The sequence below is a fragment of the Streptomyces sp. BE303 genome (genome assembly GCF_036290945.1).
Lineage (GTDB): Bacteria > Actinomycetota > Actinomycetes > Streptomycetales > Streptomycetaceae > Kitasatospora.
The window spans coordinates 56,722-114,054 of the sequence record NZ_JAQYWZ010000920.1; the positions used below are offsets into that span (position 1 = coordinate 56,722).

The 57,333-nt window shown below is 72.4% G+C and carries 51 protein-coding genes and 2 riboswitches (2 of these 53 cut by a window edge); of the genes, 26 read left to right on the top strand and 25 right to left on the bottom strand.

What is annotated here, in order from left to right:
• A protein-coding gene (locus PUR56_RS37560) for a DUF4097 family beta strand repeat-containing protein (RefSeq protein ID WP_329952255.1) crosses the window boundary here: on the top strand, nt 1-168 show its final stretch. 750 nt of this gene lie to the left of the window's left edge; the window shows 168 of its 918 coding nt (coding positions 751-918); its start codon lies beyond the left edge, outside the window; it ends in the stop codon at nt 166-168.
• Between the two features lies 1 nt (nt 169).
• Nucleotides 170-1,300 (top strand): PadR family transcriptional regulator, encoded by a 1,131-nt coding sequence (locus PUR56_RS37565; RefSeq protein WP_329952256.1) that lies wholly within the window; start codon nt 170-172, stop codon nt 1,298-1,300.
• A gap of 52 nt (nt 1,301-1,352) precedes the next feature.
• Here PUR56_RS37565 and PUR56_RS37570 read toward each other — a convergent pair whose 3' ends face one another.
• Entirely contained in the window at nt 1,353-2,315 is a 963-nt protein-coding gene (locus PUR56_RS37570; RefSeq protein ID WP_329952257.1) for a zinc-binding dehydrogenase, read from the bottom strand.
• A gap of 108 nt (nt 2,316-2,423) precedes the next feature.
• The gene (locus PUR56_RS37575; RefSeq protein ID WP_329883087.1) at nt 2,424-3,620 is read right to left on the bottom strand and encodes an NAD(P)-dependent malic enzyme; all 1,197 of its coding nucleotides are present in this window, start codon (nt 3,618-3,620) and stop codon (nt 2,424-2,426) included.
• Nucleotides 3,621-4,243: 623 nt separating this feature from the next.
• Here PUR56_RS37575 and PUR56_RS37580 point away from each other — a divergent pair.
• The 5 genes from PUR56_RS37580 to PUR56_RS37600 all read left to right on the top strand — a co-directional run bounded on the left by PUR56_RS37580 (nt 4,244) and on the right by PUR56_RS37600 (nt 9,041).
• Entirely contained in the window at nt 4,244-5,173 is a 930-nt protein-coding gene (locus tag PUR56_RS37580; RefSeq protein WP_329952258.1) for an ABC transporter substrate-binding protein, read from the top strand.
• A gap of 429 nt (nt 5,174-5,602) precedes the next feature.
• Complete coding sequence (locus PUR56_RS37585; protein ID WP_329952259.1) at nt 5,603-6,529, top strand: ABC transporter substrate-binding protein; 927 nt, start codon at nt 5,603-5,605, stop codon at nt 6,527-6,529.
• 37 nt (nt 6,530-6,566) lie between these two features.
• On the top strand, nt 6,567-7,541 hold the full coding sequence (locus PUR56_RS37590; protein WP_329883090.1) for an amino acid ABC transporter permease: 975 nt from the start codon (nt 6,567-6,569) through the stop codon (nt 7,539-7,541).
• Between the two features lie 44 nt (nt 7,542-7,585).
• Nucleotides 7,586-8,338, top strand: coding sequence for an amino acid ABC transporter ATP-binding protein (locus tag PUR56_RS37595; protein WP_329883209.1), 753 nt, complete (start codon nt 7,586-7,588; stop codon nt 8,336-8,338).
• Nucleotides 8,339-8,450: 112 nt separating this feature from the next.
• The gene (locus tag PUR56_RS37600; protein ID WP_329952260.1) at nt 8,451-9,041 is read left to right on the top strand and encodes a CGNR zinc finger domain-containing protein; all 591 of its coding nucleotides are present in this window, start codon (nt 8,451-8,453) and stop codon (nt 9,039-9,041) included.
• A 10-nt stretch (nt 9,042-9,051) separates the two neighbouring features.
• Here PUR56_RS37600 and sodX read toward each other — a convergent pair whose 3' ends face one another.
• Complete coding sequence (gene sodX, locus PUR56_RS37605; RefSeq protein WP_380364793.1) at nt 9,052-9,435, bottom strand: nickel-type superoxide dismutase maturation protease; 384 nt, start codon at nt 9,433-9,435, stop codon at nt 9,052-9,054.
• Between the two features lie 269 nt (nt 9,436-9,704).
• Here sodX and sodN point away from each other — a divergent pair, with 269 nt between their 5' ends.
• The 8 genes from sodN to PUR56_RS37645 all read left to right on the top strand — a co-directional run bounded on the left by sodN (nt 9,705) and on the right by PUR56_RS37645 (nt 16,249).
• Nucleotides 9,705-10,100 (top strand): superoxide dismutase, Ni, encoded by a 396-nt coding sequence (gene sodN, locus PUR56_RS37610; RefSeq protein WP_030392857.1) that lies wholly within the window; start codon nt 9,705-9,707, stop codon nt 10,098-10,100.
• 190 nt (nt 10,101-10,290) lie between these two features.
• A riboswitch (cobalamin riboswitch) is annotated at nt 10,291-10,357 on the top strand.
• Nucleotides 10,358-10,479: 122 nt separating this feature from the next.
• Complete coding sequence (locus PUR56_RS37615) at nt 10,480-11,577, top strand: FecCD family ABC transporter permease (RefSeq protein WP_329952261.1); 1,098 nt, start codon at nt 10,480-10,482, stop codon at nt 11,575-11,577.
• Nucleotides 11,574-12,395 carry an ABC transporter ATP-binding protein gene (locus PUR56_RS37620; RefSeq protein WP_380363224.1) on the top strand — a complete coding sequence of 274 codons (822 nt, stop codon included), beginning with the start codon at nt 11,574-11,576 and terminating at the stop codon, nt 12,393-12,395. Before PUR56_RS37615 ends, PUR56_RS37620 begins: the two co-directional genes overlap by 4 nt.
• Before the next feature lie 28 nt (nt 12,396-12,423).
• Nucleotides 12,424-13,419 (top strand): ABC transporter substrate-binding protein, encoded by a 996-nt coding sequence (locus PUR56_RS37625; RefSeq protein ID WP_329952262.1) that lies wholly within the window; start codon nt 12,424-12,426, stop codon nt 13,417-13,419.
• Nucleotides 13,420-13,498: 79 nt separating this feature from the next.
• On the top strand, nt 13,499-13,882 hold the full coding sequence (locus PUR56_RS37630; protein ID WP_329952263.1) for a nuclear transport factor 2 family protein: 384 nt from the start codon (nt 13,499-13,501) through the stop codon (nt 13,880-13,882).
• 9 nt (nt 13,883-13,891) lie between these two features.
• Entirely contained in the window at nt 13,892-14,368 is a 477-nt protein-coding gene (locus tag PUR56_RS37635; protein WP_329883096.1) for a GNAT family N-acetyltransferase, read from the top strand.
• A 277-nt stretch (nt 14,369-14,645) separates the two neighbouring features.
• Nucleotides 14,646-15,056, top strand: coding sequence for an anti-sigma regulatory factor (locus PUR56_RS37640; protein ID WP_329883097.1), 411 nt, complete (start codon nt 14,646-14,648; stop codon nt 15,054-15,056).
• A 164-nt stretch (nt 15,057-15,220) separates the two neighbouring features.
• Nucleotides 15,221-16,249 (top strand): RNA polymerase sigma factor SigF, encoded by a 1,029-nt coding sequence (locus PUR56_RS37645; protein WP_329883098.1) that lies wholly within the window; start codon nt 15,221-15,223, stop codon nt 16,247-16,249.
• A gap of 67 nt (nt 16,250-16,316) precedes the next feature.
• Here PUR56_RS37645 and PUR56_RS37650 read toward each other — a convergent pair whose 3' ends face one another.
• A complete protein-coding gene (locus PUR56_RS37650; RefSeq protein WP_329952264.1) occupies nt 16,317-16,745 on the bottom strand; it encodes a hypothetical protein in 429 nt (142 codons plus the stop codon).
• 50 nt (nt 16,746-16,795) lie between these two features.
• Here PUR56_RS37650 and PUR56_RS37655 point away from each other — a divergent pair, with 50 nt between their 5' ends.
• Both PUR56_RS37655 and PUR56_RS37660 read left to right on the top strand, forming a co-directional pair.
• Nucleotides 16,796-17,767 (top strand): diacylglycerol/lipid kinase family protein, encoded by a 972-nt coding sequence (locus PUR56_RS37655; protein ID WP_329883100.1) that lies wholly within the window; start codon nt 16,796-16,798, stop codon nt 17,765-17,767.
• A gap of 371 nt (nt 17,768-18,138) precedes the next feature.
• On the top strand, nt 18,139-18,390 hold the full coding sequence (locus tag PUR56_RS37660) for a WhiB family transcriptional regulator (protein ID WP_014138019.1): 252 nt from the start codon (nt 18,139-18,141) through the stop codon (nt 18,388-18,390).
• Nucleotides 18,391-18,828: 438 nt separating this feature from the next.
• Here the strand turns inward: PUR56_RS37660 and PUR56_RS37665 are convergent, their stop codons facing one another.
• The 7 genes from PUR56_RS37665 to PUR56_RS37695 all read right to left on the bottom strand — a co-directional run bounded on the left by PUR56_RS37665 (nt 18,829) and on the right by PUR56_RS37695 (nt 28,738).
• Nucleotides 18,829-20,349 (bottom strand): sensor histidine kinase, encoded by a 1,521-nt coding sequence (locus PUR56_RS37665; RefSeq protein ID WP_329952265.1) that lies wholly within the window; start codon nt 20,347-20,349, stop codon nt 18,829-18,831.
• A gap of 496 nt (nt 20,350-20,845) precedes the next feature.
• Nucleotides 20,846-21,898: an SIS domain-containing protein gene (locus tag PUR56_RS37670; protein WP_329952266.1), complete on the bottom strand. Its 1,053-nt coding sequence runs from the start codon at nt 21,896-21,898 to the stop codon at nt 20,846-20,848.
• Between the two features lie 293 nt (nt 21,899-22,191).
• A complete protein-coding gene (locus PUR56_RS37675; RefSeq protein WP_329883103.1) occupies nt 22,192-23,487 on the bottom strand; it encodes an extracellular solute-binding protein in 1,296 nt (431 codons plus the stop codon).
• A gap of 458 nt (nt 23,488-23,945) precedes the next feature.
• On the bottom strand, nt 23,946-25,499 hold the full coding sequence (locus tag PUR56_RS37680) for a glycoside hydrolase family 3 protein (RefSeq protein WP_329952267.1): 1,554 nt from the start codon (nt 25,497-25,499) through the stop codon (nt 23,946-23,948).
• Nucleotides 25,500-25,506: 7 nt separating this feature from the next.
• Nucleotides 25,507-26,334, bottom strand: a complete 828-nt coding sequence (locus PUR56_RS37685) for a carbohydrate ABC transporter permease (RefSeq protein WP_329952268.1) — start codon at nt 26,332-26,334, stop codon at nt 25,507-25,509.
• Nucleotides 26,331-27,359 carry a carbohydrate ABC transporter permease gene (locus PUR56_RS37690; RefSeq protein WP_443034617.1) on the bottom strand — a complete coding sequence of 343 codons (1,029 nt, stop codon included), beginning with the start codon at nt 27,357-27,359 and terminating at the stop codon, nt 26,331-26,333. Before PUR56_RS37690 ends, PUR56_RS37685 begins: the two co-directional genes overlap by 4 nt.
• 89 nt (nt 27,360-27,448) lie before the next feature.
• Nucleotides 27,449-28,738: an extracellular solute-binding protein gene (locus PUR56_RS37695; RefSeq protein ID WP_329952269.1), complete on the bottom strand. Its 1,290-nt coding sequence runs from the start codon at nt 28,736-28,738 to the stop codon at nt 27,449-27,451.
• A gap of 335 nt (nt 28,739-29,073) precedes the next feature.
• Between PUR56_RS37695 and PUR56_RS37700 the strand changes: the two genes are divergently transcribed.
• The 4 genes from PUR56_RS37700 (at nt 29,074) to PUR56_RS37715 (ending at nt 33,104) form a co-directional block, all read left to right on the top strand.
• The gene (locus PUR56_RS37700) at nt 29,074-29,874 is read left to right on the top strand and encodes a GntR family transcriptional regulator (RefSeq protein WP_329883108.1); all 801 of its coding nucleotides are present in this window, start codon (nt 29,074-29,076) and stop codon (nt 29,872-29,874) included.
• Between the two features lie 392 nt (nt 29,875-30,266).
• Nucleotides 30,267-30,536, top strand: a complete 270-nt coding sequence (locus tag PUR56_RS37705; RefSeq protein WP_329952270.1) for a DUF3311 domain-containing protein — start codon at nt 30,267-30,269, stop codon at nt 30,534-30,536.
• A complete protein-coding gene (gene mctP, locus PUR56_RS37710) occupies nt 30,533-32,146 on the top strand; it encodes a monocarboxylate uptake permease MctP (RefSeq protein WP_329952271.1) in 1,614 nt (537 codons plus the stop codon). Before PUR56_RS37705 ends, mctP begins: the two co-directional genes overlap by 4 nt.
• Before the next feature lie 163 nt (nt 32,147-32,309).
• Nucleotides 32,310-33,104 carry a histidine phosphatase family protein gene (locus tag PUR56_RS37715; RefSeq protein WP_329952272.1) on the top strand — a complete coding sequence of 265 codons (795 nt, stop codon included), beginning with the start codon at nt 32,310-32,312 and terminating at the stop codon, nt 33,102-33,104.
• A 46-nt stretch (nt 33,105-33,150) separates the two neighbouring features.
• On the opposite strand, the gene PUR56_RS37720 is transcribed toward PUR56_RS37715, so the two are convergent.
• Nucleotides 33,151-34,182 (bottom strand): helix-turn-helix domain-containing protein, encoded by a 1,032-nt coding sequence (locus PUR56_RS37720; RefSeq protein WP_329952273.1) that lies wholly within the window; start codon nt 34,180-34,182, stop codon nt 33,151-33,153.
• Between the two features lie 431 nt (nt 34,183-34,613).
• On the opposite strand from PUR56_RS37720, the gene PUR56_RS37725 reads away from it, so the two are divergent.
• Together PUR56_RS37725 and PUR56_RS37730 are read left to right on the top strand one after the other, a co-directional pair.
• Nucleotides 34,614-35,108 (top strand): GNAT family N-acetyltransferase, encoded by a 495-nt coding sequence (locus PUR56_RS37725; RefSeq protein ID WP_329952274.1) that lies wholly within the window; start codon nt 34,614-34,616, stop codon nt 35,106-35,108.
• Nucleotides 35,109-35,222: 114 nt separating this feature from the next.
• Nucleotides 35,223-37,481 carry an acyltransferase family protein gene (locus PUR56_RS37730; protein ID WP_329952275.1) on the top strand — a complete coding sequence of 753 codons (2,259 nt, stop codon included), beginning with the start codon at nt 35,223-35,225 and terminating at the stop codon, nt 37,479-37,481.
• A 22-nt stretch (nt 37,482-37,503) separates the two neighbouring features.
• Here PUR56_RS37730 and PUR56_RS37735 read toward each other — a convergent pair whose 3' ends face one another.
• From PUR56_RS37735 to PUR56_RS37755, 5 genes are all read right to left on the bottom strand, one after another.
• A complete protein-coding gene (locus PUR56_RS37735) occupies nt 37,504-38,880 on the bottom strand; it encodes a glycoside hydrolase family 113 (RefSeq protein WP_329952276.1) in 1,377 nt (458 codons plus the stop codon).
• Between the two features lie 28 nt (nt 38,881-38,908).
• The gene (locus PUR56_RS37740) at nt 38,909-40,360 is read right to left on the bottom strand and encodes a glycosyltransferase family 2 protein (protein ID WP_329883116.1); all 1,452 of its coding nucleotides are present in this window, start codon (nt 40,358-40,360) and stop codon (nt 38,909-38,911) included.
• Between the two features lie 73 nt (nt 40,361-40,433).
• Nucleotides 40,434-41,252, bottom strand: coding sequence for a hypothetical protein (locus PUR56_RS37745; RefSeq protein ID WP_329952277.1), 819 nt, complete (start codon nt 41,250-41,252; stop codon nt 40,434-40,436).
• Between the two features lie 226 nt (nt 41,253-41,478).
• Nucleotides 41,479-42,951, bottom strand: a complete 1,473-nt coding sequence (locus tag PUR56_RS37750) for a glycoside hydrolase family 26 protein (RefSeq protein WP_329952278.1) — start codon at nt 42,949-42,951, stop codon at nt 41,479-41,481.
• A gap of 165 nt (nt 42,952-43,116) precedes the next feature.
• Nucleotides 43,117-44,037 carry a hypothetical protein gene (locus tag PUR56_RS37755; protein WP_329952279.1) on the bottom strand — a complete coding sequence of 307 codons (921 nt, stop codon included), beginning with the start codon at nt 44,035-44,037 and terminating at the stop codon, nt 43,117-43,119.
• A 494-nt stretch (nt 44,038-44,531) separates the two neighbouring features.
• Nucleotides 44,532-44,673: riboswitch (cobalamin riboswitch) on the top strand.
• 185 nt (nt 44,674-44,858) lie between these two features.
• Between PUR56_RS37755 and PUR56_RS37760 the strand changes: the two genes are divergently transcribed.
• Nucleotides 44,859-47,285, top strand: a complete 2,427-nt coding sequence (locus PUR56_RS37760) for a ribonucleoside-diphosphate reductase subunit alpha (RefSeq protein WP_329883211.1) — start codon at nt 44,859-44,861, stop codon at nt 47,283-47,285.
• Nucleotides 47,285-48,298 carry a ribonucleotide-diphosphate reductase subunit beta gene (locus tag PUR56_RS37765; protein ID WP_329883120.1) on the top strand — a complete coding sequence of 338 codons (1,014 nt, stop codon included), beginning with the start codon at nt 47,285-47,287 and terminating at the stop codon, nt 48,296-48,298. The genes PUR56_RS37760 and PUR56_RS37765 overlap by 1 nt, the downstream gene beginning before the upstream one ends.
• 168 nt (nt 48,299-48,466) lie before the next feature.
• On the opposite strand, the gene def is transcribed toward PUR56_RS37765, so the two are convergent.
• From def to PUR56_RS37805, 8 genes are all read right to left on the bottom strand, one after another.
• Nucleotides 48,467-49,108 (bottom strand): peptide deformylase, encoded by a 642-nt coding sequence (gene def / locus PUR56_RS37770; RefSeq protein WP_329883121.1) that lies wholly within the window; start codon nt 49,106-49,108, stop codon nt 48,467-48,469.
• Nucleotides 49,109-49,188: 80 nt separating this feature from the next.
• Nucleotides 49,189-50,178, bottom strand: a complete 990-nt coding sequence (locus PUR56_RS37775; protein ID WP_329883122.1) for a tetratricopeptide repeat protein — start codon at nt 50,176-50,178, stop codon at nt 49,189-49,191.
• A gap of 233 nt (nt 50,179-50,411) precedes the next feature.
• A complete protein-coding gene (locus PUR56_RS37780; protein ID WP_329952280.1) occupies nt 50,412-51,770 on the bottom strand; it encodes an HD-GYP domain-containing protein in 1,359 nt (452 codons plus the stop codon).
• Nucleotides 51,767-53,200: an HD-GYP domain-containing protein gene (locus PUR56_RS37785; RefSeq protein ID WP_329952281.1), complete on the bottom strand. Its 1,434-nt coding sequence runs from the start codon at nt 53,198-53,200 to the stop codon at nt 51,767-51,769. The genes PUR56_RS37780 and PUR56_RS37785 overlap by 4 nt, the downstream gene beginning before the upstream one ends.
• Before the next feature lie 324 nt (nt 53,201-53,524).
• Nucleotides 53,525-53,929 carry a mycothiol system anti-sigma-R factor gene (rsrA, locus tag PUR56_RS37790; protein WP_329952282.1) on the bottom strand — a complete coding sequence of 135 codons (405 nt, stop codon included), beginning with the start codon at nt 53,927-53,929 and terminating at the stop codon, nt 53,525-53,527.
• Nucleotides 53,926-54,669 carry a sigma-70 family RNA polymerase sigma factor gene (locus PUR56_RS37795; RefSeq protein WP_329883212.1) on the bottom strand — a complete coding sequence of 248 codons (744 nt, stop codon included), beginning with the start codon at nt 54,667-54,669 and terminating at the stop codon, nt 53,926-53,928. Before PUR56_RS37795 ends, rsrA begins: the two co-directional genes overlap by 4 nt.
• Before the next feature lie 303 nt (nt 54,670-54,972).
• Nucleotides 54,973-55,608: an alpha/beta hydrolase family protein gene (locus tag PUR56_RS37800; protein WP_329952297.1), complete on the bottom strand. Its 636-nt coding sequence runs from the start codon at nt 55,606-55,608 to the stop codon at nt 54,973-54,975.
• Nucleotides 55,609-55,779: 171 nt separating this feature from the next.
• Entirely contained in the window at nt 55,780-56,532 is a 753-nt protein-coding gene (locus tag PUR56_RS37805) for an SOS response-associated peptidase (RefSeq protein WP_329952283.1), read from the bottom strand.
• Nucleotides 56,533-56,678: 146 nt separating this feature from the next.
• On the opposite strand from PUR56_RS37805, the gene PUR56_RS37810 reads away from it, so the two are divergent.
• Nucleotides 56,679-57,333, top strand: partial view of a M50 family metallopeptidase gene (locus PUR56_RS37810; RefSeq protein ID WP_329952284.1) — the 5' portion only. 62 nt of this gene lie beyond the right edge of the window; 655 of the gene's 717 nt are visible here — the first part of the coding sequence; its start codon is at nt 56,679-56,681; its stop codon lies off the right edge, out of view.

Sequence of the window (57,333 nt, forward strand, 5' to 3'; positions counted from 1 at the left end):
TCCGGCCAGCTCGGCGACGGCAAGGGCAGCCTCACGGTGACCACCGTCTCCGGCGCCGTCACCGTCCTGCACCGGCCCGACGCCGAGGAGGACGCCCCGGCCGTGGTGCGGGAGCTGCCCGCCCCGGCCGACCTCACCAAGGGCCCCGACCTCACCGAGGAGGTCTGAGATGACCCCCGTCTTCGGCCACGGCCGGCTTCGCCTCTACCTGCTCAAGCTGCTGGACGAGGCCCCGCGGCACGGCTACGAGGTGATCCGCCTGCTGGAGGAGCGCTTCCAGGGCCTGTACGCGCCCTCGGCGGGTACCGTCTACCCGCGGCTGGCCAAGCTGGAGCAGGAGGGCCTGGTCACGCACAGCACCGAGGGCGGCCGCAAGGTCTACCGGCTCACCGACGCCGGCCGGGCCGAGCTGGAGGCCCGCCAGGGCGAGCTGGACGATCTGGAGCTGGAGATCCACGACTCGGTGGCCCAGCTCGCCGGGGCGATCCGCGAGGACGTCCGCGACAGCGCCCAGGACCTGCGCGAGGAACTGTGGGGCGCGGCGGCGAAGCAGGCCCGGCGGCGCGCCTCCGGTGACGGGGACGCGACCGGGGACGGGGGCGGGGACGGGGACGAGGGCACCACCGGGGACGGCAGCCCGTGGGCCGGACCGTGGAGCGACAGGGCCGCCTGGCAGCGGGCCAAGGACGAGTTCGCCGAGTTCAAGCGGCAGGCCAAGGAGCAGGCCAAACGGGCCAAGGAGCAGGAGAAGGCCGCCAAGGCCAAGGCCAAGGCGGCCGAGGAGGAGGCCCGCCGGCTGCGCGAGCAGTCCCGGGCGGCCCGCACGGCCGCGCAGCAGGAGGCGCTGCGGATCAAGCGCCGGGTCGAGCAGCAGGTCCGCGACCACGCCGCCCGCGGCGACTGGCCGACCGGGCTGGCCGAGGGGCTCTCCGAGCTGACCAGGGGCCTGGCCGGGCTGGCCGACGCGGCCCGCTGGGGCCAGCAGGCCGACGACCGGGCCGAGGAGCGGGGCGAGCGGCCCGCCGACCGGCCGGCCGGAGCGCCCACCGAGAAGGTCACCGTCACCCGGATCGACCTCGACAAGGACGAGCCGACCGGCGCGGCCCCGGCCGACCTGCCGGCGTGGGCGGCCACCGACCCGGCCGGTGACCCGGCCCGGGAGCTGGAGCGGCTGCTCGACCGGTTCCGTGACCAGGTCCGCGACGCGGCCCGGGACGGCGGCGTGTCCGCCGACCGGCTGGCCGAGGCCCGCGCGGTGCTGGGCGCCGCCGGCGAGCGCCTGAAGCGGCTGCTGGGCTGACCCCGGCACCCTCGGGTCCGGCATCCCCGCAGGGGTGCCGGACCCGCGCGCGTCACGGGGTCAGGACGATCTTCCCGAAGACGTCGCCCCGCGCGAGCCGGGCGAAGCCGTCCCGGGCGTCGGCCAGCGGGAGCACCGAGTCGATCACCGGGCGGACGCCGGTGGTGGCGCAGAACGAGAGCAGCCCGGCCAGTTCGTCCCGGTCGCCCATGGTGGAGCCGACCACCTTCAGCTCCAGGAAGAAGATCCGGTTCAGCTCGGTGGCGGCCGGGTTGGGGCCGGAGGTGGCACCGGAGATGACGATCGTGCCGCCCGGGCGGAGCGACTTCACGGAGTGGGACCAGGTCGCGGCGCCGACCGTCTCCATCACCGCGTCGACCCGCTCGGGCAGTCGGGCCCCGGCGGGGAACGCCGCGTCGGCGCCGAGCTCCACGGCCCGGGCGAGCTTGGTCTCGTCGCGGCCGGTGACCCAGACCCGCAGCCCGGCCGCCTTGCCGAGGACCACCAGCGCGGTGGACACACCGCCGCCGGCGCCCTGCACCAGGACGGTGTCCCCCGGCCGCACCCCGGCGTTGGTGAACAGCATCCGGTAGGCCGTCAGCCAGGCGGTGGGCAGGCAGGCGGCCTGCTCGAAGGAGAGCCCGGCGGGCTTGGGCAGCAGGTTCCAGGTGGGGACGGCCACCTGCCGGGCGAAGGTGCCCTGGTAGCGCTCGGTCAGGATCGAGCGGGGCTCGTCCGGCCCGACGCCGTGGCCGGACTGGCCGATGACCGAGTGCACGACCACCTCGTTGCCGTGCTCGTCGACCCCGGCCGCGTCGCAGCCGAGGATCATCGGCAGCTTCCCGGCGGGCAGGCCGACCCCGCGCAGCGACCAGAGGTCGTGGTGGTTGAGGCTGGCGGCCCTGACCGTGACCACGCTCCAGCCCGGACGGGCCTGCGGCTCGGGGAGCTCGCCCAGCTCCAGCCCGCCGAGCGGGTCGTCGGCGTCGATTCGTGCGGCGTAGGCAGCAAACATGATCCGGACGATAGCGGCGGGCGCCCGGGGCCGGAACCGCGCGTACGTGTGACGCGCGTCCCGGGGAGGGGGAGCGCCCCCGCGAGGGCGGCGCTCCCCCGGCGCGCGTCAGCGGCGGGCGACGCCCTCCGCGCGGGCGGCCTCGGCGACGGCCTTGCTGACCGCCGGGGCGACCCGCTCGTCGAACGGCGAGGGGATCACCTTCTGCGGCGTCAGCTCGTCCGCCACCACACCGGCGAGCGCCTTGGCCGCGGCCAGCTTCATGCCCTCGGTGATCCGGGTCGCCCGGACCTGCAGGGCGCCGGCGAAGATGCCCGGGAAGGCCAGCACGTTGTTGATCTGGTTCGGGAAGTCGCTGCGCCCGGTGGCCACCACGGCCGCGTACCGGTGCGCGACCTCCGGGTGGATCTCCGGGTTCGGGTTCGCCATGGCGAAGACGAACGCGCCCGCGGCCATGGTCGCGACGACCTCCTCCGGCACCGTGCCGCCGGAGACGCCGATGAAGACGTCGGCGCCGGCCAGCGCGTCGGCCAGCGAGCCCTTGAGGCCGGCCCGGTTGCTCAGCGCGGCGATCTCCGCCTTGACGTCGGTGAGGTCGCCACGGCCCTCGTACACCACGCCCTTGCGGTCGCAGACCGACACGTCGCCGATGCCGGCGGCCAGCAGCATCTTGGCGATCGCGATACCGGCCGCGCCGGCGCCGGAGATGACGGCCCGCAGCGAGCCGATCTCGCGGCCGGTCACCTTGGCCGCGTTCCAGAGCGCGGCGGTGGTGACGATGGCGGTGCCGTGCTGGTCGTCGTGGAAGACCGGGATGTCCAGGGCCTCCTGGAGCCGGCGCTCGATCTCGAAGCAGCGCGGGGCGGAGATGTCCTCCAGGTTGACCCCGCCGAAGGACGGCGCGAGCCGGACCACGGTCTCGACGATCTCGTCCACGTCGGTGCAGGCCAGCGCGATCGGGACGGCGTCCACGCCGCCGAACTGCTTGAAGAGGATCGCCTTGCCCTCCATGACCGGGAGGGACGCCTCGGGGCCGATGTCGCCGAGGCCGAGCACGGCGGTGCCGTCGGTGACCACGGCCACCGTGTTGGCCTTCCAGGTGTAGTCGTTCACCAGCTCGGGCTGCTCGGCGATGGCCGTGCAGACGCGGGCGACACCGGGGGTGTAGGCGAGGGACAGGTCGTCCGCGTCGCGCACCGGGACGGTCGCCCGGACCTCCATCTTGCCGCCGCGGTGGAGCGCGAACACGGCATCGACCGGATCGTCGGTGTCCTGAGTAGTGCTGTGGATGATCTCCGCTGCCACGATGACCTCTTCGTCATTGATCGAGCGAGGGCACGCGCCCGACGGAGCGGACGGCCCGGCCTGGACCGACGTCCGGTCAGCGGTGACCGGTCACCGGTGTCCGGGGACGCCGGGACGTCCCCGGGAAGGCCGGGTCGGGGCGCCGCCGTCGGGCGTGCGCCCTCGGATGAGGGTTTTATTCGAGTTTTCTGCTGCGCCTGGTCTGCGTCGTGCTTCCGCGCCGAGCGTAGGTCGGAGAGAGGCATCGCACCCATGCCTTTTCGTCCAAGTCACATACCGGTCGTACGCCTCACGGCCACCCTGAGGAACCAGGCGTCGCGAGCACCGGCCCCGGCGGCGGCAATGGCGAACGAGCACGCACACCCGCAGGAGTGAACGCAGACACGGAGGGAGGCCGGTGCCTCGGATACGGAGTCGACGTCATGGACTTCCGTTCCTGCGCACCCCGAGCCGGTTGCGGCTCGGCGGTCTGGTTCGAGCGTCGGGGGTCACCCGGTACCGAATTCTGACACACCCGCCCACGGGCCCGGCAGAGCGGGATGGGAGGATCCCTCATCCCGCCATCTCGCGTACACCTCCGCGATGCCGCGGTGCCACTCCATCCCTCCCACAGGAGTACCCCCATGCATCACCGTCCCCACTCCCGACGACCGGCCGCCGCCGCACTCGCCCTGGCCACCGCCGGAGCCCTGCTGCTGAGCGGCTGCGGCGGCGGCGGCGACGAGCAGGCCGCGCAGGACCCGCTCCAGGAGATCCGCGGGAAGATCCCGAAGGCCCAGCAGACCGCGAAGGCGCTCCGGATCGGCATGGACGTGAACTACCCGCCGGTGCAGTTCCGCGGCGCCGACGGCAAGCCGGACGGTCTGGACCCCGACATCGCGGCGGCGCTCGGCCGGATCCTCGACCTGCGGATCGAGTACGTCGACACCCCGTTCGACAAGCTGATACCGGAGCTGCACAAGAAGCAGTTCGACGTGGTGATGTCCGCGCTGAGCGACATCCGCCAGCGCCGGGAGGGCGTGGACGACCAGGGCAAACCGACGGGCCCCGGCGTGGACTTCGTGGACTACTTCATCGCCGGCACCTCGCTGGTGGTGCCGAAGGGGAACCCGAAGGGCATCCGCACCCTGGACGACCTCTGCGGCCGGACCGTCGCCGTGCAGCAGGGCACCACCCAGGACGAGATCGTGGCCCGGCAGGTCACGGCCTGCACCCGGGCCGGCAAGCCGCTCACCGTGCACAAGTTCGACACCGACGCCAAGGCGCTGGCCGAGGTCGCCTCGGGTGCGTCGCAGGCCGGCCTGAACGACTTCCCGGTGGCCGCCTACGCGGCGAAGAACACCGACGGCGGCAACCGCTTCGAGGTGACCGGCTCGCAGTCCCGGTCCAACCCGTACGGGATCGCCCTGCGCAAGGAGGACACCGAGCTGCGGGACGTCCTGGCCAAGGCGGTCGACCAGCTGATCCGCACCGGCGAGTACGACAAGATCCTCGCCAAGTGGAACGTCTCCGCGGGCGCGGCCCAGAACGCGGTGGTCAACGGCGGAATCTGAGCGGGGACGGAGCACGGGGCCCGCGTCCGGGCGGGCGCGGCGGGACAGCCGCAATTCGGGCGAGGGCGCGGGCGGGCCTCCGGGCGGACCGCACGGGGGTCTGCATACTTATACACAGGGTGACAGGGACACGGTATCCGTCCGAATAGCGGACGGCACGCCCCCTCGTTATCCGATTTTGATCTGAATAAGGACCACCCGCCCGTCATCAGATGGCAGGATTCCCCCCATCTCGGATCGAGCCGGCCACTGGTCGAGGCGGTTCGGTCAAACGCCCACCTCGGCGGACGGTGGCGGAGAGCAGTACCTCGTACCACCCTGCGCAGTCACCCTGCCCCACCCGTACAGCGCCGTACGGCCTACTGCCCCGGTGTGCCGCCCCCCGCGGTGCGCTCCGCCCGACCTCTCCCTCAGGAGGAGATCTCCCCCATGATCGTCCGTACCCAGCGCACCCGTCTCCTCGCCGGCGCGGCCGTGCTCGCGTCCGCGTCGCTCGTGCTGACCGCCTGCGGCAGCAGCAAGGAGGAGAGCAGCGGCGCGCCGAATGCCTCCGCAACCGTCAACGAGGTGAAGGTCGACGAGAAGCTGACCGCGCTCGTCCCGGCCGACGTCAAGTCCTCCGGCAAGATCGTGGTCGGTACGGACGCCTCGTACGCGCCGAACGAGTTCAAGGACGACAGCGGCAAGATCGTCGGCATGGACGTCGACCTGGCCAACGCCGTCGCGGCCAAGCTCGGTCTCAAGGCCGACGTCCAGGACTCGCAGTTCACCGCGATCATCCCGGGCATCCAGTCGAACAAGTTCCAGCTCGGCATGTCGTCCCTCACGGACAACAAGGAGCGCGAGCAGACCGTCGACCTGGTCACCTACTTCAACGCCGGCAGCGCGATCGCGGTCAAGAAGGGCAACCCGGACAAGATCAACGCCGACGACCTCTGCGGCAAGAAGATCGCCGTCCAGACCGGCACCACCCAGGCCCAGGAGATCACCGACACCCGCAGCCCCGCCTGCGTCAAGGCCGGCAAGCCGGGTGTCGTGAACGACGGCGACAAGTTCGACCTGCAGACCGACGTCACCAACGCGGTGGTCTCCGGCCGCGACCAGGCGATGATGGCCGACTCCCCGGTCGTCGACTACGCGATCAAGCAGTCCGGCGGCCAGCTGGAGAAGCTCGGCTCCACCTACGACTCGGCCCCCTACGGCATCGCGCTCGCCAAGGGCTCCGCGCTCGCCCCGGCCGTCCAGGGCGCCGTCCAGTCGCTGATCGACGACGGCACCTACAAGCAGATCCTCGCCAAGTGGGGCGTCGAGGCCGGCGCCCTCGACAAGTCCACGCTCAACGGCGCCGTCAGCTGACCCTCCGCCGGATTCCTCTCTCCCCCGAGGCCACACCGTGAATTCTCTGGACAAGGGGCACGCGGAGAAGGGACGGCCTGAGACCATCAAGGCCGTCCCGGTCCGCCACCCCGGACGCTGGGCGGGCGCCGTCGTCATCGCCGTCCTCGGCGCGATGCTGCTGAGCGCCCTCTTCACCAACCCCGCTTTCAAGTGGGACATCGTCGGGAAGTACCTCTTCCACGACAGCATCGTGCACGGCATGCTCGTCACGCTGGAGCTGACCGCGCTCGCCATGATCATGGGTGTGGTCGGCGGCATCATCCTCGCGGTGATGCGGCTCTCCCGGAACCCGCTGCTCTCCGGCACCGCCTGGATCTACATCTGGATCTTCCGCGGCACGCCGGTCCTGGTGCAGCTGGTCTTCTGGAACTTCCTCGGCCTGATCTGGGCCAAGCTCTCGATCGGCGTGCCGTGGGGACCGGAGTTCTGGTCCGAGTCCACCAACGTGCTGATCCCGACCTTCGTCGCCGCCCTGCTGGGCCTCGGCCTGAACGAGGCCGCCTACATGGCGGAGATCGTCCGCGGCGGCATCCAGTCGGTGGACGAGGGCCAGGCCGAGGCGTCGCACGCGCTCGGCATGAGCCAGTTCCAGACCATGCGGCGGGTCATCCTGCCGCAGGCCATGCGGGTGATCATCCCGCCGACCGGCAACGAGACCATCTCGATGCTCAAGACCACCTCGCTGGTCTCCGTGATCTCCCTGGAGGAGATCTTCCGCGCCGGTCAGATCATCTACTCTCGGAACTACCAGAACATCCCGATCCTGATCGTGGTCAGCCTCTGGTACCTCGCCTTCACCTCCGTGCTGACCGTCGGCCAGTACTACATCGAGCGGCACTACGCCCGCGGCTCCAACCGGACCCTCCCGCCCACCCCGCTGCAGCGACTGCGGGGCCTGTTCGCCGGGAAGCCCACCCCGAAGACCCAGTCCGACGTGGTCCCGGGGCTTGAGGGAGGTGGTCACGTATGACCGATCTGACCAAGCCGACCGCCGACGCCGCCCAGGGCGGCCCGATGGTCCGGTCCGAGAACGTCCACAAGTCCTACGGCACCGTCCAGGTCCTCAAGGGCATCGACCTGGAGGTCAAGCAGGGCGAGGTGTTCTGTCTGATCGGCCCCTCCGGCTCCGGCAAGTCGACCTTCCTCCGGTGCATCAACCACCTGGAGAAGATCAACGGCGGCCGGCTCTGGGTGGACGGCGACCTCGTCGGCTACCGCCAGAAGGGCGACAAGCTCTACGAGCTCAAGGACAGCGAGGTCGCGCTGAAGCGGCGCGACATCGGCATGGTCTTCCAGCGCTTCAACCTGTTCCCGCACATGACCGCCATAGAGAACGTCATCGAGGCGCCGGTTCAGGTCAAGGGCGAGAGCAGGAGCTCCGCCCGGGAACGCGGGATGGCGCTGCTGGAGCGGGTCGGTCTGGCCGACAAGGCCAAGAACTACCCGTCCCAGCTCTCCGGCGGCCAGCAGCAGCGGGTGGCGATCGCCCGGGCCCTGGCCATGAAGCCCAAGCTGATGCTCTTCGACGAGCCCACGTCGGCGCTCGACCCCGAGCTGGTCGGCGACGTCCTCGACGTCATGCGCGGCCTCGCCGAGGAGGGGATGACCATGGTGGTCGTCACCCACGAGATGGGCTTCGCCCGCGAGGTCGGCGACGCACTGGTGTTCATGGACGGCGGCGTCGTCGTCGAGTCCGGCAACCCGCGCCAGGTCCTCACCGACCCGCAGCACGAACGCACCCGCGCGTTCCTCTCCAAGGTGCTCTGAGCACGTCCACGTCGGCGCCCGGCAGGCCCGCCCTGCCGGGCGCCGACGTTTTCCCCGCACAGGTAATAGGCTGGACGCAGTCAGCCCGTTACCAACCCCTGGAAGGACCCCCGTGGAGCTCGCCTCGTACGCCGATCTGGCCGTCCGGCTGGTGAACACCGAGGAGCCCGAGCGCGGCACCGACTCGCTGACCTCGGTGGATGCGGTGCGCGGACTGTTCTCGGACGCGTCCCGGGCCCGCGACCTCGCCGACGAATCCGACCTGCCCCGGCTGCGGGCCGTCCGCACCCGGCTGCGCGGAGTCTTCGAGGCCGCCGCCGAGGGCGACGAGTTCCGCAGCGTCGACCTGCTGAACAGCCTGCTCATGGAGTTCCCGGTCAGCCCGCTGGTCTCCGGCCACGACTACCTGGACGCCGCCGGCCAGCCCCGCTGGCACCTGCACCTCGCCGACAACTCCCCCACCGCCACCGCGCACTTCAGCGCCGTCGCCTGCATGGGCCTGGCCGTCCACCTGACCGAGACGGGCGCCGACCGGCTCGGCATCTGCCAGGCCGCACCCTGCCGCAACTCCTACCTGGACACCTCGACCAACCGGTCCCGGCGGTACTGCTCAGACCGCTGCGCGACCCGCGCCAACGTCGCCGCCTACCGGGCCCGCAAGCGGCTGGAGGCCCAGGAGGCCGCCACCGCCGGCCAGGGCTGAGGGCCCGGGCCTACGCCCGGCTCCCCCGGATCTCCTCCGGGCGGACCCAGACGCCGCAGCGCCGGGCCAGGCCGGGGATCCGGGCCAGCGGGGTGGAGAGCAGCAGGCGCTCCAGCCCGCGGCCGGGGGCCAGCCAGGCCGGGCGCGGGCGCAGCCGCAGCAGCACCCGGCCGAGCACCAGCTCGTCCGGGACCGCGCCGTAGCTGCGGCTGTCGCTGTCGACCGGCCGGTTGTCGGAGAGCAGCCACCAGCCCTTGGGGCGCCGGGCGTCGGCCCGTTTGACCACCAGCAGGTCCTGCTGGAACGGGTGACGGAACACCACCACCGCGCCCGGCCTGATCCGTGCTCCGTACCGGACCAGCAGCTGGTCCCCCTCCCGCAGCGTCGGCACCATCGAGTCGCCCGCCACGTCGATCAGCCCGAACGGCGCGCCGCCCCCCGGGGTGCCGTCCTCCGGTTCCGCGCTCCGTGCCACGACTCGTCCTCCCGGCTCGCGCCCGCGTCCTCGGCTCCCAAGTCTGCCGTACGGACCGTCACCCGCCGGTGTCCGGATTGGCCGGGTTCCGGCTCGGCCTTTTGCCCTAGGCCCGCCGCCCGATCGCGAAACCCCGCGACCGGCGGGGTAATCTCGGCCGCGGGAAGACGATCTAAGGAAGGACTCCCATGTTCTCTCGTCTGTTTGCACCGCGTGCCACCGCGCACGCCCACTGCGACCTGCCCTGCGGCGTGTACGACCCCGCCCAGGCGCGGATCGAGGCCGAGTCGGTGAAGGCCACTCAGGAGAAGTACCAGGCCAACGAGGACGCGCACTTCCGCGCCCGCGCCGTCATCATCAAGGAGCAGCGCGCGGAGGCCGTCAAGCACCACATCTCGGTGCTCTGGAGCGACTACTTCAAGGCCCCGCACTTCGAGAAGTACCCGCAGCTGCACCAGCTGATCAACGACACCCTGAAGGCCGCCTCGGCCGCCAAGGCGTCGACCGACCCGGCCACCGGCCAGGCCCTGCTCGACCTGATCGCCGAGGTCGACAAGATCTTCTGGGAGACCAAGCAGGGCTGACCCCCGGTCAGCACCCCTCGGCCGCCCCCGTCCGCACCGCCGGACGGGGGCGGCCGTGCGTTCTCCGCGGGTCGGGCCCCGCCGCCGCCCAGGCCCGCGTCCGCGGCCTGCCCGGGCGGTCCGCGTCCGCGCCCGACCCGGTAAGGGTTACCTGACCGGAGCGCTTGTTATGCTGCCTGGGCGTCCCGAGGGGAAGCCGGTGCGAATCCGGCGCTGACCCGCAACGGTGAACGGTGCCCCGCACCGTGAGTCCGACCGCCCCGGGGCGCCGACCTCCCGACAACTCGCCGTGGACTGCGAGGGGATGCCGCCCCGGCGTACCCTCCGCCCGGACGTGCCGCCCCGCGCCGCCCCGGCCCGAGGCGAAGGCGCGCCGCTTGTGAGCACCACCGCCACCGCACCCCCGATACCGGCCGCCGCGCCGCCCGCGCCCGGGACACGCCGGACACCCACCGTGCCGCTGGCCGCCGGCCTGGCCGCGGCCCTGCTGCTCTCGCTGGTCTGCGCCGTGGCGGTGGGCTCCTCCGGACTCGGCTGGGCCCGGGTGCTGCGACTGCTCGGCGCCGGCCTGACCGGCGGCCGGCTGGAGGCCGACGAGGCCGCCGCCTACGCGATCGTCTGGGAGATCCGGCTGCCGCGCGCCGTCCTCGCCGCCGTGGTCGGCGCCGGACTGGCCGCCACCGGGGTCGCGGTCCAGGCGATGGTCCGCAACGCGCTGGCCGACCCCTTCGTGCTCGGCATCTCCTCCGGTGCCTCGGTCGGCGCCAACGCCGTGCTCATGCTGGGCGCCTTCGCCTCGCTCGGCGTCTGGGCGCTCTCCGTCTCCGCCTTCGGCGCGGCCCTGCTCGCCATGGTGCTCGTCTACCTGACGGCCCGTACCGCCTACGGCCTCACCCCGCTGCGCCTGGTGCTGACCGGCACCGCGATGTCCTACGGCTTCTCCGCCGTCACGGCGCTGATGGTGTTCGCCGCCGCCCGCGGCGAGGCCGCCCGCTCCGCCATGATGTGGCTGCTCGGCAGCCTCGGCGGGGCCACCTGGGGCTCGGTGCCGATCGCCGCCGTCACCGTGCTCGCCGGGCTGACCCACCTGATCTGCTCCGCCGGGCGGCTGGACGCGCTCGCCATGGGCGACGAGACGGCCGCCTCGCTCGGAGTCGACCCGGACCGGCTGCGCCGCGAACTGTTCGTCGTGACCGCCGCCGTCACCGGCACGGTCGTCGCGGTCAGCGGCGCGATCGGCTTCGTCGGGCTGATGGTCCCGCACGTGGTGCGGATGCTGGTCGGCGCCGGCCACCGCCGGGTGCTGCTGATCGCGCCGCTCGCCGGGGCCCTGCTGCTGGTCTGGGTGGACATCGTCTCGCGCACCCTGCTGGCCCCCGCCGAACTTCCGGTCGGGGTGGTCACCGCGGCCCTCGGGGTGCCCTGCTTCCTGCTGCTGATGCGCCGCCGCAGCTACTCCTTCGGAGGTGGCCGATGAGGGCCGTCCGCACGACCGTCCCCGACCTCACCGCGGACCCCGCCCTGGACCTCGCCGTCGACCGCGTCTCGGTCGAGCTGGCCGGCCTCCGGCTGGTCCACGACGTCACCCTGACCGCCGCCGCCGGGCAGGTGGTCGGCCTGGTCGGACCGAACGGCAGCGGCAAGTCCACGCTGCTGCGCTGCGTCTACCGGGCGCTGCGGCCCGCCGCCGGGGCCGTCCGGCTGGGCGGCGAGGAACTGCACGCGCTCACCGCGCGCGAGGCCGCCCGGCGGGTCGCCGCGCTGCCCCAGGAGCACTCCGCCGAGTTCGACTTCACCGTGGCCGAGGTCGTCGCCATGGGCCGGCTGCCGCACCGGCGCGGCCCGGCCGCCGGGCCCGCCGCCGGCGACGGCGAGCGGTGCGCCGCGGCGCTGCGCCGGGTGGGTGCGGCCCACCTCGCCGAACGGGGCTTCCTGAGCCTGTCCGGCGGCGAGAAGCAGCGGGTGCTGATCGCCCGCGCGCTGGTCCAGGAGCCGAAGGTGCTGGTGCTCGACGAGCCCACCAACCACCTGGACATCGCGCACCAGTTGGAGGTGCTGGCACTGGTCCGGGAGGCCGGGCCGACGGTACTCACCGCGCTGCACGACCTCAACCTGGCGGCCGGCCACTGCGACCTGCTGTACGTGGTCGCGGCCGGGCGGATCGTCGCCTCCGGACCGCCCGCCGAGGTGCTCGAACCCGGACTGCTCGCCGAGGTGTTCGGGGTCCGCGCGACGCCCGTCCGGCACCCGGGGACCGGCGCCGTCCAGCTGCTCTTCGACCGACTCGCCAAGTGACCCCCCGTTGATCCAGCAAGGAACCGCCATGCGTACCAAAGCCGTTGCCGCCGCCGCCCTGCTCGCCCTCGCCCTCACCGGCTGCGGCGCCGAGATAGCCCCGAGCGGTGACGGCGCCACCGCCTCCGCCCACTACCCGGTGACCGTCCGCAACTGCGGCACCGAGCTCACCTTCCGGCAGAAGCCGGCGCGGACGGTGACCAACGACGTCGGCATCACCGAGCTGATGCTCGCGCTCGGGCTGGAGGACCGGATGGCCGGCTACGTCATGCCGGACGACAAGGGCGACGTCGAGAAGGTCGCCTGGAAGGACGGCTACCAGCGGACCACCTGGCTCTCCAAGAAGCAGATCACCAAGGAGATCGCGCTGGAGGCCAAGGCCGACCTGGTCTTCGCCGGCTGGCACTACGGCTTCGACGACGCGAGCGGCGTCACCCCGCAGGCCCTGGCCGACCTGGGTGTCGCCTCCTACGTGCTCAGCGAGTCCTGCCGCAGCGGCAAGGGCCCGGAGCGCGGCGTGATGGCCCCGCTGGACGCGCTCTACACGGACCTCGCCAACCTGGGCGAGATCTTCGACGTGCGGGACCGGGCCGACAAGCTGATCGCCGAGTTCAAGACCCAGGTGGCCGCCGTGCCGGAGCCGGCGTACCGCCCCGGCGTGTTCCTCTACGACAGCGGCGAGGACAAGCCGTTCACCTCGGGGAGGTTCGCGGCGCCGGAGGAGATCATCTCCAAGGCCGGCGGCCGGAACGTGACGGGCGACGTCGCCGACTCCTGGACCACGGTGGGCTGGGAGAGCGTGGTCCAGCGCGACCCCGAGGTGATCGTGATCAACAACTACGGCACCCCGGACGCCGAGGCCAAGCGGAAGTTCCTGAAGACCTTCCCGCCGCTGGCCGGCGTCTCCGCCGTCCGCAACGACCGGATCTTCGTCCTGGACTACGTCGACCTGGTGGAGAGCCCGCGCAACCCGGCCGCGATCACCGCGCTGGCGGCCTACCTGCGGACCGTGCCGGCCCGCTGAACCACCGCCCCTCCGGCCGGTTCCGCCGGGCGTACGCTCGAAGGTACGAGCCGACGGAACCGACCGCAGGAGCGAGCACATGACCGCCATGGCCGCACCGCCCGCCTTCGACACCGGAGCCCTTCGCCAGGGCATCGAACACGCCGACGCCTCGGCCCTGCTGGCGCTCTACGCGGACGACGCCGAGGTCCGCGTGGTCGACCGCACCACCCAGCCCAGCCACCCCCTGGTCATGCACGGCCGGGACGAGATCGGCGCCCTGCTGGACGACCTCTACGGCCGGCAGACCACCCACCGGCTGGAACAGGTGGTGCTCCAGGACGACCGCCTCGCCTTCCTGGAGTCCTGCCGCTACCCGGACGGCGTCCGGGTGCTGGTCAGCTCGGTCGCGGACCTGCGCGACGGGCGGATCGTCGACCAGACCTCCGTCCAGGCCTGGGACGAGAACGAACCGGCCCAGTAGGCTCGTGCCATGATCCGCACCGCCGTCGCCACCGACGTTCCGCTCATCCGCACCCTGATCCACGAGCTCGCGACGTACGAGAAGGCCCCCGACGAGGCCGTGGCCACCGACGACCAGCTGCACGACGCGCTGTTCGGCGCCGAGCCGGCCGTGTTCGGCCTGATCGCCGAGGACGACACCACCGGCGAGCCGGTCGGCTTCGCGCTCTGGTTCCGCAACTTCTCGACCTGGCGCGGCACCCACGGCGTCTACCTGGAGGACCTCTACGTCCGCCCGGAGGCCCGCGGCGGCGGCCACGGCAAGGCGCTGCTGCTGGAACTGGCGCGGATCGCCGTCGAGCGCGGCTACTCCCGGGTGGAGTGGTCGGTGCTGGACTGGAACGAGCCCTCGATCGACTTCTACAAGGCGCTCGGCGCGGTGCCGATGGACGGCTGGACCGTCTACCGGCTCACCGGCGACGCGCTCGCCGCCGCCGGCACCCGCTGAAACCGGCGCGCGGGGGCGCGCACGGACGGCCTGCAAGGCCCGCGTCCGACCACTGCCACCCTGCGTCGCGATGCCTTACCATGAGTGACTCCCGTACCGGGTCAGGAAAGCGGTAACGTCTCGGACGGACGCGCGGCGTCCGGCCACTCCTTGAGGGGTATGACCGGTACGTACCGCACCACCCCTCTGGACAGTTGGGGCGAAGCAGTTGAGCCAAGCAACAGACAGTGCCGCGGCCACCGGCCCGGAAGCACAGCGCGTCACCCAGGAGGTGAGGGTGTCCCAGATCGACGGCGAGCCCGGAGTGCAGGACTTCGTTGAGGTCCGGCTGCCCGCTGCGGGCGCCTACCTCTCGGTCCTGCGAACAGCCACGGCGGGCCTGGCGGCCCGGCTGGACTTCACGCTGGACGAGATCGAGGACCTGCGCATCGCGGTCGACGAGGCGTGCGCCATCCTGCTCCAGCAGGCCGTCCCCGGTTCGGTCCTCTCCTGCGAGTTCCGACTGGTCGGCGACTCGCTGAAGGTGATCGTCTCGGCGCCGACCACCGACGGCCGGGCCCCCGAGCGGGACACCTTCGCCTGGACGGTGCTCTCGGCCCTGGCCGGCGAGGTGGAGTCCACGGTCGCCGAGGACAACACCGTGTCGATCAGCCTGCACAAGAAGCGTGGCGGCCCCGCCACCCACTAGTGCCGCCGCGAGAGATCGCGGCAGCACCGACCGAGAGCCGTCCGCCCGGTACCCACCCGGGCCGGCGGGCGGCTCCCCGTACCGCCCCCACCGGGCGGTACGACCATCGAGACGAACCGGGGCCGGCGGCCCCGGCGCTCCCGGAACGGAACGGGGGAATGGCCGTGAGTGATCTGGACCGTACCGGCCTCGCGACGGCGGGCCCTGCCGTACCGACCCAGGCGAGCATGCCCGGCCTCGCCGCCAACGACGAAGCGCACCCGAAGGACGCCCAGCGGATGAGCCAGCCGACCGAGCCGACGCCCGATCCGTCGCCCACGCCCGAGCCGCAGGCCGCGGACCTCCCGGACGAGGCGGCCACGGCGGCCGACACGGCCGAGCAGGCTGCCGAGGCGCTGCGCGCCGCGGTGCCCGCCCAGACCCCGCACCGCAGCGGTGCACCGGACCGCGAAGCGGCCCGGGCGCTGTTCGTCCGGCTGTCCGCGCTGCCCGACGGCTCCTCGGAGCGCGTCGAGCTGCGCAACCAGCTGGTGCGCATGCACATCCCGCTGGTCGAGCACCTGGCCCGGCGGTTCCGCAACCGCGGCGAGCCGCTGGACGACCTGACCCAGGTCGCCACCATCGGCCTGATCAAGTCGGTGGACCGCTTCGACCACGAGCGCGGGGTCGAGTTCTCCACCTACGCGACGCCGACGATCGTCGGCGAGATCAAGCGGCACTTCCGCGACAAGGGCTGGGCGGTCCGGGTACCGCGCCGGCTCCAGGAACTGCGGCTCTCGCTGACCACGGCGACCAGCGAGCTCTCCCAGCGGCACGGCCGCTCCCCCACGGTGCACGAGCTGGCCGAGCACCTGGGGATCTCCGAGGAGGACGTGCTGGAGGGTCTGGAGTCCGCCAACGCGTACTCCACGCTCTCGCTGGACGTGCCGGACAGCGACGACGAGTCGCCGGCCGTCGCGGACACCCTGGGCACCACCGACGAGGCCCTGGAGGGCGTCGAGTACCGCGAGTCGCTCAAGCCACTGCTGGCCCAACTGCCGCCCCGGGAGCAGAAGATCCTGGTGCTGCGGTTCTTCCGGAACATGACCCAGTCGCAGATCGCCGCCGAGGTGGGCATCTCCCAGATGCACGTCTCCCGGCTGCTCGCCCGGACCCTCGCCCAGCTGCGGGAGAAGCTCCTGGTGGAGGAGTAGGGCGCGCCCGGCACGCCCCACCGGTGGCCGCCCGACGGGCGGCCACCGGGCCTTCGGCCCTCTGTGCTCAGCCCTCGTGCGGAGCGTAGAGGGCCTCCGTCGCCCTCGGGCTGAGCAGCGCGCCGATGCCGGTCAGGCCGATCGCGGCGACGGCCAGCGCCACGGCGGCCATCGGGCCGCCGCTCTGCCACATGTAGTACGCCACCGGCAGGCAGGTCGAGTTGGTCAGCACGGCCGGGCTGCGGCCCCAGCGGCGGCCCTTGAGCAGCGCCCGGGCGGCCAGCAGCGGCAGGACGCCGAGCAGCACGATCACCAGGCCGCCGAACTCGTTCAGGGCGAGCTGCTTGGACTCGCCGGACAGCGCGGCGACCATGTCCCAGACGCCGACGACGGCCAGCGCGGCGCCCTCCAGTGCGGTGATGGCGGCGCCCAGGGTGAGCGCCGTGGGCCGCGCGGAGCCGGGCGCGGGGACGGGTGCGGAGGATTCTGCGGTCACTCCAGCAGGGTAGCCGCCGACCGGTCCGTACCGACCCGTAGGCTGAGCACATGCGCGCTCTCCTGGTCGTCAATCCGAAAGCGACCACCACCAGTGGCCGCACCAGGGATGTCCTGATCCACGCCCTGCGCAGCGACCTCAAGCTGGAGGTGGCGCAGACCGAGTACCGCGGCCACGCACGTGACCTGGCCCGCGAGGCGGTGGACGACGGCGCGGTCGACCTGGTGGTGGCGCTCGGCGGGGACGGCACCGTCAACGAGGTGGTCAACGGACTGCTCTCGCACGGCCCGGGCGAGAAGGTCCCCCGGCTGGCCGTGGTGCCCGGCGGCTCGACCAACGTGTTCGCGCGCGCCCTGGGCCTGCCCAACGACCCGGTCGAGGCGACCGGTGCGCTGCTGGCCGCCCTGGAGAGCCGCAGCGAGCGGCCGATCGGGCTGGGCAAGGCGATGACCGAGGGCCTGCCGGACCGCTGGTTCACGTTCACCGCGGGCCTCGGCTTCGACGCCGGCGTGGTCGGCCGGGTGGAGGAGCAGCGCCGGGCGGGGCGCAAGTCCACGCACGCGCTCTACGTCACCCAGGCGCTCCGGCACTTCGTCACCCAGCGTGAGCAGCGCAGATCGGGCCCGGTCACGCTGGAACTGGCGGGCCGCGCACCGGTTCCGGGCCTGGCGCTGGCGATAGTCAGCAACACCTCGCCGTGGACGTTCCTGGGCAACCGCCCGGTCTATCCCTCACCGCTCGCCTCCTTCGACGCGGACCTCGACGTCTTCGGCATCACCCGGATGACGGCGTTCGGTACGGCTCGAACGGTCCGTCAGATCCTGCGGTCGCACGGGCCTTCGAGCGATGACACCCCGCCGCCCGGCCCCTCCGGGAAGCACGTCGTCACCTATCACGACGTCCGGCACTTCACCTTGGTTTCAGAGGAACCGGCCCCATTCCAGGTCGACGGGGATCACCTTGGATCCAGGAGTCGCGTCAGTTTCACAGGCGTACGGCGGGCACTGCGTGTGATTGTGTGACTGGAAGGGGGCTTCGCCCTTCTTCTCGAACGCACAAGCCCCCTTCACTCCATAGAAGTACTGGCTGTGAGCTAGGCGACACCGAAGAATCAAAAATTCCTTCCTGAAGGGGGTTGTATCCGGGCCCGAGGTTTGCGAACCTCTACATGGCGATCGGGACACATCGCAGCGACGGCAACCTCAGAACCTGTTGGATGCCGACCGCGGAGCGTCCCTCGAACCGCCGAATCCCTCCCCAGCACAGACCTCCCGGGCCCGATGGGCCTTTGGTCTCTTTTGCTGTTGCGGGATTCGTGAAAGCGTTCACATTCACAAACCCCATCGATGACGCCGACCGGGCAGCCCCCGCCGGCAGGAGGAGTTGGACGACCATGGACTGGCGCCACCGCGCTGTCTGCCGCGAAGAGGACCCGGAGCTGTTTTTCCCGATCGGGAACACCGGTCCCGCTCTGCTGCAGATCGAGGAAGCCAAGGCCGTGTGCCGCCGCTGTCCGGTCATGGAGCAGTGCCTCCAGTGGGCCCTCGAGACCGGTCAGGACGCCGGCGTTTGGGGCGGTATGAGTGAGGACGAGCGCCGCGCGATGAAGCGCCGTGCCGCCCGCAACCGCGCCCGCACCGCCTGATCACACGCCGTAGCAGCAGTGACAGCAAGACCGATCAACACATGATCAAAGGCTTCCCTGCACTTCCTGGCGAAGCCTTCCGTACAAAGGACCTTGCTCGACGAGGTCCTGCGACACCGACCCGCCCAGGCACTTGATACTGTTCACTTAGAGCAATATTGTGGAGCTGTGGCGCTCACCGTGTGCAACGCATCGGTGTGGTGTCGCACCACTCAGAGCCCCCGTTCCGGCCGACTCCCCCCGACGGCCGGAACGGGTTGAGAGGCCCTGTCGACCCACCCCCCCCGGTCGACAGGGCCTCGTTTCTGTTTCCCGGTACGGAAAAAGGCGTGCACCCGGCGCGTTCGCCGACTGCACGCCCCCTTCGCGCGTCTCTGCGCTTCCCCCGAACTTCCCCGGCCCTCCCGGGCCCTCTCCCCGCGCCGCTCCCGGCGACTCTCAGCGGACCGGGATCTCCAGCACGACCTTCGTACCCCCGTTCGGACCGGCCACCATGTCGAAGGTGCCGCCGAGCTCACCGGTGGCCAGGGTCCGGACGATCTGCAGCCCGAGGTTGCCCGACTGCTGCGGGTCGAAGCCCTCCGGCACGCCGCGGCCGTCGTCCTGCACGGTGATCAGCAAGTACTCCTCCGGACGGGCCCCGCCGTTCCAACTGTCCGACCAGCCCATGCCGGTGGACGGCGCCCGCCCGCGCAGCGCGCTGACCTCCAGGTTCCCGGAGGAGGACGGGCCGAAGGCGTGCTCCAGCGCGTTCTGCAGCAGCTCGGTCAACACCATCGCCAGCGGGGTCGCCACCTCGGCGGAGAGGATGCCGAAGCTACCGCTGCGGCGGGTCGCCACCCGGCCGTCCTGGGAGAGCTCCATCACCATGGCCAGCACCCGGTCGGCGATCTCGTCGAAGGTCACCTTCTCGTCCAGCGCATGGGAGAGCGTCTCGTGCACGATCGCGATCGAGCCGACCCGCCGGACCGCCTCGTCCAGCGCGGCCCGGCCGGCCTCCGACTCCATCCGGCGGGACTGCAGGCGCAACAGCGCGGCGACGGTCTGGAGGTTGTTCTTCACCCGGTGGTGGATCTCCCGGATGGTGGCGTCCTTGGTCATCAGTTCACGGTCGCGGCGCCGCAGTTCGGTGACGTCCCGGCAGAGCACCAGTGAGCCGGTCAGGGCGCCCTTCGGCTTGAGCGGGATGGCCCGCAGGGTCACCACCCCGCCCTGGACCTCCACCTCGGTCTGCCGGGGCGCCCAGCCGCTCGCGAGCTTCACCAGCGCCTCGTGCACGGCGGCCCGGGAGGGCGGCACCAGGTCCGCGGTGGCCCGGCCCAGGTGACTGCCGACCAGGTCGGTGGTGAGGCCGAGCCGGTGGTAGGCGGAGAGCGCGTTCGGGCTCGCGTAGGTGACGATGCCGTCCGCGTCGAGGCGGATCAGGCCGTCACCGACCCGGGGCGCGGCGTCCATGTCGGCCTGCTCGACGCCGGGGTACGGGAAGGTGCCGGCCGCGATCATCTGGGCCAGGTCGGAGGCGCTCTGCAGGTAGGTGAGCTCCAGCCGGCTGGGCGTCCGTACGGTCAGCAGGTTGGTGTTGCGGGCGATCACGCCGAGCACCTTGCCCTCACGGCGCACCGGGATCGACTCGACCCGGACCGGCACCTCCTCGCGCCACTCGGGGTCGCCCTCGCGCACGATCCGGCCCTCGTCGAAGGCGGCGTCCAGCAGCGGTCGGCGACCGCGCGGGACGAGGTGGCCGACCATGTCGTCCTGGTACGAGGTGGGGCCGGTGTTGGGCCGCATCTGGGCCACCGAGACGTAGCGGATGCCGTCCCAGGTGGGGATCCACAGCACCAGGTCGGCGAAGGAGAGGTCGGAGAGCAGCTGCCACTCCGAGACCAGCATGTGGAGCCACTCCACATCGGCACCGGTCAGGGTGGTGTGGCGGCGGACGAGTTCGTTCAGCGAGGGCACATGGCGAGGGTAGCTCCAGGGGGCCGGGGCAGGCCCGGCGCACCCGCCGGTCGGACGCCCCCGAAGGTTGTCCAGACCAATTTTCGGGGAGCCCTGGACAACCCAGATTGGTCTAGTCCACAATGAAAGGGCACCAAGGAGAGGCCCACCGCGCAACTGCCCTGACCGCGCGAGGCCACTCCTCGGTCGGACGCCGCCGAGCGAGGACCCCGCACAGTTCTCGGTCGTTCCCGGTGCCCGACGACAGCTCCGGGCTGCGGTGCCGCATGGGTTGAGGGTCCCGTGTCGGCGCCGTGGCCCGTAGTGCTTTCCCCCTCCGGTCACCCGCGCCCGCGCCCGACGACAGCTCCGGGCTGCGGTGCCAATGGGCCCCTCCTGGCCGTGGCCCGTAGTGCTTCCCGCAGGCTTCCGCCGCGCCGCGCACCGCACGCGAAACGCCGGTCCCCCGTCCACAGGCTGTGGACGGCGGACCGGCGTTCTTCGTCCGCGGCGGCCGTCAGTGGGTCTCGGTGACCTTGGCGAGCGCGCGGGGGGCGTCCGGGTCCTGGCCGCGGGCGATGGTGACCTCGTAGGCCAGCAGCTGGAGCGGCAGGATCTCCAGGATCGGCTGGACCTCCTCGGGCACGCCGGCCGGCAGCGCGAAGCCCCCGGAGGCGGCGTCCACCTGCGCCTGCTGGCCCACCACGACCAGGTCCGCGCCGCGGCCGCGCAGCCGGTCCAGGACCGGCTGCAGGGCCTCGCCGCCCTTGCCGTCCGGCACGATCGCGATGACCGGCGAGACGTTGTCCACCATGGCCAGCGGGCCGTGCAGCAGGTCGGCGCCGGAGAACGGGGAGGCGGGGATGTAGGTGGTCTCCATGAGCTTCAGGGCCGCCTCGCGGGCGGTCGGGTAGCCGTAGCCGCGCGAGGTGATGACCAGGCGCTGGGCGAAGCGGTAGCGCTCGGCCAGGGCCTTGACCTCGCCCTGGCGGGCGAGCACCCCCGCGGCCAGCGACGGCAGGTCCTTGGCGGCCGCACCGTCGCCGCCGCGCAGACCCTCGACGAGCAGGTAGAGGGCCAGCAGCTCGGCGGTGTAGGTCTTGGTGGCGGGCAGTGCCTTCTCGGGCCCGGCCAGCACGTCGATGTGGAACTCGGAGACCTCGGCCAGCGGTGAGCCGGCGTTGTTGGTGACCGCGAGGGTGATGGCGCCGGCCTCACGGGCCGCCTTGGTCGAGGCGACCAGGTCCGGCGAGCCGCCCGACTGGCTGACGGTGATCACCAGCACGTCCGAGAGGTCGGGCTTGGCCCCGTACGCGGTGGTGGTCGACATCGAGGTCAGCCCGGCCGGCTTGCCCAGCAGGATCTCGATCAGGTACTTGGCGTACAGCGCCGCGTTGTCCGAGGTGCCGCGCGCGGTGAGCAGGACGAAGCGCGGGTTGCGGGCAGCGATCCGGGACGCGATCTCGAAGATCCTGGGAGCGCCCTCGTCGAGGATCCGCTGCAGGACGGCCGGCTGCTCGGCCATCTCCGCCGCCATGATCCGGCCAGGGACGGTCTGCGTGTCGGACATCGTGGATGTGCCTCCGATGAGTGGTCCAACCCCGCTGGGCGGGCGTGCCCGGCGGAGACCTCTACGGCGGCGAGTCCGCACACTCGCTGCGGTGAATCTGCGGCAATCCTACGGGGGGCGTCCGCGCCGGGCACATCAGAACTCCGTCCGCGGCAGGTCCGGGCCGGCCCGGGGGCCACGGGGCCGCAAGCGCCGGGAGCCCCTCCCCGCGGTGCGGGGAGGGGCTCCTGCCGGCCGGTCGACCGGCCGGCCCTGTCGATCGGCCGGCCCGTCCGGTCAGCCCGCCCGTCCGGTCAGCCCGCCTTGTTGATCAGCTGGTCGATCGCGGCGTCGGCCTCCTTGGCGGCCTGGTCCACCGACTTGCCCTTGAGGATCGCGGTCAGCATGTCCGGCAGGATCTTCTGCTTCTCCACCGCGCCCCAGCCGGGGGCCAGCGGGGTGAACCAGGCGTCCGGCACGGCGTTGGCCGCGGCGGCGGTGGCCGGCTTGTTCTTCAGCGGGTTCAGCTGGGTGAGGTTGTTCGGCAGGATGTCCTTGTCGGCGAGCGCCTGCTGGGACTTGGTGCTGGTGAACATCCGGACCCAGTCCGCGGCCAGCGCCGCCGAGGGCGACTTGGACGTGACGGCGAGGGCCGAGCCGCCGATGAAGGTCGGCAGCGGCTTGCCGCCCGGGCCGGGCATGGTGGCCACCTTGACGGCGTCCTTCAGGCTCGGGTCGCCGGTGACCGGCGCGGTGACGCTGGCGGACTCGAAGCCGTTGCCGTAGAACGCCGCCGCGTGGCCCCGGGCCATCGACTCGAACTGGTTCTGCTCGTTCACCGCGAGGTCGCCCTTGTTGTACTTGCGCACCAGGTCGACGAAGTGGGTGATGCCCTGCTGGGACTTGGGGTCGCTCAGGGTGCCGTGCCAGTTGCCCGCGCTGTCGAACCGGGCGATGGCGCCGCCGTACGCGGAGACGTAGCTCATCGCGGCGTACCAGTACGGGCCCGGCAGGTAGAGCGACGAGTAGGTGCGGTCGGCCTTGTTCTTGTCGGCGACCTTGTCCAGCGCCGTGCGCAGCTCTTCCTCGGTCTTCGGGAACTCGGCGTTGCCGGTGGCCTGCTGGAAGGCGGCCGAGTTGTAGATGGCGACCCGGGCGCCCGCGTAGTACGGCACGCACCAGAGCTTGTCCTGGTAGGTGCAGGTGTTGGCGAGCGCCTTGATCCAGGAGTCGGAGTTGTCGAACGTGTTCCGCTCCACCGGGGCCAGCGCGCCGGACAGCACGTACTTCATGGTCTCGGTGTTGCCGAGCTCCACGACGTCCGGGGCGGTGCCGTCGGCGAGCGCCTTGTCCAGCTTCGTCACCTTGTCGGCCCAACCCTGGTAGGCGAGCTTCAGGGTGACGTTGGGGTACTTGGCGGCGAAGTCGTCGTTCACCCGCTGGACGAGGTCCGGCCAGCTCTTCTGGGCGTCGTCCATCAGCCAGACGGTGACGGAGCCGGTTGCGGTCTTCGGGTCCGTCGAGGCGTTCTTGGCGTCGCTTGACGCGGAGCCGCCCGACGAACAAGCCGTCAGTCCGACCGCGAGCGCCATGATTCCGGCCGTAGCCATGAGCCGACGCATCTTCACGCCATCCTCCGAGGGTGTTAGAGCCTGTGCCCGCCGGCAGCGTGGTGGCGCCCGCCGGGACGGTGTCCGGGGAGGGGCGGCGAAGAGCTTAGGGGTGGGCCTATACCACATCCGGTGAAATTGAAATTCGAACCGGATGAACTGGAGCCTGGCCTAGACCACTGACGGTGTCAACGCCAAATGGCCTGGCAGCCGGGGCCGTTGCAGACCTGTTGTACCGCGTGGCGATCAGTGGCCCCACCGTTACCCTAAGTAGAACTTAAGGGTGCCTTAAGGAGGATTTGAGGGAACACCGTCAGGTTGCGACATCGCAGGTCAACGGAGGGAAACGGCAGCGGGCCCGCCATGCGACATGCGCATGACGGGCCCGCTGGGCGCGTGCCTCCCGGCACCCTGTGTCACGGCCCGGCCGGGACTCCCCGGCCGGAGATCGGACGGTCTCAGCCGACCGCCCCCGGCTGCCCGGTGAGCACCTCCACGGCCGCCAGCCCGCAGACCCGGGCGGCACCGTGGGTGGCGATGTGCAGCGCACCGACCGGCTCGGACTGCGGCAGGCCCATCTCGACCACCGCGGCGTCCGGGCGGGCCGCCACCAGGCGGGCCAGCGCGGCGGACATCCACTCGTGCCGGTGGACGTCCCGGACCACCAGCACCAGGCGGCGGCCCTCGGCGCCGGCCAGCACCTCGGCCACCACCGTGTCCAGCACCGCCGGCTCGGCGGTCTCCGGGCCGACCTCGCGGGTCCGGGTGCCGGGGAAGCGGTCGGCCAGCATGTCGGCCACGCCCCACGGGGTGACGTCGCCGACCGCGATGTTCGGCTCGGCGGAGAACGAGGCCACGTACGGGCGCTCGGTCACCGGCAGGACCTCCCGGCCCGGCGCGCGGACCACGCGCAGCGCCCGGCGGGCCGCCCGCAGGCCGACCGCCAGGTCCGCCTCCGGCCGCTCGCCCTGGGCCGCGATCCGGCCCCAGCTGCCGAGCGCCCGCACCCGGGCGGCCGCGTCCGCGAGCCGCTCCTCGGCGAGCTTGCCGGACTGCACGCCCGCCACGATGGCGTCGCGCAGCATCAGCACGGTCGCCTCGTCGGCCAGGCCGCCGCCCACGCAGATCGCGTCCGCGCCGGCCGCCAGGGCGAGCACGGTGCCGTCGCCCATGCCGAAGGTGTCGGCGATGGCACCCATCTCGATGGCGTCGCTGACGATCAGGCCCTGGTAGCCGAGGCCGCCGTCCTCCGGGGCCGCGCGCAGCAGGTCGCGCAGCACCAGCGGGCTGAGCGTGGCGGGAAGCTTCGGGTCGAGCGCCGGGATCATGATGTGGGCCGTCATCACGGCCTTGGTCCCGGCGGCGATCGCGGCCTGGAACGGGATCAGGTCGCGGGCGCGCAGCACGTCCAGGTCGACGTCGATGACCGGCAGGCCGTGGTGCGAGTCGACCGCGGTGTCGCCGTGCCCCGGGAAGTGCTTGGAGCAGGCCGCGACACCGGCCGACTGCAGGCCCTCCACCCAGGCGGCGGTGTGCCGGGCGCACAGCTCCGGGTCGGCGCCGAACGAGCGGACGCCGATCACCGGGTTGCGCGGGTTGGAGTTGACGTCCGCGGTGGGCGCCCAGTTGTAGTTGACGCCGGCGGCGGCCAGGGCCCGGCCCAGCTCGCGGGCGACGTCCCTGGTCAGCGCCGGGTCGTCGATCGCGCCGAGCGCGAGGTTGCCGGGCCAGGACGAGCCGGAGCCCGCCTCCAGCCGGGTGACGTCGCCGCTCTCCTCGTCGATGGCGATCAGCAGGTCGGGGTTCTCGGCCCGCAGCGCCCCGGTGAGGGCGGCGAGCTGGTCGAGGTCGGCCACGTTGCGGTCGAACAGCGCGACCGAGCCCAGACCGGCCGCCAGGTGGCGGCGCAGCCACTCCGGCGGCTCGGTGCCGACGAAGCCGGGCTGGAGGACGGTCAGCGCGTCGCGGTGCAGCTGGTCGGAGGCCGGGAGGGTGGGTACGAGGATGCTCATGGCGGGATCAGCCCTTCACGGCGCCGTCGGTGAGGCCACCGACCGCCTTGCGCTGCAGGAAGACGAACAGGATCAGCACCGGCAGGGCGAACAGCGTCGAGGCGGCCATGGTGGCACCCCAGTCGGTGCCGAAGTTGGTCTGGAAGGAGGACAGCCACAGCGGCAGCGTCTGGCCCTCGGTCTTGTTGAGGATCAGGACCAGGGGGAACTCGTTCCAGGCCGTGATGAAGCCGAACAGCGAGGTGGACATCAGGCCCGGCGCCAGCAGCGGGAAGATCACCTTCACGAAGGCCTGGGTCCGGGTGCAGCCGTCCACCATGGCCGACTCCTCCAGTTCCTTCGGCACCGCCGCGATGAATCCGCGGAGCGTGAAGATGGTGAAGGGCAGCACCATCATCATGTAGAAGGCGGTGAGCGGAACGAGGCTGTTCAGCATCTCGTTGTCGCGGGAGATCAGGTAGACCGCGATGGTCATGACCTCCCAGGGCGCCATCTGGGCCGCCATGACGACCAGCACGAAGCCCTTGCGGCCGCGGAACTTCATCCGGGCGATGGCGAAGGCCGCCAGGGTGGCGATCACCAGCGAGAGCAGCACCGCGACGATCGTGACGATGAAGCTGTTGGCCGTGTACGTCCAGAACTTCGGCGCGTCGATGGCGGTCTTGAAGTGGTCGAAGGTCGCGTTGAGCGGCAGGAACACCGGCGTCTTGCTGACGATGTCCTTGTTCGGCTTGAACGCCGTGACGATCATCCAGTAGACGGGGAACACGAAGAAGACGAAGAGGACGACCGCGATCACGTTCGGCCAGGTGCGTCCGATGAGCGAGCGCCTCACAGCTCGTCCTCCTGCTTGAGAATGATGCGGAAGTAGTACGCCATGAGCACGCCCAGCATCAGGATGGTGAGGACCGCGATCGCGGAACCGGTGCCGTAGTGCTGGCGGCCGTTGCCCTCCAGGAAGGCGTGGATCGGCAGGGTCCGGGTGAGCCCGTCGGGGCCGCCGGCCTTGATCGCGTAGATCTGCGTGAAGGCCTTGAAGATCCAGATGACCTCGAGGAAGGTCGTGGCGAGGAAGAACGGCTTGAGGTTCGGGAAGACCACCGAGGTGAAGATCTTGACCGCGCCGGCGCCGTCCATCCGGGCGGCCTCGTAGAGCTCCTTGGGGATGGTCGTCAGCGCCGCGTACATGTTGAACGCCACGAACGGGATCGAGCCCCAGACGAGCAGCAGGAGGATCACGAAGAACGTCGAGTACTGGCTGCCGGTCCAGTTGAAGGTGGCCATCGAGTGCCAGCCCAGGGCGTCCAGGAACCAGTTCACGACACCGAACCGGGTCTCGAACAGCCAGGTGTAGACGGTGGTCGCGGCGACCACCGGCATCGCCCAGGCGAGCAGCAGGCCGATCGACAGCAGCAGCCGCATCTTCTTGCCGAGCCGGTTGAGCAGCAGGCCGACCAGCGAACCGCCCACCATGATCAGGAAGACGTTGAGCGCGGTGAAGGCGACGCTCCGGCCCGCGACCGACCAGAACTCGGGATCGCTGAGCTGCTCGGTGTAGTTCTCGAAGCCGTTCCACTCGGTCAGGTGCTGGACGAGCTGGCGCGCGTTCAGGTTCTGGAACGAGACCAGGACGGTCTTCAGCAGGGGCCAGCCGAGCAGGGCCACGGTGGCCACGGTGGCGGGCAGGAGCAGCAGGTACGGCGCGAACCGGGAGCCGAAGCTCCGGCCGTCCACCGGTCTGGCGCTCTTCTTCGGGGTGCCGGCGCCGCCACCGCGGTGGGCGCTCGTCTCAGTAGTGGCCACAGCAGCCTTCCCCGATGTCGGGGACTGTGTCTGCACCCGCTCCGAATGCACAGCCATCGTTCTCTCTTCCTGACAACCTGACCACGACGGACAGGCGTCGCCCACCGGCTCCCCGCCGGGAGTCGGTGAGCGACGCCGCTCGACTGTTACTGCTTGGCGTTCAGACGCTTGGCGATCTCGTCGTCGGCCTTCTTGGCCGCCGCCGCGTAGTCGCCGGTCAGAGCGTTGGTCAGGAACTCCTTGATCGGGTTCGGCTCGTTCTCGACGGCCGCCCAGTTCGGCGTGGTCGGGGTGATGCCACCCACGACGGCCGCGCTCTTGGCGGCGGTGGCGAAGTCACCGACGACCTTGTCGTTGAGCGAGTTCTTGTTCGGGATGAGGCCCGCCGCGGCGACCAGGCTCTCGTTCTTGTCGTTCAGGGCGACGGCCAGGAAGTCCTTGGCCATCTCGGAGTTCTTGCTCGCCTGGGCGATGGCCAGGTTCGAGCCGCCGAGGAACACGCCGGAGGGCTTGTCGGCGGTCTTGCCCGGGAGCGGGAAGAAGCCGATCTTGTCCTTCGGGATGGCCTTCTCGTCCGGGAGCTCCCAGCCGAGGCCGATGATCGAGCCGACGTTGCCCGCGCCGAAGACGTCCTTCTGCTGCGGCTTGGCCTCGTCCTTGTCCTTGGCGCCGGTGAGCGACTTGCCCTGGATCGTCTTGTAGGTCTCGAAGGCCTTCTGCGCCTCGGGGGACGACAGGCCGCCGACCCACTTGTCGCCGTCCTTCTTCGCCAGCTTGCCACCCTCGGTGGTGAGCAGACCGAAGTAGACGTACCACTCCTGACCCGGCATGTACAGCGGGTCGACAACGCCCTCGGTGGTCTTGAGCTTGTCCAGCGCGGCGTAGAACTCGTCCAGGGTCTTCGGGGTGGCGGTCAGACCGGCCTTGGCCCAGAGGTCCTTGTTGTACGCGACGACGCGGTTGGTGACGTACCACGGGGCGGCGTACTGCTTGCCGTCCAGGATCGCCGACTCGCTCTGGTTGGCGGCCCAGTCGGCACCGCCGATGGCGGCCTTGTCCTTGGTGATGTCCAGCAGGCCACCGGTGGCGGCGTACCCGGCGGTCTGGGTGTTGCCGACCTCCAGGACGTCGACGGAGCCCTCGGAGAGCGCGGCGGTGACCTTGGGGCCGATGCCGGTCCACTCCTGGACCTGGAACTCGACCTTGGAGCCCGCGTACTTGGACTCGAACTCGGTCTTCACCGAGTCCTCCCAGCCCTTGGGGGCCGAGCCACTCATCAGCCAGACCTTGAGCGTCTTGCCGCTGTAGTCCTTCTTGCCATCGGCCGCGGTGGACGAACCGGTCTTGGTGTCGTCCTTCTTCGCGTCCGAGCCACAAGCCGCGAGACCAACAACCATGGCCGCGACGCCGACTGCCGCAATGAGCTGACGCTTCACGCCATCCTCCTGAGGGATGCCTGGGTTACCCCCGTCGGGTGGCTGCGGCGGACCCACACAATGCGGGAGGAAAGGTGCCGCGGACCCCAGCGAACGGGTGGGGGGATTCATAGTGACCGGCCTAGTGGTGTAGACCAGATGCCTGGAGCTTGGCCTAGACCAATGGGCCTGTCAACGGCTGTTCGACCGATCAGGACCACCCGTTATCAAGCCGACACCGCACATCGTTCATCGCGTGATGAGGTATTCGTTCCGTAGCCATACATGCAACGATGTGAGTTGTTAATGATGCGGCGGGGCCCCAAAAGCCCCGCGAGAAGCGGGAGACAGGTCCGATGAGCAGCGACGGGGGCAGCACGGCCCAGGTCAACGACCCCCAGGTGAAGAACCTACCGACGCAGGGCGGCGCAGACCCGACGGCCCGGGTGCCCAAGTACTACGGCCTCAAGCGCCACCTGCTGCAGCTCACCGAGACCCAGCCCGCAGGGACCCCGGTTCCGCCCGAACGGGCACTGGCGGCACAGTTCGACACCTCCCGCACCACCGTCCGGCAGGCCCTCCAGGAGCTGGTCGTCGAGGGCCGGCTGGAGCGCATCCAGGGCAAGGGCACCTTCGTCGCCAAGCCCAAGGTGGCGCAGGCCCTCCAGCTCACCTCCTACACCGAGGACATGCGCGCCCAGGGCCTGGAACCCACCTCCCGGCTGATCGAGATCGGCTACATCACCGCCGACGACCGGCTGGCCCCACTGCTGGACATCAAGCCCGGCGGCCGGGTGCTGCGGATCGAGCGCCTCCGGCTGGCCAACGGCGACCCGATGGCCATCGAGGTCGCCCACCTCTCCGCCAAGCGCTTCCCCGCCCTGCGCCGGAACCTGGCCAAGCACAACTCGCTGTACACGGCCCTGCGCGAGGTGTACGGCGTCACCGTGGCCGAGGCCGAGGAGACCATCGAGACCACCCTCGCCGACCCGCGCGAGGCCGGACTGCTCGGCTCCGACCTCGGCCTGCCGATGCTCCAGCTCGCCCGGCACTCCTTCGACGCCGAGGGCAACCCGGTGGAGTGGGTCCGCTCGATCTACCGCGGTGACCGCTACAAGTTCATCACCCGCCTCAAGCGGCCGGAGCTGCCCGAGTAGCCGCACCCCTCCTCCGTACTTCCGGGCATCGGCGTGCACTCCCCGCACACGCCGGTGCCCGTTCCGTTTGCCCGGCGCGCGTACCCCTCCTCCACGCCCGTCCGCCTACCGGCGCGCGTTCCACTGACCAAGCGTGCGAGGCACCCACCCGGCGTGCGCACCATCGGGGTGGCGCGCAGATCGCCCGGATGGCGGGAAGTTGCGCGAACCCAGTGACACGGGTCACTCCATGCTCTAGATTCCGCATCCGTACTGACTGTCGATCACCACTGGTGCTGCTCGGCGGACCCACGGGGGGTGTGCGACTCCTCGGGGTTGCGGCGCCGACGAGGTGAAACCCTCCGAAGCGGAGCCGAACCATGTCGTCAGACCTTGATACCGACCAACCTGTCATGCCCGAGCCAGAAGGCCCCCCGAACCTCCCGGCGGTCACCCCCGAGCGGGTGCTGGCCGCGCTCGCCCTGCTGGTGCCGATCGTCGCGATGCTCTGGGTGGGCTCGTACGACAAGCTCGACCCCGAAGCCGGCGGAGTGCCCTTCTTCTACTGGTACCAGTTGCTCTGGGTCCCGGTCTCGGCCGTCTTCACGGTCGCGGCCTACCTGCTGATCAACCGGGACGAGAAGGCCCGCCGGGCCGCCCGGAAGGCGGGTGGCGCCCGATGAACGGGGTCAACGTGCCCGCGCTGGCGGTCTTCGTCCTCTTCTTCGCGCTGGTCACCGTGATGGGCTTCCTCGCCCCCCGGTGGCGCCGCGCCGACAACGCGCTCCACCTCGACGAGTGGGGCCTCGGCGGGCGCAGCTTCGGGACCTGGGTCACCTGGTTCCTGCTCGGCGGCGACCTCTATACCGCGTACACCTTCGTCGCCGTCCCGGCCGCCGTCTACGCGACCGGCGCGGCGGGGTTCTTCGCCGTGCCGTACACGATCGTCGCCTACCCGCTGGTCTTCCTCTTCCTGCCCCGGCTCTGGTCGGTCTCCCGGGTCCACGGGTACGTCACGCCGGCCGACTTCGTCCGCGGGCGGTACGGCTCCAAGCCGCTCTCGCTGGTGGTCGCGCTCACCGGCATCCTCGCCACCATGCCGTACATCGCCCTCCAGCTGGTCGGCATCCAGGCGGTGCTGGACGTCCTGGGCGTGGGCGGCGGCGAGAACGCCAACTGGTTCGTCAAGGACCTGCCGCTGTTCATCGCCTTCGGCGTGCTGGCCGCGTACACCTACTCCTCCGGGCTGCGGGCCCCCGCGCTGATCGCCTTCGTCAAGGACGCCCTGATCTACGTCGTGATCATCGTCGCGGTGATCTACATCCCGATCCGGCTCGGCGGCTTCGGCCACATCTTCGACGTGGCGGGCGAGAAGTTCGCCGCGCCGAAGGCGACCGGCTCGCTCACCGTGCCGGAGAACAAGCAGTGGACGTACGCGACGCTGGCGCTCGGCTCCGCGATGGCGCTGTTCATGTACCCGCACTCGGTGACCGGCGTGCTGGCCTCCAAGTCCCGCAACACCGTCCGCCGGAACATGGCGATCATGCCCGCCTACTCGCTGATGCTGGGGCTGCTCGCGCTGCTGGGGTTCATGGCGATCGCGGCCGGGGTCGGCAAGGGCGACAAGACGTTCAACACCCAGCTGTCGGTGCCGCAGCTGTTCGAGAACATGTTCCCGGACTGGTTCACCGGCGTCGCCTTCGCGGCGATCGGGATCGGCGCGCTCGTGCCGGCCGCCATCATGTCGATCGCGGCGGCCAACCTCTTCACCCGCAACGTCTACAAGGAGTACCTGAAGCCCGACGCCACTCCCGCCGACGAGACCCGGGTGGCCAAGTTCGTCTCGCTGCTGGTGAAGGTCGGCGCGCTGGTGTTCGTGCTCGGCATGGACAAGCAGGCCGCGATCAACCTGCAGCTGCTCGGCGGCCTCTGGATCCTGCAGACCTTCGTCGCGATCGTCGGCGGCCTGTTCACCCGCTGGTTCCACCACTGGGCGCTGCTGGCCGGCTGGGCGGCCGGCATGGTCTACGGCACCTGGAAGGCGTACAGCATCGCCAGCCCGGCCACCAAGCACTTCGGCGGCAACTCGGCCGAGATCCCCGGCATCGGCGAGATCGGCTACATCGGGCTCACCGCCTTCGTGCTCAACCTGCTGGTCTCGGTCGCGCTCACCCTGGCGCTGCGGGCCGCCAAGGCCCCGGAGAGCCCGGACGAGACCCGGCCGGCCGACTACGGCGCCGAGAGCGGCGACGAGGAGCCGAGGAACGCGCCGGAGCCCGTGACGGCGCATTGACGCACCCCGTGCGCGCCCTGTGATCGCGCCGTCTCCTCCGTCAACACTGGAGAGGCGGCGCGATCATATGTATGAACAGCCGCACGGACAGGGCACCAACAGGGCACCACCAGACCGGACCGGAACCGGCCGGCAACTGACCGACCCACGGGGAGCAGCGGCGATGGCAGAACTCGGCACCACGCTCAACGGTCAACACCTCTCCACCACCACCCACCCACCCGGCGCGACGGCCACCGGCCTGCCGTCCGTCCTGATCGCCACCCGCCACGGCGAGTCCACCGCCAACGTCGAGTTCCAGCTCGCCGAGGCCGTCGGCGCGCTCAGCGTGCCGATCAGCTGCCGGGACGCGGACATCCCGCTCTCCCTCCACGGCCAGCAGCAGGCCCACGCCCTCGGCCGCTGGTGGGCCGGCCTGCCCAGCGCCGACCGCCCGCGCAGCGTCTGGTGCTCGCCGTACGTGCGCACCGCCGAGACCGCCCGGATCGCGCTCGCCCAGGCCGCCGGGCTCGGCGCCGTCCCGGTCTCCCTCGCCGTCCGCTACGACGAGCGGCTGCGCGACCGCGAACTCGGCATCCTGGAGATGCTGCCCAAGGCCGCCATCGAGGCCAAGCACCCCGAGGAGGCGGCCCGGCGGCGCAAGATGGGCGAGCTGTACTACCGCCCGCCCGGCGGGGAGTCCTGGGCGGACGTGGCGCTGCGGGTGCGCAGCGTGCTGCGCGACATCTGCGCCGAGGAGGCCGGCCGGCCCGTCCTGCTGGTCGCCCACGACTGCACCGTGCTGATGCTGAGGTACGCGCTGGACCGGCTCACCGAGGCGCAGCTGACCGCGCTGGAGCCGGTGCGGAACTGCTCCACCAGCCTCTGGCGGGCGGAGGGCGACCGGCTGCGGCCCGCGCACTGGAACGACACGGGGCACCTGGGCGACGGGGAGTGGCCCCCTGCGGCCCGGGCCTGAGCGGCGCCGGCCCGAGCGGCACCGGCCGGCGGGGCGCCCGGGCCGCTCAGGCCGGCGCGGGACGGCCGGGTACGGGACGGCCCGCGCGGCCGGCCGGCACGGACGGCCCGGCGGCCCGGACGGCGGACGTCTCGGGCTCGGCGAAGCAGCGGCGGTACGCCAGCGGGGTGGTCCCCAGCCGGCGGCCGAAGTGGTGCCGCAGGGTGGCCGCGTTGCCGAAGCCGCAGCGGGCGGCGATCGCGTCCACCGGCTCCGTGGTCGACTCCAGCAGCCGCTGTGCGAGCAGCAGCCGCTGCCCGGTCAGCCAGCGGTGCGGGGTGGTGCCGGTCTCCTGCTGGAAGCGGCGGGCGAACGTGCGCGGCGACATGTGGACCCGGGCAGCCAGTTGCTCGACGGTCGACTCCCGGTCCAGGTGGTGACGCATCCAGTCGAGCAGCGGCGCGAGCGAGTCCCCGTCGTGCTCCGGCACCGGCCGGTTCACGAACTGCGCCTGGCCGCCCTCCCGGTGCGGGGCCACCACCATCCGCCGGGCGATCCCGCGGGCCACCTCGGCGCCCTGCATCCGGCGCACCAGGTGGAGGCAGGCGTCGATGCCGGCCGCCGTCCCGGCCGAGGTGATCACCGGGTCGTCGTCCACGTACAGGACGTCCGGCTCGACCGTGGTCAGCGGGAAGCGCGAGGCCAGCTCCGCCGTGTGCCGCCAGTGCGTGGTGGAGCGGCGGCCGTCGAGCAGGCCGGCGGCGCCGAGCACGAAGGCTCCGCTGCAGATGGAGAGCACCCGGGCGCCGCCCTCGACGGCCGCCCGGACCGCGTCCACCAGCGGAGCCGGGTACTCGGGGCGGACGCCGGTCGCGGTGACCACGACCAGGTCGGCCTCGGCGAGGCGCTCGGGGCCGTGCGGGACGTCGACGGAGAAGCCGGCGTGCGTCCGGTGCAGGCCGGGGCGGGCGCCCGCGATCGCGAAGTCGTACCCGGGCAGGCCGTCCGCGCTGCGGTCCAGGCCGAACACCTCGCAGGCGACACCGAGCTCGAAGGGGTGGAGCTCTTCGAGGACCACCGCGACCACGTTCTTGAGCATGCCCCCAGGATAGGACGACCGCTGGCAGTTTTTCGATGTATTAAGGCATTCCTGCCACTCGTAGGCGTCCGGCGACGCGAGCAGAGTGGAGTCATGGATTCCGACACCATCGCCAGCGCACTCGCCCTGGTCGGGGCCGTCGGCGGAATCGGCCTGCTCGGCGCCCTGATCGGACGCGAGGTGGCGCAGCAGGACGCCGCCGGACGCGACAACTGGCACCGCCCGGGCGGCTACCCCGTCGACCCCGCCCTGCCCGACCGGCTCTACGGCACCATGCCCGCCGCCTCCCTCCGCCCGTCCGCCGACCCCGCCACCGCCCCCTCCGCTCCCCTCACTGCCACCGGAACCGCCGACACCACCGGCGACCGCGTCGGTCCGTCCACGGCCGACCCGGCGACCGGCGCCGGCAGCGGTTCCGGCACACTGACCGGATGGACATCGCCATCCGCCCGGCCCGCGCCGAGGACTTCGAGGACGCCGGCCGCATCACCGTCGAGGCCTTCGTCGGTGACGGGCACACCTCGCCCGAGAGCGACTACGTCCACCTCCTGCGCGACGCCGCCCGCCGGGCCCGGGAGGCCGAACTCCTCGTCGCGGTCGACGCGGCCGAAGGACGGGTGCTCGGCTGCGTGACCTTCGCGGTCGGCGGCACCGAGTGGGCCGACATCGCGACCCCCGAGGAGGGCGAGATCCGGATGCTCGCCACCTCGGCGGCCGCCCGCGGGCGGGGCGTCGGCGAGGCCCTGGTCCGCGCGGCGCTCACCCGCAGCCGCGAGCTCGGCCTGGCCGGGATGGCCTTCTCCACCCGCCCGGAGATGACCACCGCCCACCGCATCTACCGGCGGGTCGGCTTCCGCCGGTCCCCGGACCGGGACTGGTCGCCGTACCCTGGCGTGGATCTGATGGTGTACAGCCTGGCGTTCTGACGCCCGGTCCGGCCCCGGTTCCGGGTGGCCGGCCGACGATCAACCGGGGTCTTTTGATATAAACCTCTGATCGAGACACCTCGCGGCAGCCCATCGATCGGGGGAGAACAACCCATGCACGACGGGCCCAGCCTCGGCGCGCCCTCGGCGGCGAGCGGACCCACGCTCCAGGACATGCGCGAGGCCCGGGGTATCCCGGCCCCGCGCGGCAGCCGGTACGCGGTACCGGCGCCCCCTCCGGAGCCGCCCCGCCCCCTCCCCCCGTCCGTGCGCTTCGCGTCGGTCGACGGCCTGCGCGGCCTCGCCATCGCCTCCGTGCTGCTCTACCACACCAACTGGTTCCAGAACGGCCTGTTCGGCGTGGACGCGTTCTTCGTCCTCTCCGGCTTCCTGGTCACCCTGGTGCTCATCCGCGAGCTGGACCGCACCGACCGGATCGCGCTCGGCGTCTTCTACCGCCGCCGTGCCAAGCGGCTGCTGCCCGGCCTGCTGGCCACCGTCTTCCTGGTGGTCGCGCTCTCCGCCCTGGTCAGCCCGCTCAAGGACGTCAAGGAGCTGCGCCCCCAGGCCCTGGCCGCCCTCGCCCAGGTGGCCAACTGGGCCCAGCTGGAGCGCGGGGACGCCTACTGGCAGCACTACGCGGGGATCGACCCGCTGGCCGCCATGTGGTCGCTCAGCATCACCGAGCAGTTCTACGTGGTCTGGCCGCTGCTGCTGCTGCTCATCCACGCGGTCTGCCGCCGCTCGCTCACCGCGACCGGGATCGCCACCGGCGTGCTGTTCGTCCTCTCCGCCGCCGTCGCCCCGCTGATGTGGAACGGCTCCAACGCCGACCGCCTCTACCTGGGCACCGAGACCCGCGCGGTCGGCTTCGCCGCCGGGGCCGCCGCCGCCTTCGTGGTCTACCTGCGGCTGCGGCGCAAGGCCGCGGACGGCGCCGGGGCCGGCCCGCGCACCCAGCGACGCTTCCGGGCCGCCTCCGGACCGGCCGGCACCGCGCTGCTCACCCTGCTGGGCACCGCCACGCTCGGCGGGCTGGTCGCGGCCAGCCTCACCGTCCACGACTACAAGCAGCCGTGGCTCTACCAGGGCGGCCTGGCCGCGGTGGCCGCGCTCTCGGCCGTCCTGGTCGCCTCGCTCTGCCACGACCGCGGCCCGCTGGTCCGGCTGCTCTCGCTGCCGCCGCTGCGGCTCACCGGCACCATCTCGTACAGCCTCTACCTGCTGCACCTGCCGGTCTACTGGATGCTCCAGCGGTTCGTCGACGACATCTCGCCGCCGATGCTGCTGGCGATCGGCGCACCGCTCTCCTGGGTGCTGGCCTGGCTGCTGCACACCGCGACCGAGCGGGTGCGGGTCATGCGCTGGCGGCCCTTCCCGACCGTCCCGATCCTCGCCGCCACCACCGCGGTCGCCACCGTCGGCGCCTGGTACCTGCCGGCCTGGGTCTCGTACGACATGCGCTCCGGCTCGGCGGGCCGGCCGCTGGTGCTCGCGCTGGGCGACTCCTTCTCGCAGGACCTCGCCACCGGCCTGTACCGGCACGGCGACCGCTTCCGGGTGGTCGACGGCGGGATCAGCGGCTGCGGCGTGTTCGGCGCGGAGAGGGTGCGCGGCACCTCGAAGGAGGAGTTCGACACCACCGACGAGTGCCGCGACCGCACCGGGCGCTGGGAGCGGGACCTGGGCCGGACCGGGGCGCAGGCGGTCGTGCTACACCTCGGCTGGGACGCCGCCGAGCAGTACCTGGACGGCACCTGGCTCAACCCGTGCGACGAGTACTACCGCACCCGGTACGGCACCCAGCTCGCCGAGGCGGTCGGCCTGATCCGGCAGCGCGCGGGCGACGCCAAGGTGCTGCTGATGAACGAGCGGGTCGAGAACGGCGCGATCAACAAGACCTGGGGCACCTGCTACAACCAGCAGGTCGCCGAGTTCGTACGGGGCTCCGCCGGCACCGTCCAACTGCTCGACCTGAACGCCTTCTACTGCCCGGACGGCACCTGCCTCTGGAAGGACCGCGACGGCCACCTGGTCTCCCCCGCCACCGACGGCGTGCACCTGACGCCGGCCGGCATGCGGGTGGTCACGCCGTGGCTGGAGCAGCAGATCTCGGACGCGCTCGCCGGGGTGCGGGCCGACGGGCCCCCGCCCGCGACGCCGCAGGCCACCCCGGGGGGACAACCGGGCACTCCGGCCCCGGCACCCGCCCAGGCACCCGCCCAGACGGCGTCGCCGGCCGCCACCGGCCAGCCCACGCCCACGCCCACCGGCCAGAGCACGCCGACGGGCCGGGCGACCGGGACGACCCAGCCGCCGGCGGCCGGGAAGCCGTCGACGAGCACGAGCCCGTCCGCCAAGCCCCAGCCCTAGCCCCAGCCCTAGCCGGGTCCTGCTAGGGCTTGCGCGTGGCCTGCGGGCTCCCCGGGGCGGAGCCGCTCGGGGCAGGACTGCTCGGGGCAGGGCTCCCCGGGGCGGAGCCGCTCGGGGCCGGCGTGGTGGCACCCGGGGCCGGGCTCGCCGTCGTGCCCGGGGCGGCGGGCGCACTCGCGGCGGCGGTGCCATGGCCCTCGGGGGCCGCGGGCACCTCGTACGTCTGCGCGAAGCAGTCCCGGATCGCCTTCTCCGAGGCCGGCCGCCCGGCGAAGTCCATCCGCGGGGTGTCCTCGGTGGTCGGCAGGGTCGGGTCGATGCCGAAGTACAGCGACCAGAAGTACACCCCGGCGAGCTTCCGCTCCCGGGCGACCTGGCAGACCGCGGTGAACCAGGTCGCCTGCACGGGCTCGTTCAGCTCGCGCCTGGTGTAGAAGTCACCGGGCGTCTTGTACGCGCCCTTCTGCGCCGGGATGCCGACCTCGGTCAGCTTGGTGGTCGGCTGCACGCCCTTGCCGCGCTTGTCCAGCCAGGTGTTCCAGCTGGCCACCAGGTCCGCCGCGGAGGCGTCGTCCCCCGCCGACTTGGCCGGGAAGTAGGCGTCGACGCCGGTCTGCTCCACCGGCACCGGGATCGCGCCCTTGGACCAGTTGTCCCAGTTGGCGTCGTAGGCCAGCTCGCCGCGGAAGGTCTTCCGCGCCTGCTCCACCAGCCCGGCCCAGTGCGGGTCGCTCTCCAGCGAGTTGAACTCGGTGCCGATGGTGAACTCGGCCGCGCCGTGGTCCTGGGCGGTCTTCAGGTACGGCGTCAGGAAGGCGGCGTAGCTGGCGAACCAGGCGTCCCGGTCGGCCGGGGCGATGTTGCCGCGCCAGTTCCCGGTGGTGGTGTACTTGAGCGCCTCCTCGTCCAGGAGCGGCCGGACGGTGGTGCGCAGGCCCGCGCGGTGCGCGGCGTCCAGCAGCAGGGCCAGCCGGTCCGGGCCGGGCGTGGTCGGCCGGGCCGCGACCGCGTTGGCCCTGGCACCCACCGTGTAGTACGGGAACGTCACCGAGAGCGCGTTGGCGTTGAGCCCGACCACGTAGTCGACGATGCGGTCGACCTTGCCCCGGACGAAGCTCTCCGGGTCGTTCGGGTCGTCCAGCCAGTACACCTGGACGCCCCACTCGGGGCTGCCCTCGGTCCACGGCCGGACCACCTTGGGGCCGGTGTCCACGGGCTCCTGCGGCGTGTCCTTCCCGAAGCCCCAGACGCGGCCCTGCTCCTCCGCGACGCCGGCGAAGTGCACTTCGGTCGGCCGCCGGTGGTCGAACTTGACCGGGTGGTCCCCGAACAGGATCGGGACGCCCACGGTGATGCCGAGCACGGCGGTCGGCAGGATGAAGATGACGAAACGTTTCATGGCTCTGGCAGCAGTCCCGTGTGATCCGTCAGGCCGGCTTGGCGATGACGACGAACTTGTTCTCCTCGCGGCGCAGGAACTTGATCAGCCCCCGCAGACCGCCCCAGCCCTCCAGGAAGGAGAAGAGCGGGATGGCCGCGACCACCACGATCGGCTCCCACCACTTGCGCCGGTGGTTGGCCGAAGCGACCACGTTCAGCCGCAGGCCCTCCCAGTACGTCCAGATCACGTAGGCGAAGTTGATCGACCAGACCAGCACCACCGACTGGGTCACCGGCGAGGTGTTCATCGTCCCGGTGAACCACGCGACCAGCAGCACCAGACCGACGTGCTGCAGCGGGCCGAGCACCCAGCTGACCATGCCCATCCCGATGAACAGCCGGAACCGCAGCGGGATGGACTTGTTGAAGCAGAGCGCCACCAGGCCCCAGGCCCAGCGCTCGCGCTGCTTGAGGAAGTCCTTGACCCCGGCCGGCGACGCCCCGTAGCAGCGGCCGTTGAACCAGTCGCTGCGGCCCGGGTAGCGCAGGCAGAAGTTGAGCGCCATCTGGGCGTCCTCGACGATGGTCTTCGGGCCGAAGTCCCAGCCGATGGTGGCCTCGACCGAGGACCGCACCAGCAGCAGCTCGCCGTGCACGCCGGCGATGGGGGTGCCGGTGCCGGTCATCGCGCGGAACCGGGCGATGTCGTCGGCCGGGCGGATCGCGTCGGCGAGCCAGGTGAAGGTGGAGACGGCGTTCTCCCGGGGGTACGTCAGGATGCCCTGCGCCATGTGCTTGGCGTCGTCCCCGGCCCGGCGCTGCCGGTTGATGAACTGGGCCACCGCGGCGGCGGTGTCCGGCCCGACACCGGTGTCGTCGTCCATGTGCAGCACCCAGACGTCGTCCTCGGCCTCGCCCTCGTCGATCCGCAGTTCGTGCGAGTAGTGGTTGGCACGGGCCTTGAACTTGGTGCCGTTCGGCGTCTCGTACGCCTTCGGGACGGTCACCACCCGGATCAGCGGGTGCCGGGCGGCCAGGTCGTCGATCTTCTCGCCGGCCGCGCAGCCCTCCTCGGTGAGGATGTCCACCCGCATCCACGGGAAGTAGACCGGCAGGTGTTCGACGTACGAGAGGACCGAGCGCTCCAGCGCCGGGTAGGTGTCGTGCCGGCCGATGGTCGGTACCAGCACGATCAGGTAGTCGTCGTCGACCGGCACCGGCGGGGTCATCCGCCCGGCCTTGCGGATCCGGCGGCGCACCATCAGCACACCCTGGAACCCGATCAGCACGCCGAACACCGGCATGCCCCAGAGGATCGTGATCACCCAGCCGAGCGGGGTCGGGTTGGGCACGTAGGCCCAGGTCGAGAAGCCGAAGATGACCAGGAACGAGAGGTAGAAGGGGACGACCCGGGGCTTCCACGACATCTGCCGGTCGGCGAGCCTGGCCGCCTCGCGGGACGTGGTCAGGACCGTCCGCACCGGTGTTGCTGAGGTCATGGTGAAAGGGGTTCCTCGTCGTCTTCGGCTGAGCGTTCATCCGTCCGGCCCAACGGCCGGAGCATCCAGCAGGCTACCCCGGGTAGGGCGGGGTGTCCTGGGGAGGCCGGACCTGACCGGGCGCCACCGGGCCCGGCGTGACCGGTCCGGGCGCCACCGGCGGGGCCGGCCAGGGCTGCTGAGGGGCCGCCGGCCCGGACGCGTACGGCTGGGGCTGGGGCTGGGGCCAGCCGGTCTGGGTCGGCTGCTCGTGCGGGTAGGGCTGGGGGTGCGCCTGCGGCTGGGGCTGGGGGTAGGGCTGGGCCTGCGGTGCCCAGGCGGCCGGCGCCTGCTGGGCATGCGGCTGGGCATGCTGGGCGTGCTGCTGGACCGGCCCGCCGAACGGCGGCTGCCCCGGGAACGTCTGCCCGGGGAACGGCGACTGCGCCGCCCACGGGCCGGGCGCCGGCTCCCGGCCGGTCTCCGGCCGCCGCAGCGAGCGGACCAGCAGCAGGACCAGCACCGCCGTCACCAGCACGCCGAGCCCGAAGGTCACCAGCTTCAGCCAGCCCTCGGTCGTCCCGGTGAACCAGCGGCGCTGCGGCTCGTCCAGCAGCGCACCCGTCAGGCTGCGCACCCGGTTGTAGCCCTCGACCAGCGCCACACCGACCGCCACCCCGCGCGCCCAGCCGTGCCCGCGCAGCAACAGGACGCCCGAGACCAGGTACAGCAGGCCGTAGTTGAGGCTGCCGGTCTCGGCGGTCACGGCGTCGCTGCCGTAGTAGAAGATGCCCTTGACGAAGGTGGCGACACCGGCCTGCCAGAAGCAGTTGTACGCCGCCCAGCCGAGCAGGACGGCTCCCCAGGCCACGGCGATGCCACCGGCCGGGCGGTCCGGACGCACCTGTGTCATCTCCCGTACCCCCGCCCGCCGGGTGTCCCCCGGCATCAGCCCGCTCGATTCCGGGCCACAGGATGCCACACGGGTCGACGGCCCGGAATTCCGGGCGGCCCGGGGCCGCCGACTTGTTATCGAAGGCCGCGACCGCAGCCGGTGGCCCGGCCCGGCGCACCGCCGTCCGCCTCCCCGGCACCGGCACCGGCCCCGGCACCCGGGCCCCGGCCACCGCCGACCGGTATCACCGCACGTGCAGGCCGCTCCAGTCCACGTTCGCCCCGAACGCCGCCGAAGCGCCGGTGAGCGCCAGGGCGTCGTCGTAGGTGGCCTTGACGTCGGCGTTGGAGTTGCGCGGCTGGTCCGGGGTCAGGTTGTCCGCCGTCAGCGACTGCCCCCAGACCGTCCAGATCGTCCACGGGGTGCGCCGCAGGGTGTCCGACTGGCGGGAGTTGACCGGGACGGCGAAGGACTCGGCCAGGATCCGCGGCTTGCCGTACCCGGCCAGGCCGTCGTAGTAGCGCTTGGTCCACACCTCGCCGGTGCCGATCGGGCGCGCCGGGCTGCCGCTGTAGTCGTCCACCCCGACCAGGTCCACGTACTGCGCACCCGGGTAGTAGTTCCACGGGTCGACGCCCGGGGCGCCGTCCCAGGAGACCGGCGTCCAGGCGAACAGCAGGTTGTGCAGGCCCCGGGTCTCCACCAGGTAGTGGTAGGTGATCCGCCAGAGCGCCTGGTAGTCGGCCGGCTTCTGGCCGGACCACCAGAAACCGCGGGCGCAGTCGGCCGCGTTCATCTCGTGGTACGGGCGCAGCAGCACCGGCACGTCGTGGGCGGCGAGGTACTCCAGGTGGTCGGCGAGGAAGGACAGGTCGGTCAGCAGCGCCCGGTACTCGGGGGTGCCGCCGGTGCTGTCCACGACCCGGCCGAACCAGCCCGGGTCGCCGGCCGCGGGCGAGGACGAGCAGAGCACCCGGTCGAAGGACTTGACGTCCGAACCCGGGTACGGCTGGTGGAAGGACATGCCGACCAGGCCGGCCGGGGCGCCGCCGTTGTCCGGCAGCTCGGTGGCGGTGCCGTCGCAGTTCTTCTGGACGCCGGCCGCGCCGTACGTACCGTCCGCCGCACGCGGGTGGCCGGACCAGACGGCGGCCATCAGGTCCACCGCGTCGTCGGTGTACTGCCAGCCGACCGCGCAGGCGGGCCAGCGCCCTTCGGAGTAGGAGCGCGGGTTGCCGACGCCCCAGCCGCTCTGGCCGTAACCGGGGCCGAGGTCGGTCTCGACGAAGCCGGGCAGCTTGCCGGTGATGTCGGCGGCCTTCTTGTAGTAGTAGCCGACCGGCTTGGTGCCCCGGTAGTCGCCGTACTCGGGGTTGTAGCGCTCGTTGTGCCCCTCGATGTGCTGGCCGATCACCGTGCCGCCGGAGCGGCCGGACCGGGCCGTGGCCTCCAGGTCGGCGAGCAGTTGCTGGACGGCCCGGGCGTTCGGCGAGGCCTGCGGATCACGGGCCAGCAGGTCGCGGCCGACCTCGGGGGGCAGGGCGCGGCCGGCGCCGTTGAGGGTGAGTTCGCTGCGTCCGGTCGGCCCGGCGGGGCCGGGCGGCGGCGGGGCGGAGCGGTCGTCCCGGCCGCCGAGCACCAGCGCGCCGGTGGCGAGCACGGCGGCGGACACGGCCAGGGCGGCCGGCTTGCCGTGCAACGGGCGGGGCAGGGCCACGGGGCACTCCTCCGGAGACCGGGGTCGGCCGGGGGGCCCGGCGGCGACGCCCGGGCCGCCACGACCGGACACGCGTACGACTGACAGCCCGCGAGCCTGCCACACTCCCCCGCGTCCCGGCGAGCGGGCACGCGGGGGACGGCCGGCCGGGCCGGCGGCGGGCGGTCAGCCCGCCGGGGCCGCCGGCGGGGCCGCGGGCGTCTTGGCCCGCTGGAGCAGCTGGTTCTTCACGTGCTCGCCGAAGCCCGTGGCGGCCGCGGTCGCGGCGGCGTCCGCGGTGTTGCCGCCCTTGGCGGAACCCTCGACGGTGAAGTAGGCGTAGCGTCCAAGGATGCTCTTGGTGTTGGTGCAGCCCGGAGTGGCGCAGAAGACCGGCGCCCCCGGGGCGGCGGCGCCCTTGAGGTGGCCGACGTAGTTCTTCAGGGCCGTCTCGGCCTGGATCTTGTGGTCGAAGACGGCGACGCCGAGCGTCACCGCGCTGTCGCCGGAGACGTAGGTGGCCCGGAGGACCTGGCGGCAGCCCTGGTCGCCGAGCGCCCGGCCGAGACCGCCGACCGTGGAGTTGCCGTCCCAGCAGGGCGAGTCGAGCGAGACGACGGTCCGGTTCCAGGTGGCGCCGTTGACGGTCACGGTGAGCGCCGAGAAGAGCGCCGCCGCGTCCTGCGGGGCCGGGTCGGTGGAGGCGTCCCAGAGCGGCTTCGACGGGTCGTCGGGGGTCGCGCTCGGAGTGGGGGTCGGCGTCGGGGTGGACGTCGGGGTCGGCTTGGCGGAACCGGTCGGAGACGGCGCCGGCTGCTGGGTGGCCCCGGTCGCGGTCGACGTGGGCCCGGCGATCGGCTTCTCGTCGCCGTCCTTGCCCAGCAGGAGCAGGCCGCCGGCGACGGCGCCGCCGATGATCAGGACGGCGACGGCCGCACCGATGATCTTCAACCGGGTCTTGCGCCGGTGCTCGGCCGCGTTGCGGTCGGCGAGCGCGGCCCAGTCCGGCTCGGTCTGCTGCGGCTGCTGCGGCGGCGGCAGGTGCTGCGGCTGCGGCTGCCAGTGGTGCGAGGGCACCGGCATCGGCGGCTGGGGCTGGGGCTGCACCGGAGGCTGCGGCGCGGGCGGCGGAACAAGCGGCGGCACCTGGATCGACTGCGGCGGCTGCGGCGCCGCGGGCGCCGGCGGCCGGGCCGGCGGCGGCGCGGGCGGTCCGTACGACGCCGGAGGCGGTCCGAAGCCGCCCGGTGCCGGCGGCACGGCCTGGCCGCCGGAGGGCTGCTGCCCCGGCGGCACCGGTCCGGGTCCACCCGGCTGCTGGTTCTGTGCGCCCCCCGCACCGGCGGGAGGGGCCGGCTGCTCCCCCGGCGAAGCGGGCTGTCCAGACCACTCCCCGGGCACGCCCGTTCCGTCGCTCATGAGGCGAGATCGTAGGGCATGGCCCTGACCGGCGACCGCCCCGGTCACCATTCCGTTTCCGAATCCTGACAAGCCCCGGGGCGTCCGGAACCCCGGCCCGCGCCCCTTCCCGGCTCCCGCCCCGGTACCAGCGGTCATCGCGCCAACACGCCGCGCTGCACAACATGTGGTGTCGCATCGAGAGAGCACCACTAGATGTATGCTCGACCCTGCTGTCGACGCAGGGGAACCCGGTGCGAGTCCGGGACTGCCCCGCAGCGGTGAGCGGCCGTCTCCCCATGGGAGCCCGCGAGTCCGAGTACCTGCCGACGGTGTGCGAGCGCCTCCCCGCAGAGGCCCCAGCACGAGCACCACCTTCCGGGCCTCGCGGGCGGGCCGGGGACGACACGCCGCGCGACGCCACGGGCGCCCGCGCCGTCCTCCCCTGCCCCGAACGGCCCGGCCCCCCGATCTACCGACGCCGATCGCCGCCAGGAGAGAGCGCCTTGACCACCGCTGCCTCAGTCACCCTGCCCGCCCAGGGTTCCAGCTCCGCCCCCGCCGACCGTACGGTCTCCGACCCCGGCGGCGCGCTCCTCCGCGTGCTGACCGACCGCAGCGTCGACCTCCCCCAGGTGGACCCGGGTCACGTCGCCGCCGCCGCGCTGCGCGGCCGCAACGCCGGCTCGGACTTCGCCGAGCTGCGCGGCCTGGCCATCGACGCCGCCGCGTCGATGATCGCCGAGGACCCGCAGTACTCGAAGCTGGCGGCCCGGCTGCTCGCGCTGGAGATCGTCGACGAGGCGGCGACCCAGGGCGTGGTCTCCTTCTCCACCTCGATCACCGTCGGCCACGCCGAGGGCCTGATCGGCGACACCACCGCCGCGTTCGTCGCCAAGCACACCGAGGCGCTGAACGCCCTGGTCGACCCGGCCGGCGACGACCGCTTCGAGTACTTCGGCCTGCGCACCGTGCAGTCCCGCTACCTGCTGCGTCACCCGATCACCCGCAAGGTCGTCGAGACCCCTCAGCACTTCCTGCTCCGCGTCGCCTGTGGCCTGGCGGTCGGCGACAACGAGCAGTCGGTGCGCGAGGTGGCCGAGCTGTACCGCCTGATGAGCCGGCTGGAGTACCTGACCTCCTCGCCGACCCTCTTCAACTCCGGCACCCGGCACCCGCAGATGTCCAGCTGCTACCTGCTGGACTCGCCGCTGGACAACCTGGACTCGATCTACTCGCGGTACGCCCAGATCGCCCGCCTCTCCAAGCACGCCGGCGGCATCGGCCTCTCCTACTCGCGGATCCGCTCGCGCGGCTCGCTGATCCGGGGCACCAACGGCAAGTCGAACGGCATCGTCCCGTTCCTGCGCACCCTCGACTCCTCGGTCGCCGCCGTCAACCAGGGCGGCCGTCGCAAGGGCGCGGCCTGCGTCTACCTGGAGACCTGGCACGCGGACATCGAGGAGTTCCTGGAGCTCCGCGACAACACCGGTGAGGAGGCGCGCCGCACCCACAACCTCAACCTCGCGCACTGGATCCCCGACGAGTTCATGCGCCGGGTCAACGCCAACGCCGACTGGTCGCTGTTCTCCCCGGCCGACGTCCCCGAGCTGGTCGACCTGTGGGGCGCCGACTTCGACGAGGCCTACCTCAAGGCCGAGCTGGCCGGCAAGGCCGTCCGCACCATCCCCGCGCAGACCCTGTACTCCCGGATGATGCGCACCCTCGCGCAGACCGGCAACGGCTGGATGACCTTCAAGGACGCGTCCAACCGCGCCGCCAACCAGACCGCGCTGCCCGGCCGCACCGTCCACTCCTCCAACCTCTGCACCGAGATCCTGGAGGTCACGGACGACTCCGAGACCGCCGTCTGCAACCTCGGCTCGGTCAACCTCGGCGCCCACGTCGCCGCCGGTGCCACCGCCGCCGACCTGCTGAACGCGATGGACTGGGAGCGTCTGGACGCGACCGTCCGCACCGCCGTGACGTTCCTCGACCGCGTGGTGGACATCAACTTCTACCCGACCCCCGAGGCCGGCGCCTCCAACTCCCGCTGGCGCCCGGTCGGCCTCGGCGTGATGGGCCTGCAGGACGTCTTCTTCCGGCTCCGCCTGGACTTCGACTCCGCCGAGGCCAAGCAGCTCTCCACGCTGATCGCCGAGCGCATCATGCTCACCGCGTACGAGCGCTCCGCCGACCTGGCCGAGCAGCTCGGCCGCCACGAGGCGTACGCGGAGACCCGCGCCGCCCGCGGCGAGCTGCACATCGACCACTTCCCGAGCGCCGCGCCCGAGTGGGCCGACCGCTGGGAGGCCCTGCGCACCCGCGTCGCCTCCACCGGCCTGCGCAACTCGCTGCTCCTGGCGATCGCCCCGACCGCGACGATCGCCTCGATCGCCGGCGTGTACGAGTGCATCGAGCCGCAGGTGTCCAACCTGTTCAAGCGCGAGACCCTCTCCGGCGAGTTCCTCCAGGTCAACCCGTACCTGGTGCGCGAGCTCAAGGAGCTGGGCGTCTGGGACCAGCAGACCCGGGACGCGCTGCGCGACGCCAACGGCTCGGTCCAGGAGCTCGGCTGGCTGCCCGCCGGGGTCCGCTCGCTGTACCGCACCGCCTGGGAGCTCCCGCAGCGTGCGCTGATCGACCTGGCCGCGGCCCGCATGCCGTACATCGACCAGAGCCAGTCGCTGAACCTGTTCATGGCCGCCCCGACCATCGGCAAGCTCAGCTCGATGTACGCGTACGCCTGGAAGGTCGGCCTGAAGACCACCTACTACCTGCGCTCGCGCCCGGCCACCCGGATCGCCCAGGCCGCCTCCGGCGCCGCCCGCGCCGCCGCCCCGGTCCCGGCCGGTCCCGTCGCCGTCACCGTCGGCGCCCCGACCCTCACCCCGGAGGAGGAGGCCGCGCTGGCCTGCTCCCTGGAGAACCCCGAGTCCTGCGAGGCCTGCCAGTAATGTCCGACGCCCAGAAGATGCTGCTCGACCCCGGCTTCGAGCTGACCCTGCGCCCGATGCGCTACCCGTCGTTCTACGACCGGTACCGGGACGCGATCAAGAACACCTGGACCGTCGAGGAGGTGGACCTGCACTCCGACGTCGCCGACCTCGCCAAGCTGAGCGAGGGCGAGCGGCACATGATCGGCCGCCTGGTCGCCTTCTTCGCCACCGGTGACTCGATCGTCGCGAACAACGTGGTGCTGAGCCTCTACAAGCACATCAACTCCCCCGAGGCCCGGCTCTACCTGTCCCGGCAGCTGTTCGAGGAGGCCGTGCACGTCCAGTTCTACCTGACGCTGCTGGACACCTACCTGCCCGACCCCGAGGACCGCAACGCGGCCTTCGCCGCGGTGGAGAACATCCCCTCCATCCACCAGAAGGCCCAGTTCTGCTTCAAGTACATGAACGCGGTCGACCACATCGACTCGCTGCAGACCAAGGAGGACCGCCGCGCGTTCCTCCTGAACCTGATCTGCTTCGCGGCCTGCGTCGAGGGCCTGTTCTTCTACGGTGCCTTCGCGTACGTGTACTGGTTCCGCAGCCGCGGCCTGCTGCACGGCCTCGCCACCGGCACCAACTGGGTGTTCCGCGACGAGTCCATGCACATGGACTTCGCCATGTCGGTGGTGGACACCGTCCGCGCGGAGGAGCCCGACCTCTTCGACGAGAAGATGGCCCAGCAGGTCACCGAGATGCTGGAGGAGGCCGTCGAGGCCGAGCTCCAGTTCGCCCAGGACCTGTGCGGTGACGGCCTGCCCGGCATGAACACCGAGTCGATGCGCGAGTACCTGCAGGCCGTGGCCGACCAGCGGCTCGCCCGCCTGGGCCTGCCGGTCCGGTACGGCTCCACCAACCCGTTCGGGTTCATGGAGCTGCAGAACGTCCAGGAGCTGACCAACTTCTTCGAGCGCCGGGTCTCCGCCTACCAGGTCGCCGTCGAGGGCTCGGTCTCCTTCGACGACGAGTTCTAGGCCCCTCCCGGCCCCGGCCCGCCGGGGCCGACGCCCGCTGCCCCGTACGGAACCTCCGCGGTTCCGTACGGGGCAGCGGCGTTCGGGGCGCCCGCGCCGCGCCGGACACGGCGAAGGGCCGGGGAGCGGTCGCGGCTCCCCGACCCTTCGTCGACTCCCCGGGCTGCGTCAGTCGTTCGAGACCGTCGCGTACCGCGGCGTGCCCTCGGCCATCTGCCGCAGCGCGTCCTTGCGGTCCCGCTTCGACAGCTTGTCGATGTAGAGGAACCCGTACAGGTGGTCGGTCTCGTGCTGGAGGCAGCGTGCGAAGAAGCCGGTGCCCTCCACCCGGACCGGGTTGCCGTCCTTGTCCCGGCCGGTCACCGCCGCGTAGTCCGGGCGGGCCAGCTCGGCGTACGCGGTCGGCACCGAGAGGCAGCCCTCGTTGCCGTCGTCCAGCACGCGGCGGCGGTCCGCCGGGTACTCCTCCAGCACCGGGTTGATCACGTGGCCGACGTGGCGGACACCCTCGTCGTCCGGGCAGTCGTAGACGAAGACCTTGAGGTCCACGCCGATCTGGTTGGCGGCCAGGCCCACGCCCTCCGCCGCGTACATCGACTGGAACATGTCGTCGATCAGCCCGGACAGCTCGCCGTCGAAGGCGGTCACGTCCTTCACCTCGCGGTGCAGAACCGGGTTGCCGAAGACGGTGATCGGGCGCGCGGTGCCCCTGGAGAGGTCCGGCTCCTCGCCGACCACCTTCACCGGCTGGTCCCCGCCCTGCTCGGGCTCGTGATCATGGTCGTGCTGGTGGTCGTGCTGCTCCGCCATCGCTGCTTTCCGCTTCCGCTTCCGTCGACTGCCGTGCCCGTGGACTGCCACGCTGTACCGGTCAAGGGTAAGCGGCCCGGTCAGCAGACTTCTTCGAGATCCCGATATGCCCGGGTTCCGGGCGCAGCGGCCGCCCAGCGGTCCAGCAGTGTCCGCACCAGACGGGCCGGCGCGGCGATCCCGCACTCGCGCTCGACCAGCCACGACATCCCGCCCGCGCCCTGGCTCAGATGGCTCAGGTGGCCCGGGTGGGCGGCGTCGCCGTCGTCGTGCGGGTCGTGGTGGGCGGTGTGCCCGTCGTCCGAGGCCATCCGGCTCTCCGAACAGGCACGGCACAGCAGCCGCACCGAGGACGTCCAGTCCTCCGCCGCGTAGCCGGCGTCCGCGACCAGCCGCTCCAGGGCGTCCCGGTCGGCCGCCGTCGCCGCCTGCAGCAGCACCACGTAGGTCGGCACCGGGGACGGCGCCCACAGCTCGATCTCGTCGAACACCGGGTAGGCGACCCCGTCGGTGACCCGTTCGCCGTGCGGTGCGCCGTCGTGCAGGACCACCTCTCCCCAGCGCCGGCCGGAGGACGGCAGCGGGATCGACAGGACCTCGATCCGGGCCGGGTCCAGTCGGCGGCCCCAGACCACCTCGGACTCGCCGTCCGGGGAGAGCCGCACCGGCGTCGTCCCCAGGTCCAGGCTGACCGGTCCGTCCGGCTGTCCGCCGGGACCGCCGGGCAGCCGCAGCCCGTACGCCTGCCAGGCCCGCCGGGCCAGCGCCCAGTCCTGCAGTGCCGTCGCCGTGATCCCGAGGTTCCACCAGTCCGGGGCGCCCTGTTCGCGGTCGAGCAGCGCCACCGCCCGCAGCCCGGCCGCCCGCGCCTGCTCCCAGTCGCGGCGGAACTTGTGCAGCAGCGCGAGGTTGAACCACGAGTCCGACAGCCACGGCTCCAGGTCGGCCGCCATCACCAGCAGCGCGCCGGCGTCCTCGTAGCGGCCGTCACCGATCAGCGTGAAAGCCCGGTCCGTCGTCTGCCGCCAGGTGGCGGACGGCCGGTGTCGTGCCCGGTGGAAGATCCTCACGTTCGTCCCTGCCGTCGTCGTCCGCTCAAGTCCCGTGTCCGCTCCCGCGTCCGGGGCCCGGTGCCCCGGGTCGGTGTTCCACGCTACGACCGCATCCAACCACGCCCACCGCCGCGCGCGCTTCCCACCGCCGCGGTTGCCCGGCGCCGGTCCCCACCCCCAGCCTGCCCGCACCGCCCCGCCGGCTCAACCCCGGACGGACGCCGTCCCCGCCCGGCGGCCCCGTGCCCGGGCTACCCGCGCACCCGGACCAGCGCGTCCACCACCCGGGCGTCGTACACCCGCCCGCGCCCCAGTCGCAGCACCTCCAGGACCTCCAGCCGGCCCACCGCCTCGCCCGCCCCGCGCCCCCGCGCCGCCGTCAACAGGTCGTCGTGCGCGTTCGCCACCCGGATGATCCTCGCGGCCAGCGGCACCGCCCGGCCGCCGCCGTCCGGCGCGGGCCACGGGTCGGCCAGCCGGGCGACCTGCTCGGCGACCTGCCGGGGTACGCCGGTCCGGCGGATCACCTCGCTGCCGAGCCGGGCGATCCGCTGCTGTTCGTCGTCCGGCAGCAGCGCCGTCGCCCCGCCGGGCACCGGCTCGACCAGCGACAGCTGCCCGACGTCGTGCATCAGCGCCGCGTACTCCAGCAGCGCGAGTTCCCGGGTGCCCAGGCCCAGCTCGCGGCCGAGCGCACAGGCGGTGTCGGCGACCCGTCGGGCGTGCCCGGGGGGTGTGTACCCGGCCACCTCGGTGGCCTTGGCGAGGCTGGCGATGGTCTGCCCGGTGGTGGCCCGGACGGCCGCCGCCCGTCGGAACGACACCTGCGCCAGCAGCAGCGGCGCGCAGAACAGCGGCAGCGCCCAGAGCCCCACCTCGCCGGCGGCCAGGCTGACCAGCATGCCGGTGGCGACGATCGCCGAGCCGATCCCGAACAGCGAGCGCAGCTCGTCCTCCAGCACCGCCGGGAACCGCAGCCCGCTGCGGGCCCGGCGCAGCAGCGCCGCCAGGGTGACGTCGCAGAGCGCGGCGAGCGCGGCGACCGCGGTCAGGAACGCCCCGTACGCCGGGCCGTCCGCGGAGTACCGGTCGACCACCCCGCTGTTGTAGAGCGGCTGGAACACCGCGGCCGCGAAGGCGGCGCCGAGCAGCCGCCGCGCCGCGCCGTCCCAGCGTGCGCGGTCGCCCCAGGGCCGGCGCCGGTGCCGCCGGTCGCCGCGCGGGCCCGGCGCCGCCGCCCGTACCGCCGCCCGGAGCGCGGCGGGCAGCAGGGCGAGGAGCAGGCCGACGCCGGTCACGGCCACCACCTGGAGGACCCCGTGCGCGGTCGGCAGCCCGCGCAACGGCCCGAGCAGCGCGTACGCGAGCGCGCCGGCGGCCCCGATCGGCGCCTGCTCGCGGTCACCGGGGAGGGTGATCCGGACGCACTCGCCGAGCGCGATCAGCACGGTGAAGGCCAGCGCCACACCGGGCTCGGCCACCCCCCGGACCGCCACCGCACCCAGTGCGGCGGCCAGCAGCGCGAGCGCCCCGGCGTGCACCACGCGCACCGGGCCCGTGCTCGGCGCCCGCACGCCCGGCACCCGCGCCCGGTCGGTCGCCGCGCTCACGGCTGCCCGGTCGTCGGCACGGTGCCGCCCTGGGCGGGGACGCCGCGCGGGGCCGCCCGGACCGGCTCGGGGACGCCGAGCGGGATGTCCGGCACCGCCCGGATGCAGTCGGCGGGCGGCGGCAGCACCGGCTGCCAGTCGTGGACGGCCAGCGCGGAGACCAGCGCCCGCACCATCACCGGATCGAACTGGCTGCCCGAGCAGCGCTCCAGCTCCGCCACCGCCTCCGTGACCGGCCTGCCCCGCCGGTAGGAGCGGGTGGACGTCATCGAGTCGAACGCGTCCGCGACCGAGATGATCCGGGCGAACTCCGGGATCTGCCGGCCGGTCAGCCCACTGGGGTAGCCCCGCCCGTCCATCCGCTCGTGGTGGTGCAGGATCCCGGCGTGCGCCTCGCCCAGGAAGGCGATCCCGCGCACCAGCTCGTACCCGTGCACCGGGTGCACCTCGACGGCCCGCCGCTCGACCTCGGTGAGGGGACCGTTTCTGCGCAGAAGCTCGGTGGCGACCCCCAGCTTGCCGACGTCGTGCAGGACGCCCGCGTACCGCAGGGTGCGCAGCCGCTCGGACTCCATGCCGAGCTGACCGGCGATCAGCACCGCCGCCTTGCCGACCCGTTCGCTGTGCCCCCGGGTGTAGGCGTCCTTGATCTCCACCGCCTGGACCAGGGCCTGGACGGTGGCCTGGTGGGCCTCGCGCTCCCGGTGCCCCTGGGCGAACACCCACGCGGAGATGGTCAGCGGCAGTAGGGCCAGCAGCGCGGCGAACGCGCCGTACGGCCCCTGCCAGAGGACGGCGACCATCAGCCCGCCGGCCGCGTGCACCACCACCGGAAGCCCGACCGCGGCGGCCGGCCCGCGCAGCAGCACGGTGGGCCGACGCCCCTCCGCCAGCACCAGCATGCCGCCCACCAGCACCCCGTTGACCAGGCAGAACGTGCCGAGCGCGGCGAAGCCCGGGAGCAGCGCGGCGGGGAAGCGGGAGCCGAGCAGCAGTTGCGGGCCGGCCAGGAGGTGGAAGACCAGCGAGGCGGCGAAGGCGGAGAGCGCGAGCTGGGAGCCGTTCCACAGCTGCCGCCGCCGGCAGGCCGGTTCGGCGGCGCCCACCAGCGCGGCCGGCGCCGCCACCAGGGCGGCGGCGGCCGGCGGCAGCATCAGCACCCCGGCGAACAGCACCGGGAAGAAGGCGTTGACGCTGGGCCGGGCCGGCACCCGGGCCGCCGACGGGGGGCGGCGCAGCACCGCCCGGACCAGCCGCAGGCACGGCGTGGGCAGCCCCTGGGCGAGCGACTCCCAGCACCCGTGCAGGAAGGCCAGCAGCCCGACCTTGGGCCAGTCCACCGGCGCGCCGAGCCAGTGCGGCGGGTCCAGCGGGGCCGGTGCGGGCAGCAGCGGCAGCAGGCAGCAGAGCGCCGCCACCGGGACGGCCACGAGGTAGCGCGTGGCGCCCTCCGGCAGGTCCGTGTCTCCACTGTCGGTAGCGATCTCGACCTCCCCGCCGTCCTGGCCCGCGCGGCGCCCGGCCCGCCGGGCCGACCGGCGGTGAGTGCCCGTCAGGAGGATAGGGCGCCGTTCCGGCGTGGGGACGCATGATGGCGCAATGCCGCAGCTGGCACACCGCCAACTCACTCGAACGAGTGACGGCGCATACGAGCAGAACGGGAGCGGCCCCGGGAGCTCAACGCTCCCGGGGCCGCCCGGCGCGCGCCGTTCGGCGCACAGGTCGTTCCGTGCCCGCAGCCGGCGGGCCTCCGCTCACTCCGCCGGAGCGCCGGCCTCGACCGGGGCACCGGCACGGGCCGACGGCTCCGCCGCCTCCCCCGCCGACCGGGCCTGACCGGCCGTCTCGGCGTGCACCTCGATCGTCGTCTCGACGGCGACCGCCACCGTCTCGCCCGAGCGCTGCCCGGCCCGGATCGAGTCGATCCTGGCCAGCACCTTGCCGCGCAGGTCGGCCGGGGTGTCGTCGCAGCCGCAGGAACGCTTGATCAACGCCTTGATCGCCTGCTCCAGCCCGTACTGCTTCAGGCACGGCGAGCACTCCTCGAAGTGCTCACGCAGCTTGGCGCAGTCGCCCTCGGCCATCTCGTTGTCGAGGAATTCGTAGAGGTGGTCGAGGACCTCGCCACACTCGGTGTCGTTCGGATCGCCGCAGCTCATGAGCCCGAGCCCTTCGCTTCCTGCCCTGCCCCACTGCCGGCCGGGACCAGCCCGCGCTCACGGGCGTAGTCCTCCAGCATGCCGCGCAGCTGACGGCGGCCGCGGTGCAGCCGGGACATCACCGTACCGATGGGAGTACCCATGATGTCCGCGATCTCCTTGTACGCAAAGCCCTCGACGTCCGCGAGATAGACGGCGATACGGAACTCCTCCGGGATGGCCTGGAGGGCGTCCTTCACGTCGCTGTCCGGGAGGTGGTCCAGGGCCTGGGTCTCCGCCGAGCGCAGACCGGTCGACATGTGCGACTCGGCCCGGGCCAGCTGCCAGTCCTCGATCTCCTCGGCGGCGGTGCGCTGCGGCTCCCGCTGCTTCTTGCGGTACGAGTTGATGAACGTGTTGGTGAGGATGCGGTACAGCCAGGCCTTGAGGTTGGTGCCCTCGCGGAACTGGTGGAACGACGCGTACGCCTTGGCGAACGCCTCCTGGAGCAGGTCCTCCGCGTCGGCCGGGTTGCGGGTCATCCGCAGCGCCGCCGAGTACATCGGATCCAGGTAGCCCAGGGCGTCACGCTCGAAGCGGTCCCGCCGGGCCTCCTCGCTCTCCTCCGCCGACACCCGGAAGGTGTCCTCGCCGATCGCCTCGGCCAGCTCCTCACCGGTGAGCGCCTCGCCCGTGGGCAGGCCCTCATCCGGGCCCCGGCCCGGCTCGGCCTCGTGCTCGGTCCCGACGACCGGACCCACCTCCTCGGCATGACGGGCACGACCCACGGCGGGCCGCCCCGAAATGGAGGATATCGGGCTGACGGGCTTCTCGCCCGCGGCAATCCAGTCCGACCACGAGGGGGCGAACGTCGCCGCGGCCTCGCGCTCGTCCGGCCGCTCGGGGCACGCGATCGAACCCATCTGCCCTGCCTTCCATCGGGACTCAAGCTGACGAGGGTGTCAACCACTGGAATCACTCCCGCATTCCCGCCCCCCGCCCGCAGTTCGCTCGAACGGGTGAACAGAGCGTGACAGCCCGCGCACGGGGCCCCGGGAACCCCCTCAGACCAGCCCCAGCACCCAGTCCCCGACCGCCGACGTGATCAGCTCCAGCACCTCGCCCTGACCGACCGGCGCCCGCTTCGGCACCTCGAAACCGTGACTGCCGTACTCCAGCGCCACCAGCGCGTGCGTACCGGGCAGCTCCGGGAACTCCGCAGGCCCACCGAACGGGTCGGCCGCACTCTGCACCACCAGCGTCGGCAGACCCGAGCCCAGCAGTTCCCCCGCCCGGCTCTTCTCCGGCCGGCCCGGCGGATGCAGCGGGAACGCCAGCGCCACCACCCCGACCGCCCCGGCCGCCGCGCCCGTCCGGCAGGCCACCCGGGCCCCGGCGCTGCGCCCGCCCACCACCAGCGGCAGACCGGCCCCGGCCAGCCGTTCGGCCACCGGCGCCCACCCCGCGTCCAGCGTCTTCGGCGCCGGCCCGAGCCGCTTCCCGGCCACCCGCCAGGGCTGCTCCACCAGCGCCACCGAGATCCCCCGCGCCGGCAGCGCCGCGGCCAGCGCCACCAGGTCCCGCGCCTCGATCCCGCCGCCGGCGCCGTGTCCCAGTGCCAGCACCGCCCGCGGTGCGGCCGACGGGTGCAGGGTGATCCGGGCGTCCCCGACGGGCGTCGGGACGAGTTCCCTCGTCACGGCCTCGCGGCTCACGGCCTCGCGGTCGGCGGTTTCCCGGGCGGCGACCGCCCGGTCGGCGGCTTCCTGGTCGGCGGCTTCCTGGTTCACGGCGGCTCCGGTACGAACGACGGGGAAGGACGGGGAGAGGACAGGGGAGGGCGACGGCCGGGAGGCAGGGCGCGGCGGAGCTCAGAAGAGCGTGGTCTCGTACTCGACCTCGGTGTACGGCTCGGTCAGACCGGGCTCGTCGTTGCGGATGCTGCCGACCGCCGGCGACACCGGAGTGGCCCGCAGTGCCCCCGGCGGCGGGGGTATCAGCAGCCGCCGCAGCTCCTCGGGGTCGTCCCGCCGCGGATCCAGCCACTCGTCGAACGATCCCGGATCGAGGAAGAGCGGCATCCGCTCGTGGATCGGCGCCAGCAGTTCCTCGGCCTCCGTGGTCACGACGGTGAACGTCACCAGCCAGCCCTCCGGGTGGTCCGACGGCACCGTCCGGTTCCGCCAGAACTCGTACAGCCCGGCCAGGGCGAGCGGCGAGCCGTCCGTCCGGGAGACGAAGAACGGCTTCTTCCTCGCCTTCCCGCGCTCACCCGGCACCGTCTGCCACTCGTAGTAGCCGTCCACCGGCAGGATGCACCGCCGGGACGCGAAGGCCTGCCGGTACGAGGGCTTCTCGTGCACCGTGTCCGAACGGGCGTTGATCATCTTCACCGCCGTCTCCGGCGACTTCGCCCACTGCGGCACCAGCCCCCAGCGCAGCACCCGCAGCTGCCGCACCGGAGCCCGTTCCCCCTTCGGCACCCGTTCCAGCACCACGAAGGCGCTCTGCGTGGGCGCGACGTTCCAGCTCGGAGCCAGCGTCTCGGCCGGATCCCACTGCCGGACGCCGAACAGCTCGACGATGTCCTCGGGCCTGGTGCTCGAAGCGAAGCGACCGCACATGCCGTCAGCTTGCCACGGCCGCGACCCCCGCCGGGTTTCTCACCCCCTCCTCACGCCCGCCGGAGAACCACCCGCCCCCGCCCGGCCGTCCCCCGCATGGCAGGCTGCCACCCCGGGACGGCCGAACCGAGGCGGAGGAGACCCCCATGGACGCCAGGACCATCGACGAACTGTGGACCGCCGTCACCGGCACCCAGCCCGCCCCGCCCGGCTGGCTCGCCCTCGCCACCGGCGCCGTCGCCCTGCTCGCCGTCCTCACCCGCCCGCTCTGGCGGATCACCCGCAACGCGGTGACCATCGCGCACGAGGGCGGCCACGGACTCGCCGCCCTCGTCACCCGCCGCAGGCTGGCCGGCATCCGGCTGCACTCCGACACCTCCGGCCTCACACTCTCCTACGGCCGCCCCACCGGCCCCGGCATGGTCCTCACCGCCGCCGCCGGCTACCTCACGCCCGCCCTGCTCGGACTCGGCTGCGCCGCCCTGCTCGCGGCCGACCGGATCACCCTGCTGCTCTGGCTCGCCATCGTCCTGCTGCTCGCCCTGCTGGTCCGCATCCGCAACGCCTTCGGCTTCCTGAGCGTCCTGCTCACCGGCGCCGCCTTCTTCCTGGTCTCCTGGTTCGGCACCCCCGAGGTCCAGGGCGGCTTCGCCTACCTCGGCAGCTGGTTCCTGCTGTTCGGCGCGGTCCGCCCGGTCCTCGAACTCCAGCACCAGCGCCGCCGCGGTCAGGCCGGGGACTCCGACGCCGACCAGCTCGCCCGCCTCACCGGCGTCCCCGGCCTCGCCTGGACGGCGCTCT

Coding starts and splice junctions, on each gene's coding strand:
- PUR56_RS37565 (WP_329952256.1), top strand. CDS start 170: ATGACCCCCGTCTTCGGCCACGGCCGGCTTCGCCTCTACCTGCTCAAG.
- PUR56_RS37570 (WP_329952257.1), bottom strand. CDS start 2,315: ATGTTTGCTGCCTACGCCGCACGAATCGACGCCGACGACCCGCTCGGC.
- PUR56_RS37580 (WP_329952258.1), top strand. CDS start 4,244: ATGCATCACCGTCCCCACTCCCGACGACCGGCCGCCGCCGCACTCGCC.
- PUR56_RS37585 (WP_329952259.1), top strand. CDS start 5,603: ATGATCGTCCGTACCCAGCGCACCCGTCTCCTCGCCGGCGCGGCCGTG.
- PUR56_RS37595 (WP_329883209.1), top strand. CDS start 7,586: ATGGTCCGGTCCGAGAACGTCCACAAGTCCTACGGCACCGTCCAGGTC.
- sodX (WP_380364793.1), bottom strand. CDS start 9,435: ATGGTGCCGACGCTGCGGGAGGGGGACCAGCTGCTGGTCCGGTACGGA.
- sodN (WP_030392857.1), top strand. CDS start 9,705: ATGTTCTCTCGTCTGTTTGCACCGCGTGCCACCGCGCACGCCCACTGC.
- PUR56_RS37620 (WP_380363224.1), top strand. CDS start 11,574: ATGAGGGCCGTCCGCACGACCGTCCCCGACCTCACCGCGGACCCCGCC.
- PUR56_RS37625 (WP_329952262.1), top strand. CDS start 12,424: ATGCGTACCAAAGCCGTTGCCGCCGCCGCCCTGCTCGCCCTCGCCCTC.
- PUR56_RS37630 (WP_329952263.1), top strand. CDS start 13,499: ATGACCGCCATGGCCGCACCGCCCGCCTTCGACACCGGAGCCCTTCGC.
- PUR56_RS37635 (WP_329883096.1), top strand. CDS start 13,892: ATGATCCGCACCGCCGTCGCCACCGACGTTCCGCTCATCCGCACCCTG.
- PUR56_RS37655 (WP_329883100.1), top strand. CDS start 16,796: ATGCGCGCTCTCCTGGTCGTCAATCCGAAAGCGACCACCACCAGTGGC.
- PUR56_RS37660 (WP_014138019.1), top strand. CDS start 18,139: ATGGACTGGCGCCACCGCGCTGTCTGCCGCGAAGAGGACCCGGAGCTG.
- PUR56_RS37670 (WP_329952266.1), bottom strand. CDS start 21,898: ATGTCCGACACGCAGACCGTCCCTGGCCGGATCATGGCGGCGGAGATG.
- PUR56_RS37675 (WP_329883103.1), bottom strand. CDS start 23,487: ATGGCTACGGCCGGAATCATGGCGCTCGCGGTCGGACTGACGGCTTGT.
- PUR56_RS37680 (WP_329952267.1), bottom strand. CDS start 25,499: ATGAGCATCCTCGTACCCACCCTCCCGGCCTCCGACCAGCTGCACCGC.
- PUR56_RS37690 (WP_443034617.1), bottom strand. CDS start 27,359: ATGGCTGTGCATTCGGAGCGGGTGCAGACACAGTCCCCGACATCGGGG.
- PUR56_RS37700 (WP_329883108.1), top strand. CDS start 29,074: ATGAGCAGCGACGGGGGCAGCACGGCCCAGGTCAACGACCCCCAGGTG.
- PUR56_RS37705 (WP_329952270.1), top strand. CDS start 30,267: ATGCCCGAGCCAGAAGGCCCCCCGAACCTCCCGGCGGTCACCCCCGAG.
- mctP (WP_329952271.1), top strand. CDS start 30,533: ATGAACGGGGTCAACGTGCCCGCGCTGGCGGTCTTCGTCCTCTTCTTC.
- PUR56_RS37715 (WP_329952272.1), top strand. CDS start 32,310: ATGGCAGAACTCGGCACCACGCTCAACGGTCAACACCTCTCCACCACC.
- PUR56_RS37720 (WP_329952273.1), bottom strand. CDS start 34,182: ATGCTCAAGAACGTGGTCGCGGTGGTCCTCGAAGAGCTCCACCCCTTC.
- PUR56_RS37725 (WP_329952274.1), top strand. CDS start 34,614: ATGGACATCGCCATCCGCCCGGCCCGCGCCGAGGACTTCGAGGACGCC.
- PUR56_RS37730 (WP_329952275.1), top strand. CDS start 35,223: ATGCACGACGGGCCCAGCCTCGGCGCGCCCTCGGCGGCGAGCGGACCC.
- PUR56_RS37735 (WP_329952276.1), bottom strand. CDS start 38,880: ATGAAACGTTTCGTCATCTTCATCCTGCCGACCGCCGTGCTCGGCATC.
- PUR56_RS37740 (WP_329883116.1), bottom strand. CDS start 40,360: ATGACCTCAGCAACACCGGTGCGGACGGTCCTGACCACGTCCCGCGAG.
- PUR56_RS37745 (WP_329952277.1), bottom strand. CDS start 41,252: ATGACACAGGTGCGTCCGGACCGCCCGGCCGGTGGCATCGCCGTGGCC.
- PUR56_RS37765 (WP_329883120.1), top strand. CDS start 47,285: ATGTCCGACGCCCAGAAGATGCTGCTCGACCCCGGCTTCGAGCTGACC.
- def (WP_329883121.1), bottom strand. CDS start 49,108: ATGGCGGAGCAGCACGACCACCAGCACGACCATGATCACGAGCCCGAG.
- rsrA (WP_329952282.1), bottom strand. CDS start 53,929: ATGAGCTGCGGCGATCCGAACGACACCGAGTGTGGCGAGGTCCTCGAC.
- PUR56_RS37805 (WP_329952283.1), bottom strand. CDS start 56,532: ATGTGCGGTCGCTTCGCTTCGAGCACCAGGCCCGAGGACATCGTCGAG.